The organism is Roseiflexus sp. (assembly GCF_057785375.1).
Genome location: NZ_JBYNRX010000111.1, coordinates 1 through 57,222, shown reverse-complemented (window position 1 = coordinate 57,222; position 57,222 = coordinate 1). Strand labels below are relative to the sequence as shown.

Here is a 57,222-nt window from a genome sequence, read left to right as displayed (position 1 = left end):
TGACCAGCGCCGCGCGTTGCCGGGTCCGCCGTTGTACGCCGCAAGCGCCCCTTCCAGGCTCCCATTCATCGCCGTGATCTGGCGGCTGATGTAGAACGCGCCGAAGCGCACACTCAGATCGGGCCGGTAGAGGTCAGTTTCGCGAAAAACGCTCACTCCCAGCGCCTGCGCGATGCCCTGACCGGTGGCAGGCATCACCTGCGCCAGGCCGCGCGCTCCTGCCCACGAGGTTGCCGCCGGATCGAAAGCGCTCTCCTGGCGCAACAGCGCAAACATGAGCGCGGGATCGACGCCGAACTCGCGCGCACGCGCCAGCACAACCGGCGTGAAGGGCACAGGGTAGAGGAGTCGTCGTAGCGCCAGAGGCGCGCCCGCCGGATCGCCGCCGGGCGCCAGGCGCACCAGGCGATTGGCCGCACGCAGCGCCACACTGGCAGCGCCCTGGTCGTGGGCATACCTGCCGAGAAGATAGAGCGCATATGGATTGTCGTTGCGCGCCGCGAGCGCCGCCGACCATTCCGCCATCGCTTCGACCCGCAGATTGAGCGCGTCGAGTTCGAGCGCGCGCTGCACCGCTGGATCACCCGCCGGGTCTGGCAGGTCCTGCGGCGGTGCGCCAGCCCACGCAGCAAGCCATTCCTCGACAGCGCGCCAGTCGCCGGCGCTGATCGGCGCATCGAGCGGCAATGAACCGTTTTCCTGGCGGTTGAGGATGATGCGCGCGCGCGCGGCGGGGTAGGAATCTGGCGCATCGGCGATGATCTGTTCCAGCGCGGCGCGTCCCGCATCGGTATCACCGACTGCAAGCGCCGCGCGCCCTGCCCAGTAACGCGCACGCAGCGCGGCGCTCCCCGACGCAGCGGCTGCCAGTTCTTCCCACACCTGACGCGCCTGCACCGCCTGCCCCGATGCAAACAGATGCAACCCGCCAGCGAACCAGGCGTCCTGCGCCAGCGGCAGCGCCGGGTAGCGCCGCCCCAGGTTGATCCGCTGCTGCGCCGCCGCCTCGACATCGCCAAGCCGGTCGAGCAGCACTGCCGCGCGACGCAACGCCTCCGGCGCGCGCGGGTCTTCCGGCAGCGCCGCCGCAAAATCGCGGTACCCCTGAATAGCAGCCCCGATGTCGCCGCTCTGCCCAACGGTCTGAATCCGGTCGAGGCGCGCCTGCGCGCCAGCATCGCTCTCGCCAGCCGCAGCAATCGCAGCGTCGAACCCTTCCAGCGCCGCCGCGAAGTTCCCCAGTTCTCGCAACGCCAGCGCCCGTCGCCGCAGCAGGTCGGCGCGCTGCGTCTCATCGGCGGCGGCGAGCGCGGCATCGAATGCAGCAAGCGCGTTGCTCCAGCGACCATGCACCTCATAGACTCGCGCTATCAGTTCGGGTGGAAGCGCCATCTCAGAATCGGCGCGGAACCGATCCACTGCCGCCAGCGCCGCCGGCAACCCCGGTGCACGTTCGAGACCCTCAACCAACCAGGCGCGCGCAGTCGCCAGGTCCCCCTGGGAGCGGGGCAGATCGGCGAGTTCGATCAGCAGGCGAGCGCGGTACTCCGGCTGCTGCGCCAGCGTCAGCAGTTCGACGGCGAGTTGCAGCGCCTCATCATTCTGCCCCAGATCGCGGCGGGCGCGGATCGCTGCCTCATACGCCGTGGCGCGCTGCCCGCGAGCAATCTCGCTCCGCGCGACCGCCTCATACCCCGTCGCCGCCTCCGCAAGACGACCAAGCGCCCCTTCCTGGGCTGCCTGTCGCATACGCGCGTATGGCGCTGCGGGTGTGGCAAACGCGCGGTACTGCTCATACGCCGCAACCGCCGCTGCATGTGAGCCGGCCTCCTCGTGACTGCGGGCGATCCAGAACCATGCCCGCGCTGTCAATTCGTCCTGTGCGCCATCGGCAACGAAGGCGGTAAGCGCTTCGACCGCCGACGTCCAGCGTTCGCGGAGGGCAAAACTCTCTGCCAGGTAAAAGCGCGCCGCGCGCCCGACCGGCGTTCCCGCTGCGGCGTTCATGGCAGCGAAGAACGCCTCGGCAGCCGCGTCATAATCCCCTGCGGCACGCCATTCTAGCCCGCGCGCAAGCAACTCATCAGGAGAAGCGTCGGGGGTTGGTATGGCATCAGGCGCTGAAGTCCCGGAGGGCGGCGCAGCATCAGGGGAAGGCGGCAATGGCGGCGGCGGCGCAGCACCGGGTTGCGACGCACCTGACGCAAGCGGCGTCGGGATTGACGTTTCAAGCGCCGGTATTGGAGATTCTGGCGTACACGCGCCGAGCGACACTGCCAGCGCCAGTACGCACCACAGACGATGCATGGCCGTATTTTACCACATACCATTCCAAAGCGCTCACCCTTGATCCCCCTGAAGCCGTTGTAGTTCGGCTTCAAGCGCCGCGATGCGCTGCTCGGCAGCGATACGTGCCGCAATCTCAGCATTGAGCGCCGCCTGGAGGTCGGGGTAGTCGCCGATGGGATTGCCCGCCGCGTCGTAACATACCGCCTGCTGATCCCGCACCTCCAGCCACATGCGCAGCGGCTCGATCCACAACCGCCCCTGGTCATCTGGCGACAGCACCGCATAGACCGTTGGCGTGCGCCGGTAGCCGAACAGCCGCAGCGTCGTCTGCCCGCGCCGCTGCACCACGTCCACAATGATATAGAACTCCACGCCTGCCAGGTCGTACTCATCGAGTTTGACCGTCAGATCGATCCCGCGCGTTTCGGGCGATGTGACCTCGATGATCACCGTCGGACGCACCCCTTCGGCGGCCACATCGAACGTGCTCCAGTTTTTGCGCTCGCGCACGCCGAAAATCACTGCAAGGTCGGGTCCGTGCGCTTTCAGGTCCGGGTCGTCCCAGGCGATGCGCACGTTGTGGAGCACCACAGCGCCAGGGACGCCTGCCAGCAATCCCCGCAGGACATTGTACAGATAGACGTAAATACGCTGATGAAGGTCGCTGTGGGTCACCTGATCGCCCTCCTGCGGGTGCAGCACATCTTCCAGCGACAGGGGAATCTGCTCGAATGTGACACTGCCATCGGGCGCAGTGCGCTCGACATATCGCCAGCCGTAGGGGAAGGGGTTCCCCGGCGGCGCGACCGTAGCTTCCTGAGTGGACAGGCTCATAGGACTGCTCCACACTGATAATACTCCCGCTCATTATAGCCTGAACGCACTCAAGTGTCATGCAGTGACAGATGTGGTTCTGAACGGGGCGTCCATAGGGGAAGCGCTGCGCCATCGCCAGGTCGCCGGCGGCGCCCTCGACGACGCGAGCGCCTGAACGATGCTCTATCTGATGCTCATGCGCGGTCATTTAGATAGTACTCATGAGTCCACTGCACACCGGCTTCACCACCAGGGACCCGAAGCGCGCGAAGGGGCAGAACCATGAAGCGCCTTGCCCGGGTGTCCCTTGGTGACTGCGTGACGCGGAATGTATTCCGCCCGTCTGCCGATAATGAAGTGCATGTCCTTCGTGTCCCTTAGTGACCTTCGTGGACACCGGCTTCACCGCCAGGGACCCGAAGCGCGCGAAGGGGCAGAACCATGTAGCGCATTGCCTGGGTGTCTCTTGGTGACTGCGTAACGCGGAATGTATTCCGCCCGTCTGCCGATAATGAAGCGCATGTCCTTCGTGTCCCTTGGTGACCTTCGTGGACACAGGCTTCACCACCAGGGACCCGAAGCGCACGACGGGGAATAAAAAGGTGAATAAACATGAAGTGCATGTCCTTAAGTGCAAGCCCCCGTGCACGAGAACTTTTACGTTATAATAGCGCATCGCAATACGAAGCAAGACGGGAAGCAAGGAAACACGAACATGGGTTTGACGCAACGACAGATCAATACGCTGCTGTTCGTCTTGATTCTGGCAGGCGCGCTTGTCAGTCTGATTGATGTACTCAGCCGCGAAGCCCTGTTGAGCACACGGATAGGGTATGCTGTCGCCGCTTTGCTGGCAGCCGGGTTGCTGATCGCATACCGGCGAGGATGGGAGCACGCCCGCCACGCAATGGCGCTGGCAATAACGCTCTCGGTGGCCTTTTTCACCAATGAACCGTATCTTTCGCAGCAGATGGACCTGCTCCATGCTGCTCCGATCGTCATCGCGCTGGTGCTCACCAGTCCGCGCTGGCTGCTGTTCAACGCGGCGTTGCTGCTGCTCATCCTGCTTGTCCGTGGCGAGTGGAACGGCATCTATACGCGACCGGTCAACCTGGCAGTCTATGGAGTGCTCGCCGGCGGCATGGCGCTCAGCCGTCTGGCAGCGGACAATGCGCAGCGTCTGGAAGAAGCGCGTCGGGTTGCCGAGGAAGAGCGGGTGCGCACAGCGGACGCGCTGGCGCTTGCGCAGCGGCGCGCTGAGGAACTGGAGCAGCGTACTGCCGAGCAGGAACGACTGCTCCAGGTGATCTCCGATCTGGAAACACCGTCCATTACGATTGCCGATGGCGTGCTGCTTGCGCCAGTGGTCGGTCATCTCGATGCGCGGCGCGCACAGGCGCTGAACCGGCGCCTGTTGGAAACGGCGACTCGCCAGCGTGTGCGCCTCGTTATTCTCGACATTGCGGGCGTCTCATACGTTGATGAATCGGTCGCGCGCAGTCTGATCCAGGCGGCGCAGTCGCTGCAACTTGTCGTATGTCAGGTGGCGATCAGCGGTGTTTCTCCGGCGGTTGCCATCACACTGGCATCGCTGGACATAACGCTCCCGGATGTCCTTACCTGCCGATCACCGCAAGAAGCGCTGCTCTTACGTCTGTGAAAAATGGTATAATCCGTGTAAGCCTCATGACAGTGAGATGCATCTATGCGGATTGCCATATTTACGGAGACCTTCCTGCCCAAGATCGATGGCGTGGTCTCGGTGCTCTGTCTTGCGCTGCAACACCTGCGCGACAAAGGGTGCGACGTGTTGCTTTTCGGTCCTCCCGATATGCCCGAAACGTATGCAGGGCATCGCCTGGTGCGCACCGGCGGGCCGCGGTTCTGGCTCTATCCCGAACTTCGGATCAATCTGCCGAGCGGCAAAATCGTGCGTGAGTTGCGCGCATTTCAGCCCCATCTCGTCCACGTCGTCAACCCCGCCTTCCTTGGTCCCACCGGCATAACGCTGGCAAAGATGTTCAACCTGCCGCTGGTTGCTTCGGCGCATATGGACATCACCAGTTACACTACCCACTACGTCGGTGCATGGGGAGTCCCTATCGCCTGGTGGCTCTTTCGTACCGGTCACAATTTTGCCGATCTCAACCTGGTGCCTTCGAGCGCCATGCTCCAACAGGTGCGCGAGCGCGGATACCGGCGAGTGCGCTGGTGGCATCGCGGCGTCGATACAGAGCGATTTCGCCCTGATCTGCGCAGCGCTGCGATGCGTGAACGGCTCAGCGGCGGTCGCCCCGACGACTTTCTGGCCGTCTATGTCGGGCGGATCACGCGCGAAAAGAATGTTCATCTGTTACGCGATGCCATCTGCGGCCTGGATGGCGTCCGCCTGGCGCTGGTCGGCGGCGGACCCGAACTGGCACAGATGCAGTCGTACTTCGCCGGTACCGGAACCGTGTTTACCGGCTATCTGCGTGGCAACGACGTGGCAGCGGCGTATGCGTCGGCGGACGTGCTGGTGTTTCCTTCGACCAGTGAAACGTTCGGCATGGCGCCGCTCGAGGCGATGGCATGCGGTCTGCCGGTCATCGGTTCACTGACCGGCGGTCTGGTCGATACGCTGCGCGACGGGATCAACGCACTGGTCTACAATCCGAATGATCCGATGCAGATACGCGAGCGGGTGCAGTTGCTGCGCGACTCGCCGGAACTGCACGCGCGGCTGCGTCAGGGAGCGCTCGCGCATGCGCGCAGTCGCCGCTGGCAGGCGACGATGGATCAGTTAATCGGGTATTACGAACTGGGAATCCGCTACCATCGCCAGTCGCAGGTGCGGCGACGGCTGCGGTTGATTCGCATACCGGTATGACCAATACCGAACAGGTTACGGTGGTAAGGGTGCGCGGGCGATTGCGTGATATTGCGCTGCCGCCGCGTTGCCCCGCCTGTGGCGCTGCGGCTGGCGTACCGCTGCGGGTAGAGCGCATCTTTGTGCGCGAACGCCGTCGCCGCGGCATCATCACCGATACGGCGCGCGGGGTGACAACATTTCATGTCGTGTCGATCACCGTTCCGTTTTGTACCGCATGCGCTGCGCGTCACATGGCGGAACGTGCAACGACGGAAGTGCAGCCGTCACCGTTGCGAACGACCGTCGCTATGTATGGCGTTATTGCGCTTGTTGCGCTCGCTGCGGCGCTGGTCTTTGGGATGTTTATCTGGAATGGGATAGCCGGCGGATGGCGTTCTGCGCTGACCTTCGCCACGTCGATCACGGCCGGTTGCATCGTCTTCGCAGGATGGTTCATCGTGCAGGCAGTGAATGTCTGGCGCGCCAGTATTACCCTGCCGCCAACATCCATCACCGCCGCTTTCGATTTTGGCGACCGCCAGACGCGCCGTTTTGAGCCGGAATGGCGTGAGTATCGTTTGCGCAACGCCGGTTATGCTCATGCCTTCACCCAAGCCAATGCTGCGCGCCTCTGGGACGACGAAGGTCCGCAGGCGCTGCGCGCCGCTCGCCTGCGCCGCATTGCCGGCTCGCTGCGCATCGTCGCCGCAGCAGCGCTGGTGGTCGTTTTCGTGCTGCTGGCGCTTCAGGCAGGAACTCCGTGAACCACTAACACGCAGGACGGCTTCCGCCAAAAATCACATGCCCGGCGCGCATCCAGTAGACGTCAACCCCTGCAAAACCGGCTTCCTCCAGCCAGCGTAGTTGATCGTACAATCGCGACGGCGTATCGTAGGGAACCGGATCGGTGTCCAGGTATCGGTACATGTTCCACTGCTCGCGCTCGAACGCTTCAAATCCTGCCAGATTGCCGTCGATCATCAACGCACGCTCGCGCACCGCGTGATCCCACTCGTCAGCCGCCAGGGTAACGCCGCGCGCATCGGCGGGTTGCACCAGGTCGGCAATCACGAGAACGCCGCCGGGATCGAGCATGGCGAACAGATCACGGTAAAGCCGCCGTTTGCCGTCGTCGCTCAGATGATGAATCGCCAGCGACGAAACGATGGCATGCGCGCGTATCGCAGGATCGCGCCAGTCGTGCGCTGCCAGATCGAACTGCCGCACGCGAAAGCGTTCTCCGTATACAGCAAGTCTGGTCGTAGCGCGCGCCAGCATGGCCGGCGAAGCGTCCATTCCGACAACGCTCGCGGCGGTGTGGCGTTGCAGCACTTCTTCGCACAGCAACCCCTCGCCGCAACAGAGATCGAGCGCCAGCCAGGGCGTGGCACGCGGCGGGATCAGGCTGCCTGTGATGCGAATCTGATCCTCACGATCAGGCACAGCGTAGCGCCCCAGATCAAGAAAGAGCGCCGAGTCGCGTTCATTCCATCCATCAGAAGCATCCATGGCGTTCTCCCAGCTTTCAGCAGCGTCTGCACAGAAATCGTATAATACCATCTGGACTTGCGCGGTGGCGCGTTTTCTGGCGTCGTCAGAGCCTGCGGCAGCGTAGCACTATCGAATGAAGGTGGTGCGGTGCGGCGGCTTCGCCGCACCGCACCAAAAAAGAAGATACGTACCGCTCTGCCGAAGGCGAAAAGCGCCGTCACACGGCTCGCTGTGTGAGGCGACCGCGTAAGTTCTGTAATGCCATCTGCTATGAATACAGACATCATGATCGGTACACTCACCATCACTCTGCCCGACTGGCTGAACGAACGACTGGCGAAGCCGGTTCAGATTCAGAGTGATGAAGCCCGGATGCGGTTCGTTATCGAACTGGCGCGTGAGAATATCACTCGCAGAACGGGCGGTCCGTTCGCCGCTGCGGTGTTTCGCTCCGACGACGGCATGCTCGTGGCTGCCGGGGGCAACAGTGTGACGCGCCTCAACAATGCAGTGCTGCACGCCGAAGTTGTGGCGTTGATGTTTGCTCAGGCGCAGGTGGGATCGTACACGCTGCGCGCCGCCGGTTCAGCGTATGACCTGGTGACCTCGTGCGAGCCGTGCGCTATGTGCCTCGGCGCGACCCTCTGGAGCGGCGTGCAGCGCCTGATCTGCGGCGCAACGCGCGACGACGCCGAGCGCGTCGGTTTCGACGAGGGACCGGTTTTTCCCGAATCCTATGCCTACCTGGAACGGCGCGGCATCACCGTTGTGCGTCAGGTGCTGCGCGCCGAAGCCGCTGAGGTGCTCGACTGGTACCTGCGCAGCGGCGGCGTTGTGTATAACGGCTAAATGCCCATCTGGAAACCTGCCCCCTCCTCCCCTTCCTGCATCTGGTCCTCGCCGAACTGCACCACCACCAGAGTGATATCGTCGTGCTGCACGGTATCGCCGATGAATGCCATCACCTCAGCGATGATGCGGTCGATCAGCGCATCGGGCGGAAGAGCGGCGTGCGCTGCCAGGAGCGTATCAAGGCGCTCGAAGCCGAATAACTCGCCAGTCGCATTGTGGGCTTCGACCAGCCCATCGGTGAAGAACAGCACCGTATCGCCCGGCGCCAGATCGACGGCGAGCGCCTCATATGCCATATCGGGCTGAATGCCGAGCGGCAGGGTCGGTCCCGGCGGATACAGATACTGGAGTGCACCATCCGGATGGAGCAGCACCGGCGTTAATTGCCCGGCGTTCGCCACTGCCATGCGCCCTGATGGATCGATCGTCGCGTAGCAGAGCGCCACAAAGGTGCCACGCGGCACATCATGCGCCACGCTGCGATTCGTTTCGCGCAGCACGAGTGCAGGTTCTTCGTGGTCGAACGCCTCGGCGCGCCCAACCGACCGCGCCATTGCCATCAGCAGCGCCCCTGGCACGCTCTTGCCCGACGCATCGCCGATCATGAGTGCAACCGAGCGGCGCTCACCAAGCGCAAAACAGTCGAAGAAATCGCCGCCGACTTCGCGGGCGGGCAGGCAGCGCGCCGCCAGTGCAATCCCCTGGCGGCGCGGCAATTCGCGGGGGAACAGGTTCGCCTGAATGCGGCGCGCAATCTCCAGTTCTTGTTCGCGTCGCGCGACCGACTCGGCGTACAGGCGGGCGTTTTCGATGGCGATAGCGGCGCTGTCGGCGAACGTCTGCGCCACTTCGACATCGCGCTGCGTGAAGCGCCCTCGTTGACACGAGTCGATGTTCAGCACGCCGAGCACTTCACCCTTGACGGCAAGCGGCACGCCGATCCACGATTGAATGTCGCTGAGCCGCGGTTTGGGCGCCCAGATATGCGACGCGTTAACGTCCTCGATCACGAGCGGCTGTTTATGCGTGACCACCCACACGGCAGCGCCCGGTTCGTTGAGCGGGCGATTCATGGCATCGAGGCGGGTAGCGATATGCTCGGGCGCAACGGCGGCGGCGCGCAGCATCGTCCCCTCACGCAGCATAATCGAAGCGCTGTCGTAGGGAATGACTTTTTTCAGTTCATGCAGGATCACCTTCAACACTTCGCCCGAACTGAACGCCGCGCTCAACACGCGCGCCACTTCGCGCAGCGTATCGGCGGTTCGCCGCGCCTCCTGCTCCGCTGCAAACAATATGACGTTTTGCACGTGCAATGCCACCTGACGCGCGACCGCTACCAGAAACCGCTCGTCGCGGTCATCGAACGCATGCGGCAAGTAAGCCTGGACCGTCAAGACGCCGATTGGCTGTCCTTCGCGCCCGATCAGCGGTACGCCAAGCCATGACGACGTCAGGCGCGCTGCGCCGATCGTGTGTAACCTCAGTTCAGGGTACTGTCCAATTTCTTCGAGCAGGTTGTTGAAGCGCAGGGTGCATTGGTGACGCAGCACCCATGCAGTCAACGAATCCGGCGGCGGCGGTTGGAACTGCCAGAAGGAATGTTCCTCGCCTTCGTCAATCGAAAATCCATCGCTGATAACATCCCGTTCGGCATCATACACCGCCACCGAAAAGACATCGGCGCGCATGAAGCGAGCAAGGGCGCGCGCGATATGGCGTAGGAGCATGCGCAATTCCAGGGTCGTGCTGACCGCCTGACTAATATCGCTCAGCGCCGACAGTTCCGCGACCTGACGTTCACGTTCAGCAAACAGGCGTGCATTCTCGATGGCGATAGCGATCTGATGCCCGACTGCCCGCACAAACTCGATCTCCTGCTCCTCAACCGTGCGCTGACGGGTATCGACGATCAGCAGCGCCCCCAGCGTCCGATCGCCGATCTGGAGCGGAACTGCGATCAACGCGCGATAGTGCAGCCCAATGCGCTGCCAGTGTTCGCTCTGTGCAAGATCGTCAACGATCAACGGCCGACGCTCTTCAATCACACTGCGCATCAGACTGCTCGTGAGCGGGATGCGCGCCAGTTGATCCGCATACTCGGGAGGAAAACCGCAGGCAGCGGCGAGGATCAGTTCGGTGCAATCGGGACTGAGCAGGCGCACAGCGCCGCCGCTCAGATCGAGATGCTCCACCAGCAGCGACAGCGCCCGATCCAGCAGTTCGGAGAGTGGTCGCTGCAACGCCAATTCTTCGGCGAGCGCTGTGAGCATTCCCAGTTCGCGCGTGCGCGCAGCGATACGCACCGTCAGTTCATTGCTCAACGCGCGCTGCTGTTCCACCAGAGCGACATTCTCCAGCGCGACTGCGAGCAGGTTGCCGATGCGTTGCAGCAGATCAAGACTGCTGCGATCAAAGACGCCAGGGCGGTAACTTTGCACCGAAATGACCCCAACCGTTTCGTAGCCGAGCAGCAGCGGCGTTCCCATCCATGATCGAGAGCGCTTCTGCTGATTGCCAAAGGGTTGTGGTTGGATCGCCAGCGAATTGAGTTCGTGCAACAGGTCGTGGAACAACAACGGCTGGCGTTGCCGCACCAGCATGCCGGTCAGCGGGCCATACGGCGTATTCTCCAGATACTCGATACTATTCTCATCGACCAGTAAGGCTGCGCGAAATATCTCCCGGTTGTTGGGATCACAGACGGCAAAGTATGCCGCGTCGTATTGAAACACCGGCAGGAGCGCCTGATGGATGGCTTCAAAGACAGTGCGGGCGTTGGATTTTCCCAGGCACGCGACGCTCACCGCACGGAGCACATCGAATGCTCGCCGGTCATGCTCGCAATCAGCGCGTAATGCAGCGAGTTTCTGGTAGAGTTCCGCGATTGGATTGTTCACCGATTGTGTCACTGCGTGCGCCCTCAACTCGTTTCGGCGATGATTCACACAAGTTTAATAGTCACAGCGGATTTGTGCAAGCGTTCGGAACATCAATTGGGATGTCTCATCATAGGTCCATGACTGCGCAGTCTGTCACATTATGCCTGCACCTCGTCATCAGAATCGGATCTTCGTTGTCAATTCAGGGCGCGCATGCTACGATATGCGGCGCATTGCCTCGCTCAACCAAAGGAACGGTGGCTGCCATGAAACTGAAGAACCTGATCAAGCCGGGTGATCCTGAGCGGGTTGCCAGCGGCTTCGAGTTTACCGAAGGTCCGGTCTGGCATCCCGACGGATTCCTGATTTTTTCCGACATTCCTGCCAATCGTCAATACCGCTGGCATCCGGTCGAAGGCGTCTCCATCTGGCGCGAGCCAAGCGGCAACTCGAATGGACTTACATTCGATCGGCAGGGACGCATCATTGCCTGTGAGCACGGCAACCGACGCGTGTCGCGCGCTGAACCCGGCGCCGAGCCGTTGACCCTGGCAGACAGCTACGGCAGAGGACGTCTCAATAGTCCAAACGATGTTGTCGTCCGATCGGATGGCGTCATCTACTTCACCGATCCACCTTACGGTATCACTCCCGAAGAACGCGAGCAACCGTGCAATGGCGTCTATCGCATTTTGCTCGATGGAACCATCGAACTGCTCATCGATGATTTCGACCGGCCCAACGGTCTGGCGTTTTCACCCGATGAGACGGTGCTCTACATCGATGACTCGCCGCGCCGACACGTGCGCGTCTTCGACGTCTTGCCCGACGGTCGCCTGGCAAACTCGCGCATCTTCGCCGATATGGATCACCCGCAACCCGGTTCTCCTGATGGCATGAAGGTTGATATAGAAGGGAATCTGTACGTTAGCGGGGCAACCGGGATATGGATTTTTGAGCCGGATGGAACGTGGCTGGGGGTGATCGCAACCCCTGAGCGCCCGGCGAACTGCGCCTGGGGTGATGCCGATTGGCAGACGCTCTACATCACTGCACGCACATCGCTCTACCGCATCCGCACCCACGTGCCTGGCATCCCGGTTCTGCGCTGAGACCGTTTCCTGATCCGGGTGCAGAATGATAATAGCCCTGGCGGCTGCCAGGGCTATTATCATCCGGCTCGTGCTCAGGCTTCTGCGCTGCGTAGCAACGTACTGGTGCCTGGTAAGGCGGGCTGGCGCGTTAGTGCGAGATAGGCTGCGATGTGGTCTGCGTTGTCGGAGTGCGACGTGAGTACGTGATCTCGTGAGCCTGAGCGTCCTCTCGTAGTCGGCTGGATTGGTTGTGTACATTGACGACCTACTACGCTCTTAGTGTACTCGCTCCATCGCGCCAGAGCAATCGTCCAAAGGTATCTTTTTTATGAAAACACTAGTACTATGCCTGACCCCGCCGATAGTACTAGTCAGTTACCGCCATCGAGCAGATCCCAGTATTCCGGCGAACGCCAGAGCGCCGAGAGCAGCAGATCACGGACGGAGCGGAACTCTTTGGGCAGCCGGTCGTAGAGTTTCAAGAATAACTCTTCGTGCAGTAGGATCTCCTGTGACCACTGATCGCGATCGACTGCCATCAACTCGGTGAATTTCTCCTCGCTGAAATCCAGCCCGCGCCAGTCGAGATCATCGTAGCGCGGCATCCGGCCGATCGGGCTTTCAATGCCGACGGCGCAACCATTGGCGCGCTCGACGATCCATTTGAGCACCCGCATGTTCTCGCCAAAGCCGGGCCAGAGGAAGTTGCCATCGGCGTCCTTGCGGAACCAGTTGACGCTGAAGATGCGCGGCGGGTTGGGGATGGTGCGCCCGAATTGCAGCCAGTGGTTGAAGTAATCGCCTATGTGGTAGCCGCAGAACGGCAGCATCGCCATCGGATCACGGCGAACTTCACCAATCTTGCCGAAGGCCGCCGCAGTCATCTCTGAACCCATGGTCGCCGCCAGGTAGACGCCGAAGGTCCAGTTGAACGACTGATAGACAAGCGGCACCACCGTGCTACGGCGCCCGCCAAAGATAAAGGCGCGGATGGGAACGCCATTGGGGTTTTCCCAGTCAGGATCAATCGCCGGGTTCTGCGAAGCAGGCGCCGTGAAGCGTGCATTGGGGTGCGCCGCTTTTCTGCCGGAATCTGGCGTCCAGTGCTTCCCCTGCCAGTCGATCGCCTCAGGCGGCGGCTCTGCCGTCATCCCTTCCCACCAGACGCCGCCATCAGGCGTGAGTGCGACGTTGGTAAAAATGGTGTTCCGCGACAGGGCAGCCATCGCGTTCGGGTTCGTGTCATACGAGGTGCCGGGCGCTACGCCAAAGTAGCCGCTCTCCGGGTTGATGGCATACAGGCGTCCGTCAGGTCCGGGTTTGATCCAGGCAATATCATCGCCGACAGTGGTGACTTCCCAGCCTTCTTCCTGGAAGGATTTCGGCGGGATGAGCATGGCTAAGTTGGTCTTGCCGCAGGCGCTGGGGAAGGCGGCGGCGACATACGTCTTGCGCCCTTTCGGGTCTTTGACGCCCAGAATGAGCATATGTTCGGCAAGCCAGCCCTCGTCACGCGCAATGACCGAGGCAATACGCAGCGCCAGGCATTTCTTGCCCAACAGCGCGTTGCCGCCGTAGCCGCTGCCGTAGGACCAGATCATCCGCTCTTCGGGGAAGTGGACGATGTATTTGACCGTCGGATTGCAGGGCCAGGGCACATCCTTCTGACCCGGCGCCAGCGGCGCGCCGATTGAGTGCAGACAGGGCACGAAATCATTGTTTCCCAGCGCCTCGATCACCTTCGTGCCGATGCGCGTCATAATCCGCATGTTTACGACCACATACGCCGAGTCGGTCAGTTGAACGCCGATCCGCGCCATTGGCGAGCCGATCGGTCCCATGCAGAACGGGATGACATACATCGTCCGCCCGCGCATCGAGCCGTCGAACAACGGGATGAGCGTCTCTTTCATTTCTTTGGGCGCCATCCAGTTATTGGTCGGTCCCGCATCACCGCGGCTGACGCTACAGATAAAGGTACGATCCTCGACGCGCGCGACGTCGCTCGGATCGGAGCGCGCCAGGAAGCATCCGGGCCATTTCTCCTGGTTCAGGCGAATGAACGTCCCCGACTGGACGAGTTGCTCACAAAGCGCATCGTATTCCGCCGTCGAGCCGTCGCACCAGTGGACGCGATCCGGTTTGCACAGATCAACCATTTCCTGAACCCAGCGAATGAGTTTTTCGTTTTTCACATACGCCGGAACTTCTATCACAGACGTTTCCATCGGCAGATTCCTCCTCTTGCGATCCCGTGAAACACATCACGAATCGGCTCTACGCAACTGTACCTTAACCTTCACGATAAGGCGGTGACGGTTGAGCAACGTATCGAGAAGGATCGGTAACGGTAAGGGGTCTCATCCGCGCGTCAGACGGCGGTAGACCGTGCGGTGCGGTTGATCGGCTGCCTTGCCAAGGCGACGGCGGCGATCCTCCTCATACTCGCTGTAGGTTCCAGGAAACCAGACCACGCTGGACTCGTTCTCGAACGCCAGCATATGGGTTGCCACGCGGTCGAGAAACCAGCGGTCGTGCGAAATGATGATCGCGCATCCGGCGAAGTTGATCAGCGCGTCTTCGAGCGCGCGCAGGGTGTGAACATCGAGATCGTTGGTGGGTTCGTCGAGTAATAGCACATTCGCGCATGAACGGAGCATCTTCGCCAGATGCACCCGGTTGCGCTCGCCGCCAGACAGCGTTCCGACTTTTTTCTGCTGATCGGCGCCGGTGAAGTTGAAGCGCGCCACATACGACCGTGAGTTGACCGGGCGGTTGCCGAGCGTGATGATCTCGTCGCCGCCGGAGATCTCTTCCCAGACGGTGCGATCCGGGTTCAGCGTCTCGCGGCTCTGATCGACGTATCCCAGTTTCACCGACGAGCCGACAGTCAATGTTCCACTATCGGGCTGTTCCTGACCGGTGATCATGCGGAAGAGGGTAGTTTTGCCAGCGCCGTTCGGCCCGATGACGCCGACGATCGCACCTGGCGGCACGTCGAAGGTCAGATCGTCGTAGAGGAGTTTGTCGCCATACGCCTTGGTCACGTGTTCAGCGCGAATCACCAGATCGCCAAGGCGTGGACCGGGCGGGATGTAGATTTCCAGATCGCGCTCGGCGCGTTCGGCGCTCTGGCTGAGGAGTCGCTCGTAGGCGGCGATGCGCGCTTTGCTCTTCGCCTGACGCGCACGCGGCGCAGCGTTGATCCACTCCAATTCGCGCGCCAGGGTTTTCTGCCGCTGACTCTCGGCTTTCTCGGCAGCGGCGACCTGCTGCTGCTTTTGCGTCAGCCATGACGAGTAGTTGCCGCGCCAGGGGATGCCCATGCCGCGATCCAGTTCAAGGATCCATTCGGCGACATTGTTCAAAAACCGGCGGTCGTGCGTGACGCAGATCACCGTGCCCGGATAGTCTTGCAGGTGCCGTTCGAGCCAGGCGACCGACTCGGCGTCGAGGTGGTTCGTCGGCTCATCGAGGAGCAGGATGTCCGGCTTTTGCAGCAGCAGGCGACAGAGCGCAACACGTCGCCGTTCGCCGCCCGACAGCACCGCAACCGGCGTATCGCCCGGCGGGCAGCGCAACGCATCCATCGCCAGTTCCAGGCGACTGTCCAGGTCCCAGGCGTCGAGATGGTCGAGTTGCTCCTGCAATGCCGCCTGCTCGGCGATCAGCGCGTCCATATCGGCGCCCGGGTGGCTGAATCGTTCGTTGACGTCATCGTAGCGGCGCAGCAGATCGACGACGTGCTGCACCCCTTGCTCGACCGTTTGCCGGACGGTGAGCGTGTCGTCGAGGCGCGGTTCCTGTTCCAGAAAACCGACAGTGTACCCCGGAGCAATGACGGTCTCACCGAAAAAATCGCGGTCCACGCCTGCCATAATGCGCAGCAGGGTCGATTTGCCGGAACCGTTGAGTCCGATGACGCCAATTTTGGCGCCGTAGAAGTAGGAGAGCGAAATATCCTTGAGCACCTGTCGGTTCGGCGGCACGACCTTACTGACTCGTATCATGGAATAGATAATTTTGTTCGTATCGGTCATACGCGCACTCACTCCTGCGCTCTCGGCGTGCGCCAGGCAGCAACGACGGCGCCTGGAAGAAGCGTCATCTTTCCGCCTTGATGCAGGCGGCATGCACTCCAGACGAAAGCGGCGCCGAACGATGCAGGATGCACAACAGCGGTTCTGCTACCGAAATAGTTTAGCACGGGTTGTGGAGATTGGAAAAGGTTAGCTGGCATGATCTGTTCACATGTCTTGACATTGCCATAATCATGGAGTACACTTGCGCCAACCCCCAAGTTGGTCTGACATTCTTACAATACGACTGCGGTTGGCTTCTGGTGGGGGAGAGGTGCAACCGGGTCGCAGGATCGTTTTCTAATCTCCGTTCTCCTATTGCCAATTCAGCACATCACATCACATGGTTGGAGCAGGCGCAATGGCGGGTTATGCTGAAGCCTCATCGCCAGCAAGGCGCAGTCGATGGGGCAAACATGCGCAACGGGAATTCGTGGCAGGATTGCTCTTCTCGGCGCCCTGGCTGATCGGGTTGATGGCGATCATCGTCTACCCGATGCTGACAACGCTGTACTACAGTTTCACCCGCTACGATATTCCACTTGAGCCGCGCTGGATCGGGTTGAAAAATTACATCGATCTGTTTACGAACGACCGCTTCTTTCCCAAGGCGTTGTTCAACAGCGCCTTTCTGACACTGATTGGCATCCCGGCGCAGCTGGCGTTTGCGCTGGCATGCGCCATGTTGCTCAACATCAAAATCCGCGGTCAGGCGATCTGGCGCACCGTGTACATCCTTCCGACGCTGATGCCGCCGGTGGCACTGGCGCTCCTCTGGCGCTGGATGCTCAACCCGGAACTTGGGCTGGTCAATAATGCCCTGCGCGCCATTGGCATTGCAGGGCCGCTCTGGTTCGCCGATCCGCTCTGGTCGAAACCTAGCGTCATTCTGATGCAATTGTGGGCAGTCGGTGCAATGACCGTCATCTATCTGGCAGCCTTGCAGGGCGTTCCGCACGAACTGTACGAAGCCGCTGAAATTGATGGCGCCGGGCGATTGCAGCGCTTCTGGAACATTACCCTGCCCATGATCTCGCCCGTCACGCTGTTTCAATTGATTACCGGGGTGATCTGGTCGCTGCAATTCTTCACCGAGGCGTACATCATCGGCGGGGTCGGCAGCAATCCGGGAGCGCCGGAAGGGTCGCTGCTGTTCTATGGTCTGTACCTCTATGTTCAGGGATTCCAATACCTCAACATGGGGTACGCCGCCGCCATGGCGTGGATTCTGTTCGTCATCACGGCGCTGGTGACATGGCTGATCCTGCGCGGTCTTCGCCGCTGGACGTTCTACGATGTGATGTGATGGAAACGGATATGAGCGCGACAGTCTCCAACCAGCGCGTGACGGCGTCGCGGCAGATGCGCCTGATCACCGTCCGCCAGCGTCTGATCCGTCTGTTTCTGTATCTGCTGGTTGCGGGAGTTGGCGTACTCTTCCTCTTCCCTTGGGTGTGGCTTGTTTCGACATCGCTCAAGTCGCCGGATCAGATGGTCGCAATACCTCCGCGTCTGATCCCTGATCCGGTGATGTGGATCAACTACTATTACGGCGTAACGTATGTCAATTTTCCGCGCTACATGCTGAACACCCTGATTATTGCCGCGTCAGTAGTGCTGGCGCGCCTGGTCTCGTGCACGGTAGTGGCGTATGCACTCTCGCATATCGACTGGCCTGGACGGCGCGTGTTGTTTGTCCTGGTGCTGGCGACGATGATGTTGCCAGTGCAGGTGACGATCATTCCGCTGTTTATCATCTACAGCCAATTAGGATGGGTGAATACCTTCCTGCCATTGATTGTTCCATCGTTGTTTGGTGATGCGTTCTTTATTTTTCTGATGCGGCAGTTTTTTGTGACCATCCCGCGCGATCTGATTGATGCAGCCCGTATCGATGGCGCGTCGCATTTCGGCATTTATCTGCGTATTGTCATGCCGCTGGCAGGACCAGCGCTGGCGACGCTGGTGGCGTTCAGTTTTATCTGGACCTATAACGATTTTATGGGTCCATTGATCTATCTCAAGGATCGCGATCTCTGGACGCTGTCGCTTGGAATGCAGGGATTTACACAACGCTATGGCGCTGGCGGTACGGCGCTCGGCGCAATGATGGCGGCAGCCACGCTCTATACGCTGCCGATGATTGTGCTCTTTCTGGCAGCTCAAAAAACCTTCATTCGCGGCATTGTCACAACCGGCTTGAAATAGTGACCGGCATCAGTGTCTGCGGCGCTCGCGCAGACGTCGGTCATAACGAGGCGCAAAGTCCTCAGGAGGTAATGTCCGATGAGCACGCCCAGACTCTCTCGTCGCCAGATACTGAAAATGGCAGGAGTCGGAGCAGCCAGTTCGCTCATTGCTGCGTGTGGCGGCGCACCTCAGAGCAGCGCCGGAACGCCTGCATCTGGAGCGACTGCGGCGCCGCAGCCTGCGGTGACTGCTGTCGGTCCGACGGTCACGCCGATTCCGCTCCCGCAGGGCGAAACCATCGAAGGTTTCGCTCCGCTGATGAGCAACCCCTCCGAACCGATCAAGATCGTCTACTGGTGGGGCAATGATTACGAACCGGCGCTGCAATTCACCAATGATGTCATTGCTCGCTTTTCCACTGCCTACCCGAACGTGACGATTGAGCCGGTGGCAGGGCAGGATTGTGATGCGTTCATCACTGCCGCTGCCGCCGGGACGCCGCCCGATCTGTTCCATACCTGGGATTGCGTCGAACGTATGGGGGCATGGGCGCGCCGAAATGTCATTATTCCGCTCGACGATTACATCGCCCAGAGCAAATTTCCGCTTGATGACTATGCTCCTGGCATCATGGACACCTGCCGAATGGACGGTAAGATCTGGGGAATGGTCGACTCGGCGGGCGTGTTCCTGCTTTGGACGCGACCGCCATATTTCTCTGAGATCGGGAAGTCTGCCGACGCCATGCCGCAGGATACCGACGAGATGTGGCAGTGGGCGAAGGATCTCACCAAAACGAGCGCCGATGGCGCCATCGAGCGCATCGGCATGCGCCTGCCGAACTGGTTGTGGGAGTATTTTGCCTGGATCGCCAACTTCGGCGGTGAAATCTGGGATGTGAACGCCGAACAGCCCACCCCCGACCACCCTGGCGTCCTGGCGGCGCTGAACGATCTGGTCGCGCAGGTGAAGCAGTATGGCGCCGACAACCTGCTCCGCTGGTCGTCGGGACTGGGTGCGGGCGAAGGGGCGCAGAACCCGTGGCTGGCAGGCAACGCGGTGATGCAGGTCAGCGGCGACTGGACGGGGCAGTCGATCTTTGATTTCTTCCCCGACTGGAAGTATGGCGAGCAGTACAATGCTGCTGCGCCGCCGCCGGCGCCAACCGGCAAACGCGCCGGTGAAAGCGCGATCGCCTGGTGGTCGTGGCCCTGGGTGATTCCGGCGGGGACGAAACGCCCGGACTGGTCGTGGGAGGTGCTGCGCTACTATCTCTCGACTGAATATCAGATCGCGGTGCGCTCCAAGTTCAAGGAGATGCCGGTGCGCAAAAGCATGATCAATGACGATCGCCTGGGGCATCCCTGGCTGAAAGCGGCACGCGAAATCATCAATGGTCAGCGTAAGTTGACCACTATGATGCCGATGAACCCGGTCGCTGCCGAGTATTCCAACCAGCTCGGCGAAGCGATTGATGGAGTGCTGCGCCTGAATCGGACGCCGGAGGAAGCGATGGCGCAGGTCAAGACCGAAACCCTACAGAAGCTCAAGGATTTGAAGGGATGTTCGTGCGGCAATCATGGTTAGTTCCGTTCAGGAGGATCTATGGCGACACTTTCGCAGGTGGAAATCGATGCATTCCTGGCTGAGCCGCATATTGCCCGGATTGCCACAGTGCGTCCCGATGGTCGGCCGCATATTGCACCGATGTGGTTCTGGTGGGATGGAACAAGCATGTACATGGAGACGCCGCCAACCTCGGTCAAAGCCAATAATCTGCGCGCCAACCCCAACTGTGCGATTGCCGTGGACATCACGCAGGGCGGGCTACGCTTCAAGGCGGTGATCCTCGAAGGGCGCGCCGAGTTGATCGACGATCCGGAGTATGCGCGCGCGATGGCGCGCCGCATTTACACGAAATACCTCGGCGAAGAAGGGGTGCAATCGCCGACGCCAGCGCAGATGATCAACAATCCGCACGTGATCATCAAACTGACGCCGACGCGCGTCATCACCAACGATGAGACGCGCACCGGGCTCGCTCCCATCCCGTGACTGCTGGCGCCGTCAGTCCGCACGGAACGTATCAAGCGCGTTGCGGTTGAGTTCGATGCCGAGACCAGGGCGCTGCGGCAGCGGAATAACGCCATCAACCAGGCGCAATTCGTCCGCTACGAGTTCTTTCCGCAGCGCCGACTCCGAAAGTTCGGCGGGTAGAAACTCGATGTAGGGGCAGCACGCAGTGGCAGCCGCCAGGTGCGCGCTGGCGGCGATGCCGATGCCGCTCTTCCAGCAGTGCGGTACGATCAGTCGCCCGCGATCAGCGGCGATCTGGCAGACTTTTCGCGCCTCGGTGAAGCCGCCGACCCGCCCGATGTCCGGTTGCAGCACGTCGATCCTGCCGCGATCCGCCAGGTCGAGGAACTCCCAGTGAGTGTTCTGCCATTCCCCAGCGGCAATCCGTATCGGTGAGTGATCAACCAGGAAGGCGTGACCGTCCAGATCATCGATGTCGAGCGGCGTCTCTAGAAAGAAAATGTCGTAGGGCTCCAGACCGCGCAACACCCGTAGCGCTTGCTTGGGATCGCTCCAGGCATAGGCAACATCCACCATCAGGGTGAAGTCCGGTCCGACCGCTTCGCGGCAGGCGGCGACGATATCGATGACATGCTCATCGCGCTCGTTCAAACCGTTGTGCGCATATGGTCCGTTGATGCAGACCTCCAATTTGGCGGCGCGATAGCCGAACTCCTCACGCGCGCGCCGTACCTTCTCAACCAGCGAGGCAGTGTACTCCGCCAGGGTGCGACCGGTCGGCAGCAATGAAGCATACGGTACGATGTGCTCTTTCACGGCGCCGCCAAGCAATGTATGGATGGGAACTCCCAGCGCTTTCCCTTTGATGTCCCAGAGCGCCATATCGATCGCGCCGAGTGCGCAAATCAGCGCTCCACGCCGGCCATTCATCTTCGATCCGGCGTACAATTTCTGCCAGATGGCTTCGGGTTGCAACGGATCAGCGCCAATTAGCATTTCTTCGATCCCTAACCCCATCGAATGCGTGCCACGCGCCCGAATGCATTCACGTGCAATCCAGGGATTGACATCTGTCTCACCGATGCCGACAATCCCTTCATCGGTGTGGACCTCAACCACTAGATTGTCCTGCGCCGAAGAACTGGCGCCGGTATCGACATCCGGCACAACGAGGACATAGCAATCGATGCGCGTGATCTTCATACTCTCTCCCCTGCGTACACTACGCAATCACAGGAATCGTCTCCGGTGCGCGGCGTTGGAGGGGTTCACACCCAGTCTCGGTGACGACGAATTGATCCTCGAGATCGAACCATCCCCATTCATTGGCAAAGATCGGTTCACACGACACGATCATGCCCGGCTCAAGTACGAGGTGACAGTCAGGATGCACCGAGATGCCGCCGGTGTTGAACAGTCCATGTCCGATGCGTCCCGTTAACCGCTGTGGTAATCCAAGGCGCTGCTCCGTGCGGGCGCAGGCGGCATAGACATCCGAGCAGCGCACGCTAGGACGGATAACCGCTTCCATTGCGCGAACGCACTCCCACGCCACCTGATACCAGTAGTCAACTGCGGCTGGTGGTCGCCCGATGTGCCAGACGCGATCGACATCGCCCCAATACCCTGCGTATGTGACGCCGCTGAGGCAGCGGGAGACCGTATCGCCAGGACGGAAGATGCGATCAGTGGCGATTGCGTGGAAGAGCGCCGAATCACCGTTGATTGGGTTGCGAATATCCCAGGCGCCGGTCGGCGTATAGGCGTAGGCGCGGTCGCCGTACTGTGCAGCAAACGCCGTAGCCAGGCGCTGATGGAACTCACGCTCTGATATGCCTGGCGCCAGGATGTGCGGTGTCTGCTCGTGGATCCAGACGCCAGCTTCGCATGCCAGACGGGTGCGCTCGATTTCGAGCGGAGTATGAATCTGCATCAGACGCCGAATGACAGGCGAGCCATCGACCAGCTGCGCGTGCGGCAGCATGTCGCGCAATCTCAGAAAATCGTTCACTGTGATGCCGAGCGTCATGCAGTCGCCGAGTTCACAACCGACACGCGCGTGCGCAAGACCAAGATCAGCAAAGATGCGCGGTATCTGCCAGAGGCCCCAGATTTCGGAGCGGGGCTGTTCGGCAGGATCGACCCGTTCAACGATTGCGCGGATCTCGCTGACCCACGTCGTCCGGCGTGTGGTGTTGAAATGCTCGCCGGCCGCAGTTGGCGGCATGTAGAGATAGTCGCCGTCGTGGGTCAGAATAAACCAGGTCGAGCGCGCCTGGCACTGATCGTGCCATTCGTGCGGTTCACGCAGGCTGGTGAACCACCATCCGATGGCGCTGCTGGTGATCGCCAGCGCATCGAGGTTGTGCGCTTCCATCAAGCGCCGCGCTCTGGTAATGCGCAGCAGATATTCCTCGTGCGGGATGTCGTGACCGAGATCATACGAGGGATATGTGAGCCAACTGTCGTATGCATGTGCCAGTGTGTCGTAATCGAACATGGAAGCACTCTGCCTGGCAATCAGTCGATGATCGCATTTTCCGCCTGAAACGAGACGCCCCACGCTCGCACACGCGGCGGGTAACGCGCGATTGCGACTTCATTCAGTTCCACCCCCAGACCGGGAGTGGTCGGCAATTCAAGAAACCCATTCCGGGCGCGCACCGGCGCTGGGTCGACGAGCACCTCGTCGCGCCATGAGGCAGACCAAAGATAATCGTCGGCAGGCATTTCCTGGATGCTGAAATTGGGCAGATTGGCGACCAGATGCAGCGTTGCCGCAGTGCAAACCGGACCGTGCGGATTGTGCGGCGCTACGCCGATGGAGCGCGCCTCGGCGAGCGCCGCGATCTTTTTGCACGCCAGCAACCCGCCGACAAAGATCACGTCGGGTTGGATGTGACTGACCAGACGACGATCAAGGATTTCCCAGAACGCTGATGCGGTGAAGACGCGCTCGCCGGCAGCCAGCGGGATCGGCGCATGTGCGGCGACGTGCGCCAGCGCATCAAGATGCTCAGGCGGAGTCGGCTCTTCCATGAACAGCGGGCGTAAGGGCGCAATGTCACGCGCAAGGTGAATGGCCGTCGTGGCATCCAGTCGTCCGTGACATTCGATCAGGAGTTCCACATCATCGCCGACCGCCTCGCGCACTGCCTGGATCTGACGAACGACATACTGCATCTGCGCTGGCGTCAGCGTGAGAAAATTCGCTGGCAGCGGATCCCATTTCAGCGCCGTCCATCCTTCGGCGACAGCAGTGCGCGCCTCTTCGACCCGCTGTTCGATGGAATGACCGGACGTCTCTTCGCTAATGTGGGTGTAGCAGCGCACGCGCGTGCGACAGGGACCGCCAAGCAGGGTGTAGACCGGGACGTTGAGCGCTTTGCCAAGGATATCCCACAGCGCCATTTCTATCCCGCCCAACGCCGCAAGGAACACAACGCCGCGGAAGAAACTGCTATGGTACAGGTTGCGCCAGTGATTCTCGATCTGAAACGGATCCTTGCCGAGCAGATACCCCTTGATCTCCTGGAGCAGCGCAACGACGGCGCGCTCTTGACCCGGCAGGGTGGCTTCGCCCACGCCGACGATTCCTGCATCGGTGGTGATTTTGACGAACACCCAGTCGCGCCAGTCGGCATCGACAACAAAGACCTGCATGCCGGCGATTTTCATGGCTTCTCTCCCGGCTCTGGAGGTTGCGGAACACGTGGCGTCAACCCGGCAGAATCACCCGGCGTCATCGGCGATTTCACCCAGGCGATGCGCTGCATGGCGCAGATGTGCATCCATTGCCTGGCGCGCGCCTTCAACATCGCCGTTACGCACCAGTTCGAACAACTCGCGGTGCGAATCGATCTCCCAGCGCAGATAACTGTGCAGGTCGACGGTCTGCCTGCCGCGTGCGCGCAGCAATTCGTAGAGTGACAGCATAATGTTGAGCAGCAGGTTGTTGTGCGCCGCCTGCGCCAGCCCGACGTGGAACAGCGCCGAGAGTTCATAGGTCGGTTCGCCGCGCTCCAGCGCCTCCTCCGCCGTGGCAAGCATGGTTTCGAGCGCCGCCAGGTCCTGTTCGTTGGCGCGTTGCGCCGCCAGCCCGATAATGGCGACTTCGATAATTTCGCGCGCTTCGAGCAGTTCGGCGGCGCCGCTATCGCCCAGCAGCACGGAGAAAATGTCAGGACGCAGGTACGAGGTGACATCGAGGGATTTGACGACAGTGCCGACGCCGGGACGCCCTTCGATCAGGTTCAAACGGGCAAGCCCCTGCAGCGCTTCCCGCACCGTCGAACGCCCGACGCCAAACTGCTCCATCAGTTCACGCTCGGTTGGCAGCCGGTCGCCGGGTTTCAGTTCGCCGCGACGAAACTGATCAAGGAATTGCTCAACAACCGACTCGGCAAGGGTTTTGCGTGACGCAGATTTGAAGGTCATATACTGTCATAATATCAGACAAATTGGCAATACGCAAAGAGTGTAGCATACGGACTCTGCCCTGTCAAGGAGAGGCCTGCCAGGGGCCGCCGGGTTGCAGACTGCCAGCGTCTGACAATTCACGCCCGGACCCCATTCACAGAGGGCGCTATCGTGAATTGACAGCCCGTAGCAGCCGTGCTACACTATCGTCAGTTCATCAGACAAACTGATCTTTTACTCCGCTGCTCCTGCTCCCTCAACGCTGGTGACGAGACGGGTATGGTTCAGATAGTTGCAGAGCCAGATTTGCGGTATCGTGCATTCCGCCGTGAGCGCCTGCGCTGCGTCGTTGCGCCATCGCTCGACGGTGCATCGCTGACGGTTCCGATCGAGATCATCTGCGGCGCTGCCGACGGTCCACGGCTTGCGGTTATCGCCGGCGTGCATGGCGATGAACTGGAAGGCGTCCGCGCGGTTCAGACGGTGAGTACGGTCATCGATCAGCAGCGCCTGAACGGGACCGTGCTGTTGATTCCAGTGGCGAACATGGCGGCGTTTACCGCGCGCATGCGGCGCAGTCCGCTCGATGGCGTCGATCTCAACCGCGTCTTTCCGGGTCGTCCCGACGGGACGATTTCCAAACGCCTGGCATACCTGATGGTGCAGACCCTCCTGGCGGACGCCACGCTGGTCGTGTCGTTGCACGGTCTCGGCGCATTGGGCATGTTGCTGCCGTGGATGGAATTCGTGGATATTCCCGGTCCGGTCGGGCAGGCGTTGCGTGCTGCGGCGCTCGCCTTTGGGTTTCCCGACCTGATGCCGCTGCCGCTGCTGCCGGGCGTGCTGATCGCTGCGCTGGCGCAACGCGGCATTCCGGCAATCGAAGGGGAAATCGGCGGTATGGGCATGATCGATCCTGCCAACTGGCGGCGCTATGTGACCGGCGTGATGCAGGTGATGCGCCATTTGCGGATGATCGCCGATCCGCCAGTGTATGTCGCCGAACCGCGCTACTGGGAGTTGCGCTGGGTCCACGCGCCAGCAGGCGGATGGTTTGAGCGACAATTTGCGCCCGGTGATCGCGTGATCTGCGGCGAGGAGCTTGGGACGATCATCGACCCCTTTGGTGAACCGATCAATAGCGTCGTGGCGCCATGCGACGGCGTGGCGGGCGCGTGCCAGATGGTTGCGTCGGTGCATCCCGGTGATCCGGTGGCGCTGGTCTGGTCGCCGTCGCGACCGCGCCACGTTGTTTGAATGCGGGAGCGTTTCATGGTTGATCTCAGCATGCGCTTCGATGGGCAGGTCGCGATTGTCACCGGCGCCACTTCAGGCATCGGGTTGGCGACGGCGCGCCTCTTCGCCGCGCGCGGCGCAGCAGTCGTGTTGACCGGCAGACGCGCCAGTCTCGGTGAACCCGCTGCCGCTGCCATCTGCGTCGATGGCGGGATCGCCCGTTTTGTCGCGGCTGATGTTTCCGATCCGGCTCAGGTGGAGCATCTGGTTGAGGAGACGCTGCGCTGCTATGGGCGCATCGACATTCTCTTCAACAACGCCGGCATCAGTTCCAGCGGTCGATTCTGGGAGCAGCCCGTCGATGAATGGGAGCGCATGATCAGGATCAATCTGCTTGGTCATTTCTACTGCGCGCGCGCTGTGACGCCCCACATGCTCGACCGCGGCGGAGTCATCATCAACATGTCGTCGGTGCTGGCATATGCGACGCTGCCGGGTCTGACGGCATACACGGCGTCGAAAACAGGAATTATCGGGTTGACCAGAGCCATGGCGCTTGATCTGGCGGATCGCGGAGTGCGGGTTAACTGCATCGTGCCAGGCAGCATCGATACGCCGATGATGTGGGAGGGGAAAGATCGCAGCGCGGTTCCGCTGGCGATCCAGCGGGAGGCGGCGGAGGCGGTTCCCCTTGGGCGCGTCGCTTCGCCCGATGAGATTGCGACCGCAGTAGTGTTTCTGGCGAGTCCGGCGGCGTCGCTCATCACCGGCGCCGTGTTGATCGCCGATGGCGGATTGCTGGCGAAGATCGCCACGAAGTATTGAGTGAGATGAGCAATGGCTGGCAGAGCATTCTGTAACCGAACCGCTCTCGTTGAGCGCATGCGTCGAGACGGTTTTGATGCACTCATCGCTGTAACGCCGGCGAATGTCACCTATACGAGCGGTCTCGATCTCTACACGCAGACGTTGATCCCGGACCGCATGGTGATGACGTTGACCGACGCCGATGGGGCGTCGCACCTGGTGATCTGGGGCGGAGAGCGCGACAAGGTCGAACGTGATGCGCAGGTCGCTGGCGTTTCGTATTATGCGGAATTCGGTCAATCGCCGGTGGCGACGCTCGCGGAAACTGTTGCCCGGCAGGGGTTGCAGCGCGGGCGCATCGGCGTCGAACTGCGCTTCTTCCCGGCGGCGGCGTTTCAGGAATTGACCCGTTTGCTGCCGGAGGCTCATTTTGCCGACGGCGAAGACGTGTTTGCCGGCGCGCGCATGATCAAAACCGCCGATGAGATCGCGTTGCTCCATCGCGTGGCGTGGGTCATGGATCGCGCGGCGCAGCTGGCTGCTGGGCTTGCCCGCCCTGATGAAACCGAACGCGCATTCGCTGGGCGAATCGTCGCCAACCTGCTCACGCTGATGGAAGAAGAAGTCGCCGGACCGGACGCGATCGTTGCGGCTGGACCGAATGCGCCGGTCATGCATCATCTGAGCGATCACCGCCCGATCCGGCGCGGCAAGATGGTGCGTTACGGCGCCAAATGCAGCGTTCTCGGCTATTGGTGCATCATCCTGCGCATGGCAGCGATGGGGGAAGCAACTCCGCAGCAGATCGACGCCTACGCCCGTTTTGCCGACATCTACCACAGCACGCTGGAACTGCTAAAGCCAGGGGTGCGCGCCTGCGATGTGTACGCCGCTTGCCAGCAGCATGTCGAGCGGCGCGGCATGCGACTGATTTCGGAGAAAGTCGGGCATGGCACCGGGCTGGCATTCCGCGAGTCGCCGATCCTGCAACCCGCCGATCAGCGCGCGCTGCAACCCAATATGGTGCTGGCTTATGATTATCTTGTTCTCGATGAACACGGCGCGCCGTTCCATATCGAAGACCGGGTGCTGGTGACGGAAAAGGGACCGGTGCTGCTGTCACACATCACTGACACCCGCACGCTCGCAATTCTTGGGTAGCATTGAGGAGCCGCTATGCGCAAGCATCTCTACGCCGCCATGACCCACGAAGAAGTGAATGACGCCGTGCTCGAACAGCGCGTCGTGCTCATTCCGGTTGGTCAGCTTGAAACGCATGGACCGCACCTGCCGATCGACGTCGACGTCGTGCAGGCGACCTATGTCTGCGAAGAAGCAGCGCGCCGCGCAGCGGAGGATCTGCTGGCGGCGCCGCCGATCTACTACGCCTTCTCCGAGCACGTCATGGATTTTCCAGGCACAATTGCGATCCGCCCGACGGTGCTGATCGAGTATCTGTTCGACATCGGGCACAGTTTCGCCCGTCAGGGATTCAAGCGCATTGTCCTGGTGAACGGTCATGGCAGCAACCGCTCGATCTGCGAAGTCGCCACGCGCATGATCACCAACCACACGACCGCCATGTGCGCCACGCTTGACCACTGGACCCTGGCGCGCGAGAAGCTGGCGGAGATCCGCGAGTCGCCGATTGGCGGCACGGCGCATGCCTGCGAGTTCGAGACCTCGGAGTATATGTATTTGCGCCCCGATCTGGTGCGGCATGACCGGATTCAGGACGAATTCGCGCCGGATTACCGTCCCTGGCGCTCCGACGATTTTGCCGGCGGCGGTCTGGTGCATTTCATGGAGTTCTGGAGCCAGCGGTCGAAGAGCGGCGCGGAGGGTGCGCCATCGCTGGCGACGCCCGAAAAAGGGCGTCAGTTGCTCGAGGCGACGATTGAGAAGCTGATCGAGTTTGGACGCTGGTGGAAGACGCTGACCTTTCCGCCGCGTGTTGATCACCGGGTAGCGGGGGCGGATCGGGTATGACCATCTCTGCCAATCGGCTGGCGACTCTGAGCCGGGCTGTCGCTGACGCCGGATTCCACGGGCTGATCGTCAACCAGACGCCTTATATCTTTCACCTGAGCGGGTGGCTGCCGGCGCCCGGAGCGCCTGTGTTTCTGGTCATCGGACCGCGCAGGGTCATCCTCGTGGCGCCGTCGGACCCTGAAGCGCCTGGATGTATCTGGGATCAGACGCTGCGCTACGACGCCTGGCGCAGCGATGCGTTGACACCAGCGACAGACCAGGCGATTGCCGCCTTGCGTGAAGCGGTATCGGATGCCGGGTTGCACCAGGCGCCCGTCGGCGCGGCGCTCGATGCGCTTCCAGCCAGCATCGCTCTTGGTCTCTCAGACGATGTCCGCCTGCACGATGCGCGCGATGTCGTGTTTCAGGCAACCGTGATTAAGGACGTCGCCGCGCACCAGGCGATCCGCGAGCGCGTCGCCATGCTCGACCGCGCCTTCGCAGCGGCGGCGCTCGCCATTCGCCCTGGCGTGAGCGAGTTGGAGGTGTACGGGTCGATCTGCACCGAACTCGCTCTGGCGCTCGGCGCGCCGCCGGTCGTCGAGTGCGTCTTCGGCTCAGGACCGCGCACGCTCGCCAGCGAGCCGCAACCGACGAGTCGCATCCTGGCGACCGGTGATATGGTGCTGATCGATCTGTTTCCCAATCTTGGCGGGTATGTGGCAGACTATACGCGCTGTTTCGTTGTCGGCGCCGCAACCGATGCGCAGCGCCAGCAGCACCTGGCGCTGGAGCAGGCGTTGGCGGCAGCGGAACGCGCCCTGCGTCCGGGCATTGCGGCTGCCGATCTTGATCGCCTGGTGCGCCATGTGATCGAATCGGCGGGATACGGTCCCTGGTGTTACCAGCACCACACCGGTCACGGCTTTGGCGTGCTGGCGGTCGAGCCGCCCTGGATTCTTCCGGCGAGCGACGCTCTTCTGGCAGAAGGGATGGTCATCGCCATCGAACCGGGGATCTACCATCCCGAACACGGCGGCATGCGGCTCGAAGGGAACTATATCGTGACGGCGGACGGATGTGAGTCGCTCGCCGGGTATCCGGCGACCCTGACCGAGTGCAGGTGAGGAGACGATCATGCATGTTCTGGTAACTGGCGGAAGCGGCAAAGCCGGGCGGTGGGTCATTCCCGAACTGCTCGATCACGGCTATCGCGTAACGAATGTGGACCTGCGTCCGTCGAGTCAGGCGCACACGTTCTATGCCGATCTGACCGATCTGGGGCAGACGTTTGGCGTCCTCGAAGGGAAGGACGCCGTCATTCATCTGGCTGCCATCCCGTGGCCCGGCGAACACCCTCCCGAAGTGGTGTACCGGGTGAATACCCTTTCGACATTCAACGTACTTCAGGCTGCCTGCGTTCTCGGCGTGCGCACCGTCGCGCTGGCGAGCAGCGAATCCACGCTCGGCTTTCCCTTCGCGTTTCGTCCGATCCGTCCTGAACGCATGCCCATCGACGAAACCCACCCGCTGCTGGCGCAGGACGCCTATGGGTTGTCAAAGATTGTGCTGGAGGAACTTGGGCGCGGCTTTGCTCGCCGCGATCCGCGTATGTCGATCGTGGCGCTGCGTTTTTCATACATACTGCCGCCAGATGACTATGCAACGGAATTGAAGCGCGCGTGGGACGATCCGCTTAACAACGCTTTCAACTTCTGGGCATATGTCGATGCCCGCGATGCGGCACGCGCGTGCCGGCTGGCTATCGAATGCCGTCCCGAAGGGTTTCATGCGCTCTACATCGCCGCGCGCGACACGCTCATGCGCGAACCGACGCTGGATCTTCTGCAACGCATCGACGCAATGCCGCCTACGGTTGCGCCGCACTTTGGTGGGCGCTCGTCGCCGCTCGACTGCACCCATGCTGCGCAGACGCTTGGATGGGAACCGCTCTATTCCTGGGAGACAGTCGTTGGTTCCTCGTAAGTTCTGAAGACAAAGGGCGTTATGCTTCAGCGACCGGATGTTTTGTTTCAGCCCGCAGCGTGGCAGCATTTTTTACGCGGTGTGCGCTGCATGACGGCTGCGCTGCGCCCGACGCTCGGTCCATTTCCGCGCGGTGTGCTGGTCGTACCGGAGCGCGGCATCGGGCGCGAACCAGAATGGCTCGACAGCAGCGGGTTAATTGCGCGCCGGGTAGTGCGGCTGGCGGACGAATACGCCGATCCGGGCGCGATGTTTGTGCGCCACATGGTCTGGCGGCTGCACGAAGATGTTGGTGATGGCGCCGCCACGGCTGCGGTCATTTTCCAGGAATTGATCGAGCAGGGGATGCGACATGTCGCCGCCGGCAGCGACCCGCTGCGTCTGCGATGCCATCTCATTGCCGCCATGGAGTCGATCTGCGTGGCGCTGACAGCACAGGCGATGCCACTCGAAGGACGCCAGCAGATCACGAGTGTTGCCGAAAGCCTGTGCGCCGATCCGCTCATCGCCGCAACTCTTGGCGAGGTCCTGGACGTAATGGGCGCCGAGGGATGCATTGACATACGCTCCGGCATTCGCTCTGGGATCGAGCGGGAATATACGGAGGGCATGGTGTATGAAAGCACCATCCTCTCGCCGCGCCCTCAATCCGAAGGCATCCCTCGCCAGATTGAACTGGAACAGGCGGTGGTGGCGATCAGTGATCTGGAGGTCGCCAACCCTCACGATCTGCTCCCTGCCATGAAGCAGGCGCTGGCGTTGGGAGCGAAAGCGCTTGTGTTGATTGTCGATCATCTCGCTGACGAGGCGCATGCGTTGCTAGAGATCAACCGTCGCAATGGCGTTCTTTCCTCATTCGCGGTGCGCGTGCCGGGGTTGCGGCGTGAGGAGCAGGTTGCGGCGCTCGAAGATATCGCCGTATTGACCGGCGGCTTCCCGCTGCGCCGCGAGGCGGGCGCGGCGCTCTCTGCCATCACGCCGGCGCATCTGGGGCGGGTGCGGCGCGCCTGGGCGAGTGCGAGCCATGTTGGGCTTGCCCGCGGCAACGGCGATCCACGTGCATTGCGCTCGTATCTCGATACGTTGCGTCGTGCATTCGAGCGTGCAGCCAATCCGTTAACGCGCCGCGATCTCCAGCAACGGATCGGGCGGTTGCGCGGCGGCAGCGCGGTTGTGCGGGTCTGCGGCGCCACGACTGCTGAAACTTCCGCCTGTCTCGCGCTGGTGCAGCGCACGGTGCATGTTCTGCGTGGCGCACTACGCTCCGGCGTCGTTCCTGGCGGCGGCGCGGCGCTGCTGGCATGTCGCCAAGCAGTGCGCACCATGGGCGCCGATGATGATGCGGCTGCGGCATGCGCCATGTGGCGGCGCGCGCTGGCGGCGCCTGCCCGTGCTATCGCCGCCAACGCGGGCTGTGACTCCAATGCCATTATCAGGATGCTCGACTCGCTGCCAGCAGGATATGGTCTCGATGCACGCTCCGGTCAGTTGACAGACATGCGCTGCGCCGGGGTCCTCGACCCGGTTGAGACGCTGATCGCCGCCGTTCGCGCGGCTGGCAGCAGCGCGGCGCTGGCATTGACCATCGAGGCGCAGGTGTACCGCCGTTCGCCTCCCGCATCAGTTGAACCATGAATACCGCATTCGATGAGCCTGATCCGGTCTATGCGCTGGCGGCAGCAGCAGGAGTGCTGTTCGCCGGTCGCCGGTCTGGTCTGGTCGCTTCCAGCGATGGCAGAGTCTGGACATCCCTGCCGGTAGCGCCGATGGCGGGTGAATCGTTTTCGGTCACCGCTCTGGCAGTCGCACCTGAAGAGGATGCCGTATTCGCTGGCGGTCACGGATACGTGGCGCGTCTCGCCACCGATGGAACACCGCAGTGTGTGAGCATTCTGCCGCGCCCATCGCCGCTCGTGACGGCGCTCGTCGTCTCTCCCGACTATGCGCATGACGGCGTTGTCCTGGCGGGCACAGCCGAAGATGGGGTGTTTCGCTCGATTGATCGTGGTGAACACTGGACGCCGTGGAATATTGGTTTGCTGGATCACCGCATTATCGATCTGGCGATTTCCCCGGCATTCGCAGGTGATGAAACAGTGTTTGCTGCAACCGAAACAGGCGTCTTCGTCAGCACAAATGGCGGCCGTTCGTGGCGCATGTCGGCATTCTTCCGCGAGAGCGATCTGGCACTCTGCCTGGCGGCATCACCCTCTTCATCCCAAGATTTCGTAGTGTACGCCGGAACGGAAGGCGGCGCGCTACTGGTTTCGCACGATAAAGGGAGAAGATGGAGTGAGATTCCAGGAGTCGCCACAGACGATCAACCAATCAATGCGCTGGCATGCGTGACTGATACAACCCTGGTCATTGGGCTGGCAGACTGCCTGATGCTCATCGAAGGCGTCGTCGATCTGCATCCACATGTTGTGAAGGACATAGCCTGTCAGAGCGTCACGGCGCTGACCTGCCTCGTCTCTGCACTGGGCGTGCTCATCGCATATGTTGGCGGCGTTGACGGACTGATCACGCGCCTGCGATTGCGCTGATCGGCGTCACGCGCTCCGGCTGAGCGCCGCCAGCACCCCGGCACGCCCGACCATGCCGGCAAAGCGCCCATCGGCGTCAACGATCGGGATGCGCTTGATCTTGTGCGTCATCATCAACCGCACCGCATCGGTGATCGGCGCGTCGGCTGGCAGCGTGATCACCGGCGTGGTCATCACATCGGCGGCGGTGCGTCCTTCGGCGGCGACTTCAAGACCAGGCGGGCGGGCGCCACCGCCAAACCAGGCTGCCAGCGCGCGCAGCGCGCCGGGGCGCACCCGCTTCGCCGCACGGCGCAGCACGTCGCCGTCGGTGATGATGCCGACGACGCGCTGATGCTCATCGACGACGACGACGCGGCGTTTGTCGGTTTCGAGCAGGCGGTCGAGAGTTTCCGCCAGCGGCGTATCCGGGCGCACTGTTGGAATATCGGTCATCATGATTTCGCTGACGCTCCGTGGGGCAGCGGCGGACAACGCAATCTCCGAGGAAGGGCGCTGCCGTAACCCCTCAGCAACGGTGGCGAGCAGATCGGAGCGGCTGACCATGCCAACTAGCCGATGTTGCTCGTCAACCACCGGGAGGCGCTTCAAGCCGCGATCCGCCATTATTGCCGCCGCTTCCGCCAGCGGCGTCGTCATTGGCAGCGTGACCGGGTTGGGCGTCATGAGATCGGCTGCCGTGTGGGCGCGTTCGGCAAGCGTCTCAACCGTTGCAGCGCGCTCCGCCAGCGACAGTTCACGCTGCAACGCGAGCGGCAGTTCGGCGCCGCCGCGGGTGAGCAGATCACCGTCGGTGATAATGCCCACCACATGGTTCTCGTCATCGACCACCGGCGCCGACCGCAGGGCGCGATTGATCAACAGTTCCACAATTTCGGCAATCGGCGTATCGGGATGGACACTGACCACCCGGCGGGTCATGATGTCGGCGACGGTCATATGCGCCGGGAAGGGTCCGATCGCGCGCGAGGTGTACTTGAGCACATCAACCGTCATGGTGGTGATCAGCCCTTCGCGCACCATGCTCATAATTTCGGGCATCACCCGCGCCACCCGGTCGGGGCGATCCACGAACGTCACGATGATCGGCAGATCGCTGCTCAGTTCGACGAGCGATGCGGTGTGGATAAAACTGTGCGCGCCATACCCGGCGATGCCGCGCAGTACCGTACCGCCGGCGACACCGTTGCGCTTGAGCAGTTCGAGGAGCGCCAGCGAGAGCGGACGCCCATGCCACTGATCGCTTTCGCCAAGAAAAATCCAGACCTGCTGTGCACTGCCGCTCAGATCCACGTCGATCCTCCTTGCTACGGCAGCAGCCGCGCGACGCCGGCGCCCAGGAAGACGCCGACCATGCCAAGCCCGAAACTGCTCGCCAGGTAGATGCCCGCCGCCCGCCAGCTGCCGCTCATAATGAGCGAATAAGCCTCAAAACTCAGGCTGGAGAACGTCGTAAAGCCGCCGAGCAACCCGGTGACGATCAGCAGGCGCACCGGTTCGCTCAGACTCAGGCGCGTGGTCGCCAGCACCAGCACCAGCCCGATGACAAAACTGCCAATCACATTGACGATCAGGGTGCCATACGGAAACGAAGCGCCCCAGCGCTGCGCCGCCCAGAGCGACAGACTGTAGCGCAGATTGGCGCCGATTGCCGCGCCCACGGCAATGGCGATGATGTTGATGAGGGCGCTGTTGAGCACGATCCGTCCCCCTGCCGGTTTCACAGACGCTTCTCCCCTTCAAACAAACACCTCTACGGCAGACCGAAACGGTCGTTTCCGTAGAGGCTATTAGCCGGCGCGCGGCGTTCTGCGAGCCTCATCGCATGACGTTGTATCATTGTACCGCCGAGCGATGGCGGAGTCAAGTGTTGTTATGACAATAATGGAAGCCGGCGAACCCCCAGCCGACGCTCCTGAACGGTGACGGCGTCCCCCTGCTCCAGAACCGATTGGCACTGCGTCAGTACCGCTTGCAATAGACTGACAATCGCTGCTGCCCGCAAGCCTTCGATTCGAATGCGAATAACCGATGGAGCAGCAGCGCCCGAAAGAGCGAGAATCTCGTGGAAGTCAGCATCAAGAGTGACGACAACACGCTGCTCATCTCGGGCAAGCTGCAAAATGGTCGCATCCTCGGCTGTGGCATATCCGATGTCACCGACATGGACGGCATCGATGCCGACAGCCCGGAGCAGGTCCACCGCTGTGCGTGGCAGACCCTGATCAAGCAGTAGTTTCATGCATTACCGGCAATTCGACAACCCGATCATCGAGGCACGCGGCAGCATAGAGTAAAGCCTGGCGAATATCTTCGTCCTCGAGTTCAGGATATTCCCGATGCAGTTCGTTACGACCAGGGTAGAGCGCCAGTAATTCAATAACACGGCGAACCGTCAGTCGCAAATTGCGAATCGATGGTTGACCGTTCATGCGTGCTGGGTTAATCGTTATACGGTCGAATTTCATGACCCCCTGGACTCCTGCTTTCCCGGACAACGCAATCGACAACCAGACACGATGTGTTCAGATGACGATGCTTCAGGTGCATTGTACCCTGGCTATCGCCTGACCGTCAATAAAGCGATCATTCCGGCGTTGCGCCGTATCGCTTCCGGTATGCTCCCGGAGCAATGCCCATTTCGCGCTTGAAGGCTTTGCTGAACGCCGCTTCGGAACGATATCCGACCCGGACAGCAATCTCGCCTGCGCTGGCGCGGGCATGGTCCGTCAGCAGGCGCATCGCCAGTTGCAGGCGCCAGCGCCGGAGATATTCCATCGGCGGCGCCCCTGCCAGTGCAGTAAAACGCGCTGCGAAGAACGACCGCGAACAGGCGACTGCTCGCGCCAGGGAAGCGACCGTCCAGGGATGCTGTGGTTGGGTGTGGATCAGATCCAGCGCCTTGCCGATCAGGGGATCGTGCAGTGCGCCAAGCCAGCCGCTGTGCTCCACTCCTTGCAGTTCGACCCAGTGCAGCATGATCTGAATAAACAAAACGTCCGCCATGCGGCGCAATACCAGTTCTCTGGCAGGTCGCGCGGCTTCCGCCTCGGACGCCATCAGCGCCAGGAGGCTGCTGAGCGCGCTGCCCTCGCTGTGCGGGATGCGCACCACGCGGGGCAGATGCTTCAGCAGTGAGTACGTTCCGATATGCTCAAAATCGAACGTACCGCACAGGATCACCGTCGTGGGGGCGTCGCTCCAGCGCATCAGGGCGCACTCACCCCACTGGTCGAGTTCCAGGTTGCGAAAGAGCGGCGCATCCGGCGTTTCCACAATGGAGTGCTCGTCGCCTCCGGGAAGGAGCACAACATCTCCCTCATGCAACGGCGACAATCCGGCGGCGCCTTCCACACGGAGGTAGCCGTTCCCCCGATGCAGAACGTGAAAGACGGCGCACGCACACGGCGCAAAGTGCAATCCCCATGGCGATCCCAGCTCGGAGCGGCAGTACACGCTGCTTTTCAGGCGTACCGTGTTCAAAATGTGGGTCAGCGAATCCATAACTCTGGACAAAAAGCAAAGAAAGATAGACGAATTACTATAGACCGTCCAGGCGGTTTCGATTATAGTCCTGGCATAGACACCCGTCAATGGAGGTTTGCCATGCACCCGCCGCCTGAAGGCGCCCAACCGCTGCTCTACACGCTCCTCGTTTTTGTGCATATCTTCACCACGATGACGGCCGTCGGACTGAACGCAAGTTACGCCATCTGGATTGTGCGCGGCACGAACGATGCCGCCAGCCTGCCGTTTGCTTTGCGCGGGGTCAAGGTTCTTGACGATTATGTGGCCACCCCCTGTTATCTGGCGGGCGGCGCGACCGGCGCCCTGATGATTGCCATGGGCAAGCCGGTCGCACCATTCTTGTGGGTGGCGATTGGACTCTATGTGCTGGCGATGGCGCTCGCATATGGCATATATACGCCGCTGCTCAGTCAGCAGATCAAAACGCTGGAAGCCAGGGGAGTGGAAGATGCGGAGTACCGCGCACTGGCGCGGCGTTCCAATCAGGTTGGCGCGGCAATGGGCGTGTTGGTGGTAATCATTCTGGCGCTGAAGACTTTCGAGCCGCCCTTGTGGTGAGCAAAGAAGGGAGCATTCTGTGCGAAGCATTCGTATCGTCCACACGCTGTTCACCTTTGGTATTGGATTATTTGCCGGCTTACTCTACACCTTCGAGCAGGGCGTGATCCCTGTGCTGGCGACCCTGAGCGCCGCCGAATACACGAAGGTGGAACAGGGGTTGATTCGCGCGTTGGATGCCTTCCCGACCGGCGTCATTGTGGTGGCGAGTCTTTCCATGCTGTTGCCGCTCTATCCGCTGGTGCGCCGCTGGAAGGAACGCCACACCGCATATTGGCGGCTGACGGCGCTGGGGTGGACGCTCTTTTTCTTTGGGGTTGGCGTGTTCACCATTGTGCTCAATGTGCCGATCAACAACGCCGTGCTGAGCTGGGATCCCGCCGCTCCGCCTGCCGATTGGGAAAGCGCGCGCACGACGTGGAACAGCCTGAACGCCATTCGCACGCCGATCAACTACCTGAGCTTCCTGCTGATGATCTGGGCTGCGTTTGAGGCACCAGGAGAGCAGTGAACACGAGGCGATCCCATCCCTGACGTTCACAAAGGAACTGGTCGCACTCCGTTGCGTGTGGGTGAAGAGCCAGCGCCCCTGCCAGGCGATCGGCGTCAACGGATCGTCGCCTGTTCCGCTAAAGTCCCTGCGAGGCTGGACTGCGAACCGGGCGTCGCTCCAGGCGTCAGAGAAACACAGGATGCCGTCTGACAATGCATGCCCGCTCCCCCTCAAACTTATCCCCTCATCTCTACGATCGCGATCATTGCAGAACGGTTGAGAAAAGGTTATGCATCTGTAATCGAACCATGGTCGTTTTCCAGGCGATATTGCAGTACACTGGGCGCAATAAGGCGTGATTGCGCCTTTGGGCGCCGGTGTGACACAACGAGGTGGCCTGCATGTCGCTTACCACAATCAACCACGAAACTGAAGCCGAACTGGCGCGTCTGCGCCGGCGCATCGCCGAATTGGAGGAACGCCTGGCGCGCACCGAGGCGTCGTCCGGCGCGTTCGCGGCGAACTTCGAGGTGCATCGCGTGCTCGATGCGCTGGCAGTGCCGATTTTCTACAAGGACGCTGAGGGGCGCTATGTCGGGTGCAACGAGGCGTTCGCTGCATTCCTGGGGCGCAATCGCGATGAGATTATCGGCAAGACCGCCTATGACCTGGCGCCGCCGCACCTGGCAGAGGTGTATCATCAGGCGGATCTGTCGCTGATGCGCCAGCGCGCCGTGCAGGTCTACGAAGCCGAGGTGAAGTCCGCCAATGGCGACAGTCAGTTCGTCCAATTCTCGAAGGCGCCGATCATCGATGCCGCCGGACATGTGATTGGACTGGTCGGCGCAATTCAGGACATCACCAGGCGCAAGGAAGCGGAACAGCAGACGACGCGCCTGATGGAAATCCTCGAAAATACGCCCGATGTGATCGGCATGGCGGACGCGCAGGGGCAGGTCGTCTATATGAACAAAGCCGGTCGGCGGTTGCGCGGTCTTTCGTCCGACGCCGATCTTGCCGGGATGCGGATCGCCGATTTTCATCCCGCCTGGGCGGTGAAAATAATGTACGATGAAGCCATTCCGACGGCGGATCGCCACGGGTACTGGAGCGGCGATCTGGCGATGCTCAACGCGCGCGGCGAGGAGATTCCGGTCTCGCAGGTGCTGCTGGCGCACCACGATGCGGACGGGCGCCTTGCCTACGTCACCGGCATTATGCGCGATATTTCGGAACGGCAGAAGGTCGAACGCGCGCTGCGCGAGCGTGAGATCCAGGAGCAGGTGATCGAGGCGCAACGCGCAGCATTACGCGAATTATCCACTCCGCTCCTGCCGATCTCGTCCGATGTAGTGGTGATGCCGATCATCGGCACGGTCGATAGCGCCCGCGCTCAGCAGATTATGGACACGCTGCTCCAGGGGGTGGGCGAGCACCACGCTTCGCTGGCGATTCTGGATATTACCGGTGTCAAGGTGATGGATACACAGGTCGCCGGGGCGCTGCTCCACGCGGCGCATGCGGTGCGGCTGCTCGGCGCGCAGGTGGTGTTGAGCGGCATCCGCCCCGAAATTGCGCAGACGCTGGTGCATATCGGCATTGATATGCGCGATATTGTGACGCGCGGCACTCTGCAACAGGCAATTGCGTTTGCACTGGAGCGGTTTCGGCAGTAGACAGTTGGGCGGGCAGGGCGCGAAGGATGTGCTGACGCCACCGGCCTGCGGATGTCTTTAACCACCAAGGACCCGAAGCGCACGAAGGGGAATAATGAAGCGCATGTCCTTCGTGTCCCTTGGTGACCTTCGTGGTTTCGTGGTTACGGCTTAACCGCCAAGAACACGAAGTGCACAAAGGTAATGAAAACATGAAGTGCATGTCCTTCGTGTCCCTTGGTGACCTTCGTGGAAGTCATGGAAGGCTTCACCGCCAAGGACCCGAAGCGCACGACGGGGAAGAACCATGAAGCGCATTGCCTGGGTGTCCCTTAGTGACCTTCGTGGTTTGCTTTTTGCGGCGAAGTCATATATGTGTACTGCACGTTGGTCGTGCCGACAAGTCTACGCATATTTCACCTTTCCTGCGCCTTCCACACGACCATCATCTTGCTCCAGACCACCCTCCGAAAGCGAGGCGCCTTCCCCGTCGAAGGTCGAGTCTTTGTGCGGCGCGCTTGACGTCGCATAAGTATCGTTATATTCTAAAACTGCAATGTTTGAATATTTAGAGAAGGCGGTTGTGTGAACGACCCGGTCCGCCAGTTCAAAGCCGAGTTCTTCAAGGCTTTGGGTCATCCTGCGCGTCTTGCCATTCTCGACCATCTGCGCAACGGCGAGAAGAGCGTCAATGAACTCCAGGCGCTCCTGGGGTGCGATCAGTCCACCGTGTCACAACAACTGTCCGTGCTGCGCAACCGCGGCATCGTTGAGGGGCGGAAGGAAGGGACGACCGTCTATTACCGCGTGCGCGATCCGGCGGTGTTTCGCCTGCTGGACGATGCGCGCGAGATTTTCAACAATCAGTTGATTACCACGCAGGAGGTGCTGCAACACCTGAGCGAGGTCAGCCCGACGTAATCCGTTGTGACAATCGAATGCCGAAGCTCCGATGACGGGGCGCGGGGGAAGCGTTTGTGTGGGGTGAACGTTGCGTGTGCAACCAGGGCGACCTTTCGGCCCGAACCCGTCAGCGTACTTCGCATGCATACCGAAAGGCTCGTTTCCGCATCGGCGGAAAGAGCCTTTTGTTGTTCTCGGCGTTTGTCCGTGATGTGGGATGGCGCTCTTGACGCCGCGCCATCCCACAAAAGGAGACAAGCGTCCTTTTCCGAAGGCAAAAAGAGCCGTCACGCGGTTGGTTTGTGAAATGACCACCATTCGAGAAATGGAGGGACGGGAAGGCATGATGGCGTTATTGGAACGATTTTCGCTGTTCCAGATTCTGCGACGGGAATTTGCGACCTACGACATGGCGCATTTTCAGCGCGATCTGCTGGCGGGCCTGACGGTCGCCGCGCCGGGTGGGATGTCGCGGTCATCGGCGATATTCCGCGCACCATTTTGCTCGACAGTCGCCTGACGCTGGAGAGCATCCCCTGGGAACACCTGTCTGACCTGCTGCCGGCAGCGGTGTCGATTGCGGCGCTGGGGGCGATTGAAAGCCTGCTGTGCGGCACGGTCGGAGCGACGATATCGGGTGGGGAGTTCGACAGCAACCAGGAGTTGATCGGGCAGGGCGTCGGCAATCTCATCATTCCCTTTTTTGACGGCGTTCCGGCAACTGCCGCGATTGCGCGCACCAGTGTGGCGATCAAGAGCGGCGCCGCCACCCGTTTGACCAGTATTATCCATTCACTGGCGCTGTTGCTCAGTGCGCTGGCGCTGGCGCCGCTGATCGGCCGCGTTCCGCTGGCGGCGCTCGGCGGCGTGCTGCTCGTGACGGCCTGGCGCATGAATGAGTGGGAGTCGATCCATTTCTTTGTGCGTACTCGTCTACGAGGCGCTATCGCCGGCATGATCATCACCATGATCGCCACCGCAGCGCTCGATCTCACCCAGGCGATCCTGATTGGCGTCGCAATTTCGGCGGTGCTCTACATTCGGCAGTCGGCGGTCAGCACGTCGGTGGCCAGCGGTCCGGTGAAGCCGGAGAAAATCCGGGCGCAGGGGTTCGATCTTCCGGCGGCATGCCCTGCAATTCACGTCTACTACCTCACCGGTCCGGTCTTCTTTGGCAGCGTTACGACGGTCCTTGAGTCGTTCGAGACGGCGGGCGATTATCATACCCTGATCATCAGCATGCGCGGCGTGCCGGTGGTCGATGCGATGGGTATTCAGGCGTTGCAGCAGATTGTTGAGGAACACCACCATCGCGGCGGCAAGGTGTACTTCAGCGGGTTGCAGCCGGCCGTGCGCGCGATGTTCGATCGCACCGGCTTGACGAAGATGGTGGGTGAGGAACATATCTTTTGGGACGCGGCGCAGGCGATTATTGCCAGCCATCAAAGCCACGAACTCGATGGCTGTGCCAGGTGCGACTCACGCAGCGAGGTCTGCGAGGTGCTGCGCGTGGCGCGGCGTCGGAGCATTGAGTCCGAAGATTCGGGGGCGCCGGCGGCCGCCGATAACGGCGCGCCGTCCGACAGGGTGGGAGCGACGTCTTTAGCACAGGGGTGATGATGTGGAAGAGACAGGGGTAGGCGACGGCAGTGCCGTCGCCCACCCGCAGGCGCTGTCGTTTGCGCACTCTCTGTTGATCTTCAAAAGTCGATTGGGTAGGCGAAGGCACTGCCTTCGCCCGCCCAATCGACTTCGTGTATACTGTGTGCATCAATGCCGCCCGTTTCACGGAGACGATATGTTCCCTGCCTACCGCGCGCGCTGGCTGCTGGTTGTACCTGCGCTGATCCTGACGCTCGCCGGTATCGGAACGCTGGCGATGCTGCGATCCGCGCCTGTGTCTGCGCAGACGGCGTCGAGCAACCCGCCGTCTCTGACGGTCGCCGGGACGCTTGGCGACCCGCCGCAGGAGCGGATTCTCTTCATCAGCGCCGCCACTCCCATTTCCGGCGCAGAAGTGCTGGTCTCCGATTTTGTGCGAGTTGACAATGCCGCAACGATCACCGGTCTGATCACTGTCTCGCCGCTGCCGGCGCGCGTCGAGGCGGGCAGACCGCTGACGCTGACGGCGACGGTGTCGTTCGCCAATGCGCGCAGCGGCGCGTACAACGGCACGATCTGGCTGAACTATGACGCCGATGGCGTTCCGTCATCGCTGCAAATCCCGGTCACGGTCACGATCAAGGACCCGCCGGGTCCGCCGTTCGTCGCGTTGATCGGCGGGGTGGCGGTTGCAGCGCTAATCTCGACCTACCTGGGCGGCGGGCGGCAGCGTGACGATCTGGCAGTGCGGATAGAACGCCTGGCGGCGCGGGTGACTGCCACTTCCGGTTTGCCCGATGCCGTGCGTCGCGCGCTGCGCCAGCGTCTCAATCTGGCGGAAGCCTGGGTGCGGACGGGAAAACTCGCGGAAGCGCAGCAGGAGTATGACGAGGCGGAGAAGCTGCTGACGCGCTGGCTTGGCTGGCTCGAGTCGTGGCGCGCGCTTCAGGCGCAGATCGATCAGGCGCGCGCCATGCTGCAACCCGATGCGCAGGGAAGACCGGCATACGCGGCTGGAATCCAGCGATGCCTCGATCAGATCGAGGGATCAACGCCGACTGTCGAGGATTTGAATGATGTGCAGAACCGTCTGAATGAGGTAATTGAGCGGATCAACGGTTTTCTGCATCTTGCTGCTCGACATAAGAATCTTCAGAAGATTCTCGATGCCACGGCGCTGACGCCGGCGGAGAAGGGACCGTATCAGGCGCAGATCGATCACCTGGGGCGGCAGATCGATGTGTTGCTGCCAGACGACCAGACCGCGCTCCAGGAGATTGACGGCGCCATAACCAGTCTCAATAGCGACCTCAAGACGCTGCTGCCGAAAGGCGCACCCGAGTCGGCGCTGCTCGGCGGTCGATCAGGTCCGGCGGCGGGTCCGACGGCAGTGATGGAAGAGGTTGCGCGGCAAATCCCTCGGCTTGCGATGCATTTTCCGAAATCTGTGCGAGATGCCGCACAGCAAACCGCTGTGGCCCGTTTTCCGGCGAATCTGCCGTGGGCGCAAATCCGGCTCTCCAGCTTTCGCCTGGCGCAGTTCCTCATCCTGATCACCCTCTGGGGTTGGACGGGGTACAACGAGTTGTACATCCAGAACCCGACGTTTGGCAGCGACTGGCTCTCGAACTATTTCACGCTGGTCGCCTGGGGCTTCACCTCGGAAGCGGCGCGCGCCACGTTCACCAATCTTGCCGGGCGGGTGGGGCTGTCGATTGATCAATGACCTTTCACGGCTCGTCGCTCGCGGCGCCGGCCATCGCCAGCAACCGGCACCACTGCGCTTCGGTCACCGGCACGACGGAAAGACGCGACTGACGCACCAGCGCAAAGTCGGCGAATACCAGGTCGGCTTTGATGTCTGCCAGCGTCACCGGATGCGGCAGCGGCGCCAGCGGGCGCACATCGACGACGACCATGCGCGGATCGCTCTGCTGCGGGTCGGGATAGGGCGCGCTGATCACTTCCGCCCGCCCGACGGCGCGCCGCTCGTCGCCGGTGTGGTAGATCAGCGCCTCGTCCCCCGGTTGCATCTCGCGCAGGTGCTTGAGCGCCGCATTGTTCGCCACGCCATCCCAGACCGTTCGACCGTCGCGCACCAGGTCGCTCCAGGCGTAGCAGTCGGGTTCGGTTTTCAGCAGCCAGAAACGTTTGCTCATACGCGCTCCAGAATGAGATCGGTTGTGCCAAGTCGCAGGCGCGTCCCCACAGGAACCGTACACGACGCATTGCGCAGATGTTCCACCAGCCCGTCCGGTCGCGTCACCCATGTCCCATTCTTGCTGGAATCACGAATGGCGACCGTCTGCACATCGTCGCTGCACGTGATGCACAGATGATCGCTCGACACAAGATCATCGTTGGGAATAGGAATACGCCGCTCGTTCCCCTTTGGCGACTTTCTGCGCCCCACGATGGTCTCCCCTTCGTAGATTGGAACCAATAGCGGTGTGCTTCCTGGCGCATGAATCGACGCCTGAAACCGCGGTGGCACCAGTTCGAAGAGGAAACGGTCGTCGTACCACAGCCGACCGCCGAACAATTCACCGGCAATCGCGTGGATCGCCTCGTCCGACAGCGTTACGCCGCTATGCGACATTGCCGCAACGCCGGGGAGTTCGTCGAAACTGCACACTTTCAGATGATCGCGGTGATCATCGACATCGAGCGAAATGCGCGAGTCGGCGGGCAATGCCGGAACACCGACGATTGCGCCAATCACGTGCTTGAACGGGTGCGGGTCGGTCGTTGCAATGCCGAGTCGGGCGGCGGCGGCGTTGAGGCTCATCTGAACCGCATTGCGTTGCCGGCGTAAACGGTGCAGCGGATGCGTCCCGTCCTCTTCGAGGATCGGTTGACCGCTGGCGCGATCACGCCAGACCCCTCCCGGCGGCGCATCAATGGGACCTGCATAGGAGCGCAGCACTCCGACGATCACCGCCGTTGCCCGCAGGATCAGCAGGTCGATCTGCGCCAGCGGCGGTTCGGCGCCGGCGGCGATATTGAACACAATGGTGCATGTCCCTTCGGTTGGCGACTGACGCGCAGTGCGCGCCGCCATCAGCGCCCGTTCGCGCAATTCGATCCGTTCGCGTGCTGTCTCCGGCGTCCGTCCGATATAGACACGCAGCCGCATGAGCGTGTTCCCACCTGCCTTCTGAACATCCTCTCCAGAGATTGTAGCACAGCTAGGGGCGGGGCTGAGATCCGCCCTGACGGGGGCGGGGCTGAGACCTGCCCTGACATAACAGACATGGCAGTATAATGAGCCGTATAATCGGTAGCGCGTGATACATGCCATTGTGATAGGAGACATAATGGATACCGTCTCTTTCGTTCCCGAAGCCATGGCGCCGCGCGACGCCTATCGTCTGCTGATCAGCAGCGTCGTGCCGCGCCCGATTGGTTGGGCTTCGACCATCGGCGCCGACGGGTCGATCAATCTGGCGCCGTTCTCGTTCTTCAACGCAGTTGGCGGACCGGTTCCGTTCGTCATGATCTCGGTCAGCCGGCGCGCTGGCGCGATCAAAGATACGCTGCGCAACGCTGCCGAAACCGGTGAAATGGTGCTGAACATCGTCAGCGAAGAACTGGCGCCGCAGATGAACATCACCTCCGGCGATTGGGCGTATGGCGAGAACGAGTTCGAGCGCGCCGGCCTCGAAGCGGCGCCGTCGGTCGATGTGCGCCCGCCGCGCGTTGCAGCCGCGCCGGTGGCGATGGAGGTGAAAGTCACGCAGATCGTGCCGGTCGAGGGCAGCAGTTACACCATGATCATCGGGCGGGTCGTGCGCTTCCATATTCGCCGCGACCTGCTGCGCCCCGATGGGACGGTCGATCCGCTGCGGTTGAACCCGATAGCACGGTTGAGCGGCGACGAGTACGCCCGTCTTGGCGAGATCTTCACCCTGCCGCGTCCGGCGGTGTGACGCGGTGCACCACGCACGTGCTATAATAGCCGCAGGAGCACGTTGTGCCGCACTGGAACCTCCCCTCTCAAGGCGACATAATCTATGGGATCGATTCTTACGCTGGCAATGCAGAAGGGCGGGGTCGGCAAAACAACGACCGCGCTCAGTCTTGGTGTGGCGCTCGCAGCACGCGGGCGGCGCGTGTTGCTCATCGACATCGACCCGCAGGCGAACCTGACGCAAGGGCTTGGCGTCGATCCGTCGCAGCTGGAGTACAGCGTCTACGAGGTGCTGCTCAACCCGGAGCGCGGCAGCGCGTTTGCCACCGTCACCACCGATCACGACGTTGACCTGATACCGTCGTCTCTGCTGCTGGCGGGCGCGGAACTCGAACTTGCCGGGCGTGTCGGGCGCGAGTTGTTGTTGCGCAAGGCGTTGCGCGCCGCGCGTGAGACCTACGATTACATTCTGATCGATCCGCCGCCGTCGCTTGGCCTGTTTTCGCTTAATGCGCTCGCCGCCGCGCAGCGCGTGCTCGTGCCGCTGCAACTGCACGCCTATGCGCTCAAGGCAATGCCGCAACTTGAGCAGACGATCGACCTGGTGCGTGAGATCAACCCGGAACTCGCCATCGGCGGCGTGCTCTGCACCCTCGCCGACCGTCGCACGAATCTGAGCCACGAGATCGAGCGGCAGGTGCGTGAGCGCTATGGTGCGCTCGTGTTTCAAACCGTCATCCCGATGAATGTCAAACTTGCCGAAGCGCCGACCGCCGGTGTGCCGATCCATCGGTACGCCCCCGGCAGCGCAGGCGCGCTGGCGTATAGCGCGCTGGCGGACGAACTTGAGTCGCGATTGAACTACGAGAGGTGAAGATGAGCGCCGAACACTCCTCCGATAACCAGATGCCCATCCGCCGGGGGCAGGGGTTGCGCCTGTCGATCACGTCGTCCGACGCCGACGTTCCTGCGGCTGAAACAGGCGACGAAACGCTGCGCCGCGGTCAGGGGCTGCGTCTGTCCACCCACGACTCAACCGCTGCATCATCGCCTTCGACGCTCCTGCGTGAGCTGATCGGCGCCCCGCAGGTCATCGAACTATCGCACGGTCCGCTGGCATACCGCGCCGCCGGGCATGGTCCGCCCCTCATTCTGCTTCACGGTTGGGCGGCGTCGTCACGCTACTGGCTCATCACCCTGGCGGATCTGTCGGCTGATTTCCGCGTCTATGCGCTCGATCTGCCGGGGTTTGGCGACTCGCCGGCGCTGCCTGAGCCGGGAACGGTCGCCCGGCAGGCGCAGACCGTCCTTGAGTTTGCCGATGCGCTTGGTCTGACGACGTTCGACATCAATGGTCACTCGTATGGCGCGGCAGTAGCTGTAATGCTGGCAGCCAGCCAGCCGCAGCGGGTGAAGCGCCTGGTGATAACGTCGCTGGGCGCCATCGGGAATGAGATCGAGCGCATGATCTTCGCACTTGCGCGTGCGCCGCTCGATCTGACGCTGCGCGTTGGATATCCGTGGCTCAACCTGATCGCGCCGTGGGTCGAACTCTGGCGACCGTTCGCCACGGCGCTGTTGTGCGTCCCGCCGCTGCCGCAGATGATGGCGGCGCGCTTTATCGAGAACGGCCTGCGCGAGAAGTGGATGCTCCAGGAAGGGATCGTCGATCTGACGAAGATGGACCTGCGGGCGCATCTCATGGCGTTTGTGAGCGTCGGCGATCCGCAGGTGTTCGATGCATTCCGCAGCGCGCCACAGCCCGCGTTGCTGATTGGCGGCGCCCACGACCAGATTATGCCGCCGGAGTCGCTCCAGGCAGCGGCGCAGGCGATGCGCCAACCGCGCCTGGCGCTGATCGAGCAGTGCGGCCATGTTCCGATGATCGAACAACCGGAAGCGTACCACGCCGCGCTGCGGTCGTTCCTGCTCGAACGGTGAGGATCACGAGCGCGGCGCGCGCGGAGCAGTGACGGTCACGCGGGCGGCGCGGGACGCACGTGCGCCGCCGATGCCCCTGGCGGCGTCAGCATCACCGGCGCGCGCGCGGAACGTGACCGTCACCATCCTGGAGGTGCCGAGCGCGGCGCGCGCGGAGCGGTGACGGTCACGCGGGCGGCGCGGGACGCACGTGCGCCGCCGATGCCCCTGGCTGCAGTCGCGCCAGCGGCGCGCGGGCTATATGTGACCGTCACCACATGGGGGTTAGCGCGTCAACGTGCGCAGATAGGCGATTAAATCAGCCATCTGCTGGTCGCTCAGGGCGCGCCCCGGCATCACGCCAATCTGCCCCTGGTTGGTCGTCCGAATGAAGGCGGCGACGTTCTCTTCGGTGCGCGGCGCGCCATTGGGGAGCATGCCGCTGTAATCCACCCCTGGCGGGTAGACCGGTCCTTCCGGTTGCAACACCCCTGCCATCCCCGTCCCCACCCGAAATTCGGTGGTGGTCGTGTGGCAGGCGCTGCACCCGGCGCGCTCGAAAACGATCTGACCGCGCGCAGCATCACCGACGACGGGACCGCCGTTGGGTGCGCCGCTGGGAGGTCTGCCGAGCGTATTCGCCGCCAGTAACAGCGCCCCGAGCACCAGCGCTACGCCGATTGCCATCCGAATCAACGGTTGCATGTCACCCCTGTATTCGCGCCTGCCGGCGCAGCGCAATCAGGCTCAGCGCCACCGCGCCAACGCCGGCCCATCCCCAGGCGGCGGAGTGTTTGCCGCGCCGCGCCGCGCGCACGCCTTTTGCCATCTCTGGAAGCGACTTCAAGCGCTCCTTCGCTTCCGCCTTGCGGCGCGCGAACAATTCGGGATCGGCGCGCAACTCCTCTGCCAGTTGGCGTTTGTGCATGATCTGTTCTTCGGTAATGTACTCCTCGAAGGAGCGCAGCGGCGCGAGCCGGTAGCCGTGCTTGCGGAAGAGCCGGTAGATCTCCTTGACCCGTTCGGGTGTGATGTTGCGCCCCAGCGTGTAATCCTCGAAGCGTCCCTCCATCGCCAGCAACGATGTTTCCGCCAGGCAGGCGTAGACTGTCTTCGGCGGCAGCCCAATATCGTATCCGATCTCGACATCGCCAGGAATGAGCACCTCGCCGCTTTCGATTACCAGCACATCAGGGCGGAGCGCCGCTTCCGCCGGGTTGATGTCCGGCGGGCGCGCCACGTCGCAGATGATCGCGCCCGGCTTGCACTCGGTCACATCGAGCACCCGTTGACCGAAGGCGGAGGTAGCGGTGATAATCAGATCGCACTCACCCGCCAGACTGTTGGCGTGGGTCGAAATGACCACGCGCGCGCCCGGCGTTTCGCGCTCGATCAGGCGCTTCAGGTCGATCAGTTTCTCCGGTTCGATCGAGACCAGCACGACATCCTTGGTTGCCTGCGCCGCCAGCCGCGCACAGGCGGAGCCGATCGATCCGGTCGCGCCGATGACCATAATTCGCCCACGGCTCAGGTCGTGATACCCCATCATGCGCGCTGCAATCTTGGCGGTCTCCAGCGTTGCAGCGACGGTCAGGCTGTTGCCGCTGGTAATGGCGATATCGGCTTCGTTGGCGACGGTAATGCCCGCATCGCCGACGACGCTGGTGAAGGCGCCGAGACCCATGATGCGCGCGCCGAGCCGTTCGGCGAGGTGCGCCGCCTGGTTGAGCAGATTATAGGTGAAGCGCGGGCTGTGCTTCATCATCTGGCGCGGCGTCGCACCGAGCGAGATCAGATACCCCTCGATCCGCTGCCCGGTGGTCGGCGAACGACCGCCGGTAATCTTGCCGACGTAGACCGGCGGCACGTAGGCGGCGGCGGCTTCGACGATCGTATCGGGAACGTAGCGCGTCCAGTAAAATGGCGGATAATCGTGAATGAACTTGACGCTTAAGGGGTGGATCACAAACGCAAACTTATTGATGCCGGCCGCTTCCGGTTGAAGCGTCACCACCGCCGGCGCCCAATCCAGGTCTGCCAGCAGGTCGAGGTACGTATCCTCGGTGAGCGGCGCCTGCGGGTCGGGGCGCAGCGCCGCCAGCAGCGTCTCGATGGTGGCGGCGGAGTGGCGTGCAATCTCGCCTTTGCCGTTGAGGGACGGCATGAGCGTGATCAGCGTTTCGACGCCGCGCGCGCGCAGATCGGCAATGTCGTCATCACTCGCCGACTCGACGATGACCATCTTCCGATCCAGGCGTTCCGGCGCAAAGCGGCGGATGGCGGCGATATTCCCCGCCAGAATGTCCGCCCAGACAAAACTGCCTGGATGGTGCGGCGCGCCGGTCATGCCGGCAAGCGCCTCGAACGACGCCTCCCTGAGCGCCTCGAGCGTCGGCGCCGCCGCCTGATCGAGGGTCTGTGCACTACCCACGCCCGGAGCATCGGGCAGACCGAAGAAGATCTGCGGGTCGGCGAAGCGCAGCGCCGAACTCCGGCGCGCCAGCGCCTGCGCCAGCCCTTCGTGATTGACGCCGGGAACGAACAGCACCCGCTTCTGGTTGAAGATCAGCGGATGGGCGCGCTCGGCAAGGATGACGCCCCAGCGTTCGAGTTCCGGACGCACGCCGCTGCCGTCGACGACCGGCGTCGACCGCGCGGCGGCGGGCAGATCGGCGCCGATGACATGCTGTGCCTGCGCGTTGCCCAGGCGCAGGATGGCAGGCATGCCTTCCAATCCAATTGCGTCAACAGCACCGTCGTATTCGGCAATCAGGGCGCGCGCGCGCGCAATGTCGCCGCCGCAGCCGATGCGACGCACCTCGACGTCCTGGTTCAAAAAGGTGACCGGCGCAACCATGTCGCCTTCGCCAAGATGAATGATAAGGACTTGTTTCATACGTTTCCGCCTCCTCGCAGCGCCACGCCAACGGCGCCAACGATGATCGCATTTGCTGTCAGGGTAGCACGGCGGCGCATGCTGGCGTGGAAACAAATGGCGACACCAGGTTTACAACCTGCTACTGTTTCGTTGATCTCCCCGTACATCCTTCAATAAAACAACATAAGAGAACTAATGTTGTTTTAAGTGCGCGCCATTCACGCGCCAGGATCGCGTAGCCGTCCTCGTCGCGCCAGGTTGCGCCATCCCAGATTGTCTCGCGGTAGTGCGCCTCGCGCCGCATGCCCAGTTTCTCCATCACGCGCACCGACGCCACATTGCGCGCATCGCACGTGTCGGCGATGCGGTGCAGCCCCAGCACCTCGAAACCGTACTCAAAGAGCGCGCGCATCGCCTCGGTGGCATAACCGCGCCCCCAAAAGCGCCGGTTGAACAGGTCCATGAACGACGCATGGCGCGGTTCATAGTCAAGCTGCGCCAGTGCGCAACTGCCGATGACCCGCTCTTCGGCGCGCACGACTACCGCCAGTTCGTGCACACGGCGCGGATGACTGCGCGCCAGCGCCATACAGCGCGTCAGATGATCCTGCACCTCTTCCACGCTCGCCGGACCAAACGGCAAATACCGCACGACCTCCGGGTCTGAGCGGTATGCGTAGACATCGGGCCTGTCTTCGGGTGTGAATTCACGGAGCAGCAAACGTTCGGTTGTCAACTACATGGTTATGTCAAATAAAGCCGCCAGGTTAAGTATACCATATGCCGGCGTATCTCTCTGGCAAGCGCGCTGTTCGTGTGCCACACCACGGATAACACCCTGCTTGCAGGCATGGTACAATGCGAGTATGCGTCTGTGATCGAACCCTGCTCAGAGCAAGGAGGCTTGAGATGGACATCGCCGACCTGAGTCGTCTCTCGAGCGCCGATGCGCTCGAACTGGTCTCCCGTCTCCAACAAGCCAACGAACAACTTCAGGGCAGTGCTGTCACCCTCTCACGCCTCTCGGTCGCCTTGCAGGACTCACTGGGTCCGGCGCCTGTCGGCACGGTCGGCGCCTTGCACGCCATCGGGCAGTTCCTGACGGTGCAGCATTCCTATGAAGAACTGGCGGCGCTGGTGCATCAGCAGAGCATTGAGGTCTTCGGACTGGACGGCGGCGTCCTGTTCCTGCTCGATGAGAGCGGCACGCTCACGCCGATTGCACCCTCAGGCGCCGCATTGCCCGATCCGTCGGCGCTCGAACACATCGCCGAATGCGCCCGGCGGGCGCTTGATGCCGAGGCGATGATCAGCGCACCCGGCGAGCGCGACGTCTATCCGTCGTGTATTGCGCTGCCGCTTTCGCGCATGGGGCAGGATGTGGGGGTGGCGGTGCTCTACCGCGCAATAGCGGAGGAACCGGCGCTTTCGGCGGAGATGTGGGCGAATCTGACGATCTACGCTGGCACCCTGGGCGCGATCTGCGCCGGGATGCGCCAGGCGGAAGCGTTGCGCCGCGATGCGCGCCTGCTCGAAAGCCTGCTCGCCGAACGCGCCCGTCAGGTGCAGAATAGCCGTGACATTCTGCGCGTGGTGTTCGATCACCTGCCGGAGGGGATATTACTGCTCGACGGTGACGATATGGTGCTTGCCGTCAATCGTTTCTTCGCCGACCGAATCGCCGGAGTGCATCCGCGTGACCTCGTCGGACGTTCGTATGCCGAATTGCGCCAGCGCCTCCATCTGCGCGGCATGCAGCGCATCGGCCAGGACGCCGAACAGCGCGCAGAGGTGACGCTGCCCGACGCCGGAGGTCGCCTGCACACCTATGAGGTCGAGCGCACGACTGTGCAGACCGACGACGGCGCGATGCTGGAGTTCTGGCGGGAGCGCTAACCGGAACACCATATCCTGTCTATCCCCATGCCTTGCAGACACGCACACAAAGGCGCAGAGACGCCGTATGCAGAGGCATGGCTCGATCCATAAGGATCGGTTTTGAGCCGTCCGTATCGGTGTACTCTTCCAGCCCACGCTGATAGCCACAGGAGAAGACCATCCATGAGCGATGTTACTGCAACCCCCGAAAGCGTCGGCATCGGTTCGGACCGGCTGGCGCGCATCCGCCCGGCGATGCAGCGCTGGATCGAACGTGGGACTATCGCGGGCGCGAGCATGATGCTGGCGCGGCGCGGCAAGATCGTGTATGCCGAACAGGTCGGGCGCATGAGCAAAGAGACCGATGAGGCGCTGCGCAGTGATGCAATCTTCCGCATCTACTCAATGACCAAGCCGATCGTCTGTACTGCTCTAATGACCCTCTACGAAGAGGGACGGTTTCAGTTGATCACACCGTTGGCGACGTTCATTCCAGCGTTTGCGAACGTCAAGGTGCTGCAACAGGATAAAGAAGTCGCGCCGCAGCGCCCGATCACGATCGGCGACCTGATGACGCACCTCGGCGGATTCACCTACGATTTTCTGATTGATTCGCCAGTCGGCGAGTTGTACCGCCAGCACGCGCTTATGAGCGATGCCAGCCGGACGCTGGAACAGTTCGTCGCGGAGCTGGCTCGCCTGCCGCTGGCGTACCATCCGGGGTCGAAGTGGCATTATAGCGTATCGATCGACGTTGCGGCGCACGTGATCGAGATCATCGCCAACCGGCCGCTGCGCCAGTTTCTGCGCGAACGGATCTTCGAACCGCTCGGCATGGTCGATACCGATTTCTACGTACCGCCGGAGCAGCGGCATCGCCTAGCGGCCATGTATGGCGTCGGCGACCTTGGGGCTCACGGCATGACGGTGCTCCAGATGTTCTTCAACTGGCAGCAGGGCATTCTGCAGCCGATCGATCCGCAGGAGAGCTACCCGGTGGATCGACCGGAAACCTTCGCGCGCGGCGGGCACGGTCTGTTCTCCACAACGCAGGACTACATGCGCTTCGCGCTCATGCTGGCGAACGGCGGCGAACTCGACGGTGTGCGCATCCTGGGGCGGAAGACGCTCGAACTCATGCATACCAACCACATTCCTGCCGCACTACTTCCCTGGAAAATCGCCGGCTTTACCTATCCCGGCTATGGGTTCGGGCTGGGATCGCGGGTGCTGCTGGATGTCGGGCTGTCGGGCATGCCGGGAACGGCAGGCGAATTCGGGTGGGCTGGCGCGGCGACGACCTACTACTGGGTTGATCCGGCAGAGGCGTTCGTCGGCGTTTTCATGACGCAGTACCAGGGTATCGACGAGCCGCAACGCGATTTTCGCGTCCTGGCGTATCAGGCGATTGTGGAGTAACGCACCGGTGGGGATCAGCCGGATTCTGCCGATCATCCGCAAGGAGTTCATCCATATTCTGCGTGACCGGCGCGCGCTCATGATTGCGTTTCTGACGCCGGTGATCCAGATGATCATCCTCGGCTACGCCGCGACGACCGATGTGCGCAATGTGCCGCTGGCAATTTTCGATCAGGATCGCACCCGCCAGAGTCGCGCGCTGATCGACGCCTTCGTGCAGTCTGGTCAGTTTACCGTCTACGCTTATGTCAAATCGGAACGGGAACTGACGGCGCTGATCGACCGCGGTCAGGCGCGCGCCGGTCTGGTCATTCCGCCAGAGTACGGGCGCACCGTTACTGCCGGACGGAACGCCGACGTCATGTTCATCCTCGACGGTTCTGATCCATCTGTTGCGTCGAGTGCGCTGGCGTCAGCGCGGCTGATCGGCGCTTCCTTGGCGACCAGGGTGCGCGAGGAGACGCTGGCGCGCCGCGGCGTCACAGCGGCGACGATGCCGGGCGCGCCGCAGGTGCGGGAGCGCGTCTGGTACAACCCGGACATGGACAGTGCCGTGTTCATGGTGCCGGGGTTGATTGGTTTGGTGCTCCAGTTTCAGGCGACGCTCCTGACCGCTTCGGCAGTCGTGCGCGAACGCGAGCGCGGCACGATCGAACAGTTGATCGTCACCCCGATTCGCCCCTACGAACTGATGGTGGGAAAAATCCTGCCCTACGCCGTGGTTGAACTGCTGGTCGTCGGCGAGGTGCTGCTGGTGGGGACGCTCTGGTTTGGCGTCCCCATTCGCGGCAGCCTGTTCCTGCTGGTTGCGATTGCGTGTCTGTTCCTGGTTTCGACGCTGGCGCTCGGACTGCTGATTTCGACGATTGCGCGGACGCAGTTCGAGGCGTTTCAGTTGTCGTTCCTGACCCTTCTCCCTTCAGTGTTCATCTCCGGTTTCATCTACCCGATCGACGCGATGCCGGTTGTGCTGCAACTGATCAGCAAAGTCATTCCGCTGACCTATTTCCTCGTCGTTGTGCGCGGCATCATCATCAAAGGGGTCGGCATCGAGGCGCTGCTGCCGCAGATCCTGGCGCTGGCGGCATTCGGCGTCGCGCTGCTGACCATCGCCTCGCTGCGCTTCAGGAAGCGGTTGGATTGAGCGATCAATCAGTCCAATGGCAGCACCCACGATTGCTGTTTCGGGAAGAGAATGTTCAGCAACATCGCCGGTTCGTCGTCCGCCCATACATCATCGTGCCAGGCGTCGAGTTCTTCCAGACTGCGCCGCCCGAACAACAATTGCAGGAAAACGAGCGGCGGGAAGCCTGCGCCGGCTTCATCGCCGTAGATCGGCGCCTGCCACGGTTCGATGAAGGCGATCCGTCCCTGCTCGAAGACCATGCGCAGTCCGCCTTTGTAGAAGTCGATCTTCAGTTCGCCGGTGTACCCCGCCAGGAATGACCCTGCCAGACGGCGTTCGAGAACTGCGCGAATGTGGCGCAGGAAGAGCGGCACATCGGGGACGCGCACATACCAGCCGTATGGCGGTTCGCGTTTGGCGATCAGGTCATGCCCAAGCGCGTCATACACCGGATGGGAGGCGCCAAGGACAAAAACCAGCGCATGCGGCTCGCCTGCTTTCGGCGGGATCACCGGGATGGTCGGCGCAATCGCGCGCAGCGCGCGCAGCACCGGCAGGACGACGGCGGTCAGCGGCGTCCCCGGCTCGACCATCATCCCCAGCACCCGCGCCTTCTCAGGACTCCAGCGCACCCGCCCGGTCAGTACATACCCGACGGTCAGACCGTCGGCGCGGATGATCATCCGCGTGTTCCACCCTTCGCCCGCCTCTGCCGTTTGCCCGGTCAGCGTCCAGCGCCAGTGGTCGTGGTCGAACGGCGCCGACACCAGGATGGGCGACCCGCCAGCGGGACGGGAACGCTCGCGTTCGTAGAGCATCCGAATCTGCGGCATATCGTCGAGCGTGGCGTCGCGCAGCGTGAACGGCTCTGCCTGACCCTCTTTGGCGTCAGGGATCGCTGCCAGCATCACCATGCGCGAGCCGCCAAGATCGACGGCGAATTCGTAGTCAAACTGACGGTAGAAATAGGGAATGCCGGTGATGCACTGCGCCAGATCGCCCTGTTCGGCGCTGCGCGCGTGCATCAGGTCGAACGTCGCCCGCACCAGACCGCGGTTGCGGTACTCTTCGTGCGCAGCGACCGGCTCGGCGCGGCTGAGGGTGAACGGGACGCCGGCATACTCCCAGCGCTGCCGCATCACTGCCGTTGCTGCAACGACCGCGCCGTTCCGCGTATCCTCAACCAGCGCCACGTCGTTTGGACCGATCAACGGGTGCTGACCGCTCATCTGATGGCGGGTATAGGCAATCATGCGCTCGTTCGGCGGATCGTCGGCAGTGCGGCGAAACACGTGACCAAAAAGTTCGCCGATGCGCTCCTGATCGGCAGCAGTTGACCAGCGCGCGATCAGTCCATCGCCGAGGTCTTTGGCAGTTGTAGACATGGAGTCTCCTTATTATTATCTGTTGGCAGCGGTTACTTCCGTCCAGTCCCCTTCTCCCGCCGGGGGAGGGGGAGGCCGGTTGCCCCTCATCCCCCCTGCCCCCTTCTCCCACCGGGGGGAGGGGGAGGCCGGTTGCCCCTCATCCCCCCTGCCCCCTTCTCCCGCCGGGGGAGGCCGGTTGCCCCTCATCGCCCCTGCCCCCTTCTCCCGCCGGGGGAGGGGGAGGCCGGTTGCCCCTCATCCCCCCTGCCCCCTTCTCCCACCGGGGGAGGCCGGTTGCCCCTCATCCCCCCTGCCCCCTTCTCCCACCGGGGGAGGCCGGTTGCCCCTCATCCCCCCTGCCCCCTTCTCCCGCCGGGGGAGGCCGGTTGCCCCTCATCGCCCCTGCCCCCTTCTCCCGCCGGGGGAGGCCGGTTGCCCC

General features: G+C 62.1%; 51 protein-coding genes and 1 riboswitch (1 of these 52 only partly in view). Of the genes, 30 read left to right on the top strand and 21 right to left on the bottom strand.

From position 1 onward, the window contains the following. Window positions 1–2,307, bottom strand: the 5' portion of a protein-coding gene (locus AC3EA7_RS22315; protein WP_488616285.1) for a transglycosylase SLT domain-containing protein. The gene continues 132 nt to the left of window position 1, outside the view; only the first 2,307 of its 2,439 coding nucleotides appear in the window; it begins with the start codon at window positions 2,305–2,307; its stop codon lies off the left edge, out of view. Between the two features lie 33 nt (window positions 2,308–2,340). Continuing rightward, window positions 2,341–3,123, bottom strand: coding sequence for a Uma2 family endonuclease (locus AC3EA7_RS22310; protein ID WP_488616284.1), 783 nt, complete (start codon window positions 3,121–3,123; stop codon window positions 2,341–2,343). Between the two features lie 697 nt (window positions 3,124–3,820). Here AC3EA7_RS22310 and AC3EA7_RS22305 point away from each other — a divergent pair. Genes AC3EA7_RS22305 through AC3EA7_RS22295 form a run of 3 tightly spaced genes read left to right on the top strand, consistent with a single transcriptional unit; the run spans window position 3,821 to window position 6,720 of the window. Further along, a complete protein-coding gene (locus AC3EA7_RS22305) occupies window positions 3,821–4,765 on the top strand; it encodes an STAS domain-containing protein (RefSeq protein WP_488616283.1) in 945 nt (314 codons plus the stop codon). A gap of 45 nt (window positions 4,766–4,810) precedes the next feature. Next, window positions 4,811–5,974 carry a glycosyltransferase family 4 protein gene (locus AC3EA7_RS22300; RefSeq protein WP_488616282.1) on the top strand — a complete coding sequence of 388 codons (1,164 nt, stop codon included), beginning with the start codon at window positions 4,811–4,813 and terminating at the stop codon, window positions 5,972–5,974. Next, the gene (locus tag AC3EA7_RS22295; RefSeq protein ID WP_488616281.1) at window positions 5,971–6,720 is read left to right on the top strand and encodes a hypothetical protein; all 750 of its coding nucleotides are present in this window, start codon (window positions 5,971–5,973) and stop codon (window positions 6,718–6,720) included. Before AC3EA7_RS22300 ends, AC3EA7_RS22295 begins: the two co-directional genes overlap by 4 nt. Window positions 6,721–6,724: 4 nt before the next feature. Here AC3EA7_RS22295 and AC3EA7_RS22290 read toward each other — a convergent pair whose 3' ends face one another. Further along, a complete protein-coding gene (locus AC3EA7_RS22290; protein ID WP_488616280.1) occupies window positions 6,725–7,465 on the bottom strand; it encodes a class I SAM-dependent methyltransferase in 741 nt (246 codons plus the stop codon). Window positions 7,466–7,717: 252 nt separating this feature from the next. On the opposite strand from AC3EA7_RS22290, the gene AC3EA7_RS22285 reads away from it, so the two are divergent. Then, window positions 7,718–8,296 carry a nucleoside deaminase gene (locus AC3EA7_RS22285; RefSeq protein ID WP_488616279.1) on the top strand — a complete coding sequence of 193 codons (579 nt, stop codon included), beginning with the start codon at window positions 7,718–7,720 and terminating at the stop codon, window positions 8,294–8,296. Here AC3EA7_RS22285 and AC3EA7_RS22280 read toward each other — a convergent pair. Beyond that, window positions 8,293–11,211 (bottom strand): GAF domain-containing protein, encoded by a 2,919-nt coding sequence (locus AC3EA7_RS22280; RefSeq protein WP_488616278.1) that lies wholly within the window; start codon window positions 11,209–11,211, stop codon window positions 8,293–8,295. The genes AC3EA7_RS22285 and AC3EA7_RS22280 overlap by 4 nt on opposite strands. A 236-nt stretch (window positions 11,212–11,447) precedes the next feature. On the opposite strand from AC3EA7_RS22280, the gene AC3EA7_RS22275 reads away from it, so the two are divergent. Beyond that, a complete protein-coding gene (locus AC3EA7_RS22275; protein WP_488616277.1) occupies window positions 11,448–12,293 on the top strand; it encodes an SMP-30/gluconolactonase/LRE family protein in 846 nt (281 codons plus the stop codon). A gap of 353 nt (window positions 12,294–12,646) precedes the next feature. Here the strand turns inward: AC3EA7_RS22275 and AC3EA7_RS22270 are convergent, their stop codons facing one another. Next, window positions 12,647–14,503, bottom strand: coding sequence for a phosphoenolpyruvate carboxykinase (GTP) (locus AC3EA7_RS22270; protein ID WP_488616276.1), 1,857 nt, complete (start codon window positions 14,501–14,503; stop codon window positions 12,647–12,649). A gap of 132 nt (window positions 14,504–14,635) precedes the next feature. After that, entirely contained in the window at window positions 14,636–16,315 is a 1,680-nt protein-coding gene (gene ettA, locus AC3EA7_RS22265) for an energy-dependent translational throttle protein EttA (protein WP_488616275.1), read from the bottom strand. A 400-nt stretch (window positions 16,316–16,715) separates the two neighbouring features. Between ettA and AC3EA7_RS22260 the strand changes: the two genes are divergently transcribed. From AC3EA7_RS22260 to AC3EA7_RS22245, 4 genes are all read left to right on the top strand, one after another. Continuing rightward, on the top strand, window positions 16,716–17,660 hold the full coding sequence (locus tag AC3EA7_RS22260; protein WP_488616274.1) for a carbohydrate ABC transporter permease: 945 nt from the start codon (window positions 16,716–16,718) through the stop codon (window positions 17,658–17,660). 11 nt (window positions 17,661–17,671) lie between these two features. Then, on the top strand, window positions 17,672–18,562 hold the full coding sequence (locus tag AC3EA7_RS22255; protein WP_488616273.1) for a carbohydrate ABC transporter permease: 891 nt from the start codon (window positions 17,672–17,674) through the stop codon (window positions 18,560–18,562). Window positions 18,563–18,640: 78 nt separating this feature from the next. Further along, window positions 18,641–20,131 carry an extracellular solute-binding protein gene (locus tag AC3EA7_RS22250; protein ID WP_488616272.1) on the top strand — a complete coding sequence of 497 codons (1,491 nt, stop codon included), beginning with the start codon at window positions 18,641–18,643 and terminating at the stop codon, window positions 20,129–20,131. A gap of 18 nt (window positions 20,132–20,149) precedes the next feature. Next, window positions 20,150–20,599, top strand: a complete 450-nt coding sequence (locus AC3EA7_RS22245) for a pyridoxamine 5'-phosphate oxidase family protein (protein ID WP_488616271.1) — start codon at window positions 20,150–20,152, stop codon at window positions 20,597–20,599. A 12-nt stretch (window positions 20,600–20,611) separates the two neighbouring features. On the opposite strand, the gene AC3EA7_RS22240 is transcribed toward AC3EA7_RS22245, so the two are convergent. The 4 genes from AC3EA7_RS22240 to AC3EA7_RS22225 are packed head-to-tail and all read right to left on the bottom strand — an operon-like array spanning window position 20,612 to window position 25,018. Further along, window positions 20,612–21,784, bottom strand: coding sequence for a mandelate racemase/muconate lactonizing enzyme family protein (locus AC3EA7_RS22240; protein ID WP_488616270.1), 1,173 nt, complete (start codon window positions 21,782–21,784; stop codon window positions 20,612–20,614). A 19-nt stretch (window positions 21,785–21,803) separates the two neighbouring features. Further along, window positions 21,804–23,081, bottom strand: a complete 1,278-nt coding sequence (locus AC3EA7_RS22235; protein ID WP_488616269.1) for a M24 family metallopeptidase — start codon at window positions 23,079–23,081, stop codon at window positions 21,804–21,806. A 20-nt stretch (window positions 23,082–23,101) separates the two neighbouring features. Then, entirely contained in the window at window positions 23,102–24,259 is a 1,158-nt protein-coding gene (dgoD, locus tag AC3EA7_RS22230) for a galactonate dehydratase (protein WP_488616268.1), read from the bottom strand. 54 nt (window positions 24,260–24,313) lie between these two features. Next, window positions 24,314–25,018 (bottom strand): FadR/GntR family transcriptional regulator, encoded by a 705-nt coding sequence (locus tag AC3EA7_RS22225; RefSeq protein WP_488616267.1) that lies wholly within the window; start codon window positions 25,016–25,018, stop codon window positions 24,314–24,316. Window positions 25,019–25,279: 261 nt separating this feature from the next. On the opposite strand from AC3EA7_RS22225, the gene AC3EA7_RS22220 reads away from it, so the two are divergent. The 8 genes from AC3EA7_RS22220 to AC3EA7_RS22185 are packed head-to-tail and all read left to right on the top strand — an operon-like array spanning window position 25,280 to window position 33,546. Then, the gene (locus tag AC3EA7_RS22220; RefSeq protein WP_488616266.1) at window positions 25,280–26,257 is read left to right on the top strand and encodes a succinylglutamate desuccinylase/aspartoacylase family protein; all 978 of its coding nucleotides are present in this window, start codon (window positions 25,280–25,282) and stop codon (window positions 26,255–26,257) included. A gap of 15 nt (window positions 26,258–26,272) precedes the next feature. Beyond that, window positions 26,273–27,061, top strand: coding sequence for an SDR family NAD(P)-dependent oxidoreductase (locus AC3EA7_RS22215; RefSeq protein WP_488616265.1), 789 nt, complete (start codon window positions 26,273–26,275; stop codon window positions 27,059–27,061). Window positions 27,062–27,073: 12 nt separating this feature from the next. After that, window positions 27,074–28,204, top strand: a complete 1,131-nt coding sequence (locus AC3EA7_RS22210) for a M24 family metallopeptidase (RefSeq protein WP_488616264.1) — start codon at window positions 27,074–27,076, stop codon at window positions 28,202–28,204. Window positions 28,205–28,219: 15 nt separating this feature from the next. Beyond that, a complete protein-coding gene (locus AC3EA7_RS22205; RefSeq protein WP_488616263.1) occupies window positions 28,220–29,032 on the top strand; it encodes a creatininase family protein in 813 nt (270 codons plus the stop codon). Beyond that, window positions 29,029–30,141 (top strand): M24 family metallopeptidase, encoded by a 1,113-nt coding sequence (locus AC3EA7_RS22200; protein WP_488616262.1) that lies wholly within the window; start codon window positions 29,029–29,031, stop codon window positions 30,139–30,141. Before AC3EA7_RS22205 ends, AC3EA7_RS22200 begins: the two co-directional genes overlap by 4 nt. 10 nt (window positions 30,142–30,151) lie before the next feature. Further along, the gene (locus AC3EA7_RS22195) at window positions 30,152–31,000 is read left to right on the top strand and encodes an NAD-dependent epimerase/dehydratase family protein (RefSeq protein ID WP_488616261.1); all 849 of its coding nucleotides are present in this window, start codon (window positions 30,152–30,154) and stop codon (window positions 30,998–31,000) included. A gap of 21 nt (window positions 31,001–31,021) precedes the next feature. Further along, the gene (locus tag AC3EA7_RS22190) at window positions 31,022–32,635 is read left to right on the top strand and encodes a TCP-1/cpn60 chaperonin family protein (RefSeq protein ID WP_488616260.1); all 1,614 of its coding nucleotides are present in this window, start codon (window positions 31,022–31,024) and stop codon (window positions 32,633–32,635) included. After that, on the top strand, window positions 32,632–33,546 hold the full coding sequence (locus tag AC3EA7_RS22185; protein WP_488616259.1) for a WD40/YVTN/BNR-like repeat-containing protein: 915 nt from the start codon (window positions 32,632–32,634) through the stop codon (window positions 33,544–33,546). The genes AC3EA7_RS22190 and AC3EA7_RS22185 overlap by 4 nt, the downstream gene beginning before the upstream one ends. A 6-nt stretch (window positions 33,547–33,552) precedes the next feature. Here the strand turns inward: AC3EA7_RS22185 and AC3EA7_RS22180 are convergent, their stop codons facing one another. The 5 genes from AC3EA7_RS22180 to AC3EA7_RS22160 all read right to left on the bottom strand — a co-directional run bounded on the left by AC3EA7_RS22180 (window position 33,553) and on the right by AC3EA7_RS22160 (window position 37,050). Further along, a complete protein-coding gene (locus AC3EA7_RS22180) occupies window positions 33,553–34,839 on the bottom strand; it encodes a DUF190 domain-containing protein (RefSeq protein WP_488616258.1) in 1,287 nt (428 codons plus the stop codon). A 14-nt stretch (window positions 34,840–34,853) separates the two neighbouring features. Continuing rightward, window positions 34,854–35,228 (bottom strand): fluoride efflux transporter CrcB, encoded by a 375-nt coding sequence (crcB, locus tag AC3EA7_RS22175; RefSeq protein WP_488616302.1) that lies wholly within the window; start codon window positions 35,226–35,228, stop codon window positions 34,854–34,856. 191 nt (window positions 35,229–35,419) lie between these two features. After that, window positions 35,420–35,788 carry a DUF5615 family PIN-like protein gene (locus tag AC3EA7_RS22170; protein ID WP_488616257.1) on the bottom strand — a complete coding sequence of 123 codons (369 nt, stop codon included), beginning with the start codon at window positions 35,786–35,788 and terminating at the stop codon, window positions 35,420–35,422. After that, on the bottom strand, window positions 35,772–36,014 hold the full coding sequence (locus AC3EA7_RS22165; protein WP_488616256.1) for a DUF433 domain-containing protein: 243 nt from the start codon (window positions 36,012–36,014) through the stop codon (window positions 35,772–35,774). Before AC3EA7_RS22165 ends, AC3EA7_RS22170 begins: the two co-directional genes overlap by 17 nt. 118 nt (window positions 36,015–36,132) lie before the next feature. Next, window positions 36,133–37,050, bottom strand: coding sequence for an AraC family transcriptional regulator (locus AC3EA7_RS22160; protein WP_488616255.1), 918 nt, complete (start codon window positions 37,048–37,050; stop codon window positions 36,133–36,135). 102 nt (window positions 37,051–37,152) lie between these two features. Here AC3EA7_RS22160 and AC3EA7_RS22155 point away from each other — a divergent pair, with 102 nt between their 5' ends. From AC3EA7_RS22155 to AC3EA7_RS22125, 7 genes are all read left to right on the top strand, one after another. Further along, on the top strand, window positions 37,153–37,632 hold the full coding sequence (locus AC3EA7_RS22155) for a DUF2269 family protein (protein WP_488616254.1): 480 nt from the start codon (window positions 37,153–37,155) through the stop codon (window positions 37,630–37,632). Between the two features lie 19 nt (window positions 37,633–37,651). Then, on the top strand, window positions 37,652–38,143 hold the full coding sequence (locus tag AC3EA7_RS22150; RefSeq protein WP_488616253.1) for an anthrone oxygenase family protein: 492 nt from the start codon (window positions 37,652–37,654) through the stop codon (window positions 38,141–38,143). A gap of 383 nt (window positions 38,144–38,526) precedes the next feature. After that, window positions 38,527–39,801, top strand: a complete 1,275-nt coding sequence (locus AC3EA7_RS22145) for a PAS domain S-box protein (protein WP_488616252.1) — start codon at window positions 38,527–38,529, stop codon at window positions 39,799–39,801. Window positions 39,802–40,365: 564 nt separating this feature from the next. Next, entirely contained in the window at window positions 40,366–40,701 is a 336-nt protein-coding gene (locus AC3EA7_RS22140; protein ID WP_488616251.1) for an ArsR/SmtB family transcription factor, read from the top strand. A gap of 8 nt (window positions 40,702–40,709) precedes the next feature. Then, window positions 40,710–40,843: riboswitch (cyclic di-AMP (ydaO/yuaA leader) on the top strand. Between the two features lie 147 nt (window positions 40,844–40,990). Then, a complete protein-coding gene (locus tag AC3EA7_RS22135) occupies window positions 40,991–41,203 on the top strand; it encodes a hypothetical protein (protein WP_488616250.1) in 213 nt (70 codons plus the stop codon). Further along, window positions 41,185–42,300 carry a SulP family inorganic anion transporter gene (locus AC3EA7_RS22130; protein ID WP_488616249.1) on the top strand — a complete coding sequence of 372 codons (1,116 nt, stop codon included), beginning with the start codon at window positions 41,185–41,187 and terminating at the stop codon, window positions 42,298–42,300. The genes AC3EA7_RS22135 and AC3EA7_RS22130 overlap by 19 nt, the downstream gene beginning before the upstream one ends. 181 nt (window positions 42,301–42,481) lie before the next feature. Further along, window positions 42,482–44,011, top strand: coding sequence for a hypothetical protein (locus tag AC3EA7_RS22125; RefSeq protein WP_488616248.1), 1,530 nt, complete (start codon window positions 42,482–42,484; stop codon window positions 44,009–44,011). 4 nt (window positions 44,012–44,015) lie between these two features. On the opposite strand, the gene AC3EA7_RS22120 is transcribed toward AC3EA7_RS22125, so the two are convergent. Next, on the bottom strand, window positions 44,016–44,444 hold the full coding sequence (locus tag AC3EA7_RS22120) for an EVE domain-containing protein (RefSeq protein ID WP_488616247.1): 429 nt from the start codon (window positions 44,442–44,444) through the stop codon (window positions 44,016–44,018). Next, window positions 44,441–45,421 (bottom strand): FHA domain-containing protein, encoded by a 981-nt coding sequence (locus tag AC3EA7_RS22115; RefSeq protein WP_488616246.1) that lies wholly within the window; start codon window positions 45,419–45,421, stop codon window positions 44,441–44,443. The genes AC3EA7_RS22120 and AC3EA7_RS22115 overlap by 4 nt, the downstream gene beginning before the upstream one ends. A 181-nt stretch (window positions 45,422–45,602) precedes the next feature. Here AC3EA7_RS22115 and AC3EA7_RS22110 point away from each other — a divergent pair, with 181 nt between their 5' ends. The 3 genes from AC3EA7_RS22110 (at window position 45,603) to AC3EA7_RS22100 (ending at window position 48,136) form a co-directional block, all read left to right on the top strand. After that, the gene (locus AC3EA7_RS22110; protein ID WP_488616245.1) at window positions 45,603–46,214 is read left to right on the top strand and encodes a flavin reductase family protein; all 612 of its coding nucleotides are present in this window, start codon (window positions 45,603–45,605) and stop codon (window positions 46,212–46,214) included. Between the two features lie 84 nt (window positions 46,215–46,298). After that, on the top strand, window positions 46,299–47,069 hold the full coding sequence (locus tag AC3EA7_RS22105; protein WP_488616244.1) for a ParA family protein: 771 nt from the start codon (window positions 46,299–46,301) through the stop codon (window positions 47,067–47,069). A gap of 2 nt (window positions 47,070–47,071) precedes the next feature. After that, window positions 47,072–48,136, top strand: a complete 1,065-nt coding sequence (locus tag AC3EA7_RS22100; protein WP_488616243.1) for an alpha/beta fold hydrolase — start codon at window positions 47,072–47,074, stop codon at window positions 48,134–48,136. 264 nt (window positions 48,137–48,400) lie between these two features. Here AC3EA7_RS22100 and AC3EA7_RS22095 read toward each other — a convergent pair whose 3' ends face one another. From AC3EA7_RS22095 to AC3EA7_RS22085, 3 genes are all read right to left on the bottom strand, one after another. Then, entirely contained in the window at window positions 48,401–48,820 is a 420-nt protein-coding gene (locus tag AC3EA7_RS22095) for a c-type cytochrome (RefSeq protein ID WP_488616242.1), read from the bottom strand. Window position 48,821: 1 nt separating this feature from the next. Beyond that, complete coding sequence (locus AC3EA7_RS22090) at window positions 48,822–51,011, bottom strand: serine carboxypeptidase (protein WP_488616241.1); 2,190 nt, start codon at window positions 51,009–51,011, stop codon at window positions 48,822–48,824. A 121-nt stretch (window positions 51,012–51,132) separates the two neighbouring features. After that, on the bottom strand, window positions 51,133–51,729 hold the full coding sequence (locus AC3EA7_RS22085) for a GNAT family N-acetyltransferase (protein ID WP_488616240.1): 597 nt from the start codon (window positions 51,727–51,729) through the stop codon (window positions 51,133–51,135). A 173-nt stretch (window positions 51,730–51,902) separates the two neighbouring features. Here AC3EA7_RS22085 and AC3EA7_RS22080 point away from each other — a divergent pair, with 173 nt between their 5' ends. The 3 genes from AC3EA7_RS22080 (at window position 51,903) to AC3EA7_RS22070 (ending at window position 55,434) form a co-directional block, all read left to right on the top strand. Then, window positions 51,903–52,889, top strand: coding sequence for a PAS domain-containing protein (locus AC3EA7_RS22080; RefSeq protein WP_488616239.1), 987 nt, complete (start codon window positions 51,903–51,905; stop codon window positions 52,887–52,889). Between the two features lie 165 nt (window positions 52,890–53,054). After that, window positions 53,055–54,290 (top strand): serine hydrolase domain-containing protein, encoded by a 1,236-nt coding sequence (locus AC3EA7_RS22075; RefSeq protein WP_488616238.1) that lies wholly within the window; start codon window positions 53,055–53,057, stop codon window positions 54,288–54,290. A 7-nt stretch (window positions 54,291–54,297) separates the two neighbouring features. Continuing rightward, window positions 54,298–55,434, top strand: a complete 1,137-nt coding sequence (locus AC3EA7_RS22070; RefSeq protein WP_488616237.1) for an ABC transporter permease — start codon at window positions 54,298–54,300, stop codon at window positions 55,432–55,434. 8 nt (window positions 55,435–55,442) lie between these two features. Here the strand turns inward: AC3EA7_RS22070 and AC3EA7_RS22065 are convergent, their stop codons facing one another. After that, window positions 55,443–56,801 carry a GNAT family N-acetyltransferase gene (locus AC3EA7_RS22065; RefSeq protein ID WP_488616236.1) on the bottom strand — a complete coding sequence of 453 codons (1,359 nt, stop codon included), beginning with the start codon at window positions 56,799–56,801 and terminating at the stop codon, window positions 55,443–55,445. Between the last annotated feature and the right edge of the window lie 421 nt (window positions 56,802–57,222).

Bases quoted from the DNA above. Each gene is read 5' to 3' on its own strand.
- AC3EA7_RS22200 (WP_488616262.1), top strand. From the start codon at position 29,029: ATGACCATCTCTGCCAATCGGCTGGCGACTCTGAGCCGGGCTGTCGCT.
- AC3EA7_RS22165 (WP_488616256.1), bottom strand. From the start codon at position 36,014: ATGAAATTCGACCGTATAACGATTAACCCAGCACGCATGAACGGTCAA.
- AC3EA7_RS22225 (WP_488616267.1), bottom strand. From the start codon at position 25,018: ATGACCTTCAAATCTGCGTCACGCAAAACCCTTGCCGAGTCGGTTGTT.
- AC3EA7_RS22290 (WP_488616280.1), bottom strand. From the start codon at position 7,465: ATGGATGCTTCTGATGGATGGAATGAACGCGACTCGGCGCTCTTTCTT.
- AC3EA7_RS22110 (WP_488616245.1), top strand. From the start codon at position 45,603: ATGGATACCGTCTCTTTCGTTCCCGAAGCCATGGCGCCGCGCGACGCC.
- AC3EA7_RS22240 (WP_488616270.1), bottom strand. From the start codon at position 21,784: ATGAAGATCACGCGCATCGATTGCTATGTCCTCGTTGTGCCGGATGTC.
- AC3EA7_RS22300 (WP_488616282.1), top strand. From the start codon at position 4,811: ATGCGGATTGCCATATTTACGGAGACCTTCCTGCCCAAGATCGATGGC.
- AC3EA7_RS22210 (WP_488616264.1), top strand. From the start codon at position 27,074: ATGGCTGGCAGAGCATTCTGTAACCGAACCGCTCTCGTTGAGCGCATG.
- AC3EA7_RS22100 (WP_488616243.1), top strand. From the start codon at position 47,072: ATGAGCGCCGAACACTCCTCCGATAACCAGATGCCCATCCGCCGGGGG.
- AC3EA7_RS22205 (WP_488616263.1), top strand. From the start codon at position 28,220: ATGCGCAAGCATCTCTACGCCGCCATGACCCACGAAGAAGTGAATGAC.
- AC3EA7_RS22275 (WP_488616277.1), top strand. From the start codon at position 11,448: ATGAAACTGAAGAACCTGATCAAGCCGGGTGATCCTGAGCGGGTTGCC.
- AC3EA7_RS22105 (WP_488616244.1), top strand. From the start codon at position 46,299: ATGGGATCGATTCTTACGCTGGCAATGCAGAAGGGCGGGGTCGGCAAA.
- AC3EA7_RS22080 (WP_488616239.1), top strand. From the start codon at position 51,903: ATGGACATCGCCGACCTGAGTCGTCTCTCGAGCGCCGATGCGCTCGAA.
- AC3EA7_RS22305 (WP_488616283.1), top strand. From the start codon at position 3,821: ATGGGTTTGACGCAACGACAGATCAATACGCTGCTGTTCGTCTTGATT.
- ettA (WP_488616275.1), bottom strand. From the start codon at position 16,315: ATGACCGATACGAACAAAATTATCTATTCCATGATACGAGTCAGTAAG.
- AC3EA7_RS22125 (WP_488616248.1), top strand. From the start codon at position 42,482: ATGTTCCCTGCCTACCGCGCGCGCTGGCTGCTGGTTGTACCTGCGCTG.
- AC3EA7_RS22160 (WP_488616255.1), bottom strand. From the start codon at position 37,050: ATGGATTCGCTGACCCACATTTTGAACACGGTACGCCTGAAAAGCAGC.
- AC3EA7_RS22095 (WP_488616242.1), bottom strand. From the start codon at position 48,820: ATGCAACCGTTGATTCGGATGGCAATCGGCGTAGCGCTGGTGCTCGGG.
- AC3EA7_RS22285 (WP_488616279.1), top strand. From the start codon at position 7,718: ATGAATACAGACATCATGATCGGTACACTCACCATCACTCTGCCCGAC.
- dgoD (WP_488616268.1), bottom strand. From the start codon at position 24,259: ATGAAAATCGCCGGCATGCAGGTCTTTGTTGTCGATGCCGACTGGCGC.
- AC3EA7_RS22260 (WP_488616274.1), top strand. From the start codon at position 16,716: ATGGCGGGTTATGCTGAAGCCTCATCGCCAGCAAGGCGCAGTCGATGG.
- AC3EA7_RS22075 (WP_488616238.1), top strand. From the start codon at position 53,055: ATGAGCGATGTTACTGCAACCCCCGAAAGCGTCGGCATCGGTTCGGAC.
- AC3EA7_RS22115 (WP_488616246.1), bottom strand. From the start codon at position 45,421: ATGCGGCTGCGTGTCTATATCGGACGGACGCCGGAGACAGCACGCGAA.
- AC3EA7_RS22145 (WP_488616252.1), top strand. From the start codon at position 38,527: ATGTCGCTTACCACAATCAACCACGAAACTGAAGCCGAACTGGCGCGT.
- AC3EA7_RS22235 (WP_488616269.1), bottom strand. From the start codon at position 23,081: ATGTTCGATTACGACACACTGGCACATGCATACGACAGTTGGCTCACA.
- AC3EA7_RS22190 (WP_488616260.1), top strand. From the start codon at position 31,022: ATGCTTCAGCGACCGGATGTTTTGTTTCAGCCCGCAGCGTGGCAGCAT.
- AC3EA7_RS22170 (WP_488616257.1), bottom strand. From the start codon at position 35,788: ATGAAACTACTGCTTGATCAGGGTCTGCCACGCACAGCGGTGGACCTG.
- AC3EA7_RS22255 (WP_488616273.1), top strand. From the start codon at position 17,672: ATGAGCGCGACAGTCTCCAACCAGCGCGTGACGGCGTCGCGGCAGATG.
- AC3EA7_RS22195 (WP_488616261.1), top strand. From the start codon at position 30,152: ATGCATGTTCTGGTAACTGGCGGAAGCGGCAAAGCCGGGCGGTGGGTC.
- AC3EA7_RS22295 (WP_488616281.1), top strand. From the start codon at position 5,971: ATGACCAATACCGAACAGGTTACGGTGGTAAGGGTGCGCGGGCGATTG.
- AC3EA7_RS22135 (WP_488616250.1), top strand. From the start codon at position 40,991: ATGACCACCATTCGAGAAATGGAGGGACGGGAAGGCATGATGGCGTTA.
- AC3EA7_RS22245 (WP_488616271.1), top strand. From the start codon at position 20,150: ATGGCGACACTTTCGCAGGTGGAAATCGATGCATTCCTGGCTGAGCCG.
- AC3EA7_RS22155 (WP_488616254.1), top strand. From the start codon at position 37,153: ATGCACCCGCCGCCTGAAGGCGCCCAACCGCTGCTCTACACGCTCCTC.
- AC3EA7_RS22250 (WP_488616272.1), top strand. From the start codon at position 18,641: ATGAGCACGCCCAGACTCTCTCGTCGCCAGATACTGAAAATGGCAGGA.
- AC3EA7_RS22270 (WP_488616276.1), bottom strand. From the start codon at position 14,503: ATGGAAACGTCTGTGATAGAAGTTCCGGCGTATGTGAAAAACGAAAAA.
- AC3EA7_RS22185 (WP_488616259.1), top strand. From the start codon at position 32,632: ATGAATACCGCATTCGATGAGCCTGATCCGGTCTATGCGCTGGCGGCA.
- AC3EA7_RS22065 (WP_488616236.1), bottom strand. From the start codon at position 56,801: ATGTCTACAACTGCCAAAGACCTCGGCGATGGACTGATCGCGCGCTGG.
- AC3EA7_RS22215 (WP_488616265.1), top strand. From the start codon at position 26,273: ATGGTTGATCTCAGCATGCGCTTCGATGGGCAGGTCGCGATTGTCACC.
- AC3EA7_RS22220 (WP_488616266.1), top strand. From the start codon at position 25,280: ATGGTTCAGATAGTTGCAGAGCCAGATTTGCGGTATCGTGCATTCCGC.
- AC3EA7_RS22310 (WP_488616284.1), bottom strand. From the start codon at position 3,123: ATGAGCCTGTCCACTCAGGAAGCTACGGTCGCGCCGCCGGGGAACCCC.
- AC3EA7_RS22090 (WP_488616241.1), bottom strand. From the start codon at position 51,011: ATGAAACAAGTCCTTATCATTCATCTTGGCGAAGGCGACATGGTTGCG.
- AC3EA7_RS22120 (WP_488616247.1), bottom strand. From the start codon at position 44,444: ATGAGCAAACGTTTCTGGCTGCTGAAAACCGAACCCGACTGCTACGCC.